This window comes from Mesorhizobium sp. M0968 (genome assembly GCF_040319065.1).
Lineage (GTDB): Bacteria > Pseudomonadota > Alphaproteobacteria > Rhizobiales > Rhizobiaceae > Mesorhizobium.
In genome coordinates this window covers 56,879-114,549 of sequence record NZ_JAMYNL010000006.1, presented here as the reverse complement: position 1 = coordinate 114,549, position 57,671 = coordinate 56,879, and the positions used below count along the sequence as shown (strand labels likewise).

General features: G+C 64.0%; 48 protein-coding genes, 1 tRNA gene and 1 other RNA gene (2 of these 50 running past the window's edge). 31 read left to right on the top strand and 19 right to left on the bottom strand.

Annotation, left to right across the window (positions count from 1 at the left end):
• The 9 genes from NKH67_RS13135 to NKH67_RS13095 all read right to left on the bottom strand — a co-directional run.
• Positions 1-531 carry the 5' portion of an SDR family NAD(P)-dependent oxidoreductase gene (locus NKH67_RS13135; RefSeq protein ID WP_352813737.1) on the bottom strand. It extends 243 nt beyond the left edge of the window, so 531 of the gene's 774 nt are visible here — the first part of the coding sequence; its start codon is at positions 529-531; the stop codon falls past the left edge of the window.
• Positions 528-2,822, bottom strand: a complete 2,295-nt coding sequence (locus NKH67_RS13130; RefSeq protein ID WP_353031060.1) for a bifunctional salicylyl-CoA 5-hydroxylase/oxidoreductase — start codon at positions 2,820-2,822, stop codon at positions 528-530. Before NKH67_RS13130 ends, NKH67_RS13135 begins: the two co-directional genes overlap by 4 nt.
• 143 nt (positions 2,823-2,965) lie before the next feature.
• Positions 2,966-3,565, bottom strand: a complete 600-nt coding sequence (locus NKH67_RS13125) for a VOC family protein (RefSeq protein ID WP_023676837.1) — start codon at positions 3,563-3,565, stop codon at positions 2,966-2,968.
• Positions 3,566-3,645: 80 nt separating this feature from the next.
• A complete protein-coding gene (locus tag NKH67_RS13120; protein WP_353031058.1) occupies positions 3,646-4,476 on the bottom strand; it encodes an ATP-binding cassette domain-containing protein in 831 nt (276 codons plus the stop codon).
• Entirely contained in the window at positions 4,469-5,359 is an 891-nt protein-coding gene (locus NKH67_RS13115) for an ABC transporter ATP-binding protein (protein ID WP_353031056.1), read from the bottom strand. Before NKH67_RS13115 ends, NKH67_RS13120 begins: the two co-directional genes overlap by 8 nt.
• Entirely contained in the window at positions 5,356-6,204 is an 849-nt protein-coding gene (locus NKH67_RS13110; RefSeq protein WP_352540476.1) for an ABC transporter permease, read from the bottom strand. Before NKH67_RS13110 ends, NKH67_RS13115 begins: the two co-directional genes overlap by 4 nt.
• Entirely contained in the window at positions 6,197-7,204 is a 1,008-nt protein-coding gene (locus tag NKH67_RS13105; RefSeq protein WP_352540477.1) for an ABC transporter permease, read from the bottom strand. The genes NKH67_RS13110 and NKH67_RS13105 overlap by 8 nt, the downstream gene beginning before the upstream one ends.
• Positions 7,205-7,268: 64 nt before the next feature.
• Entirely contained in the window at positions 7,269-8,795 is a 1,527-nt protein-coding gene (locus NKH67_RS13100; RefSeq protein WP_353031054.1) for an ABC transporter substrate-binding protein, read from the bottom strand.
• Between the two features lie 107 nt (positions 8,796-8,902).
• Positions 8,903-10,477 carry a phytoene desaturase family protein gene (locus NKH67_RS13095; RefSeq protein WP_353031052.1) on the bottom strand — a complete coding sequence of 525 codons (1,575 nt, stop codon included), beginning with the start codon at positions 10,475-10,477 and terminating at the stop codon, positions 8,903-8,905.
• Between the two features lie 117 nt (positions 10,478-10,594).
• On the opposite strand from NKH67_RS13095, the gene NKH67_RS13090 reads away from it, so the two are divergent.
• The 8 genes from NKH67_RS13090 (at position 10,595) to NKH67_RS13055 (ending at position 21,964) form a co-directional block, all read left to right on the top strand.
• A complete protein-coding gene (locus tag NKH67_RS13090; protein ID WP_353031050.1) occupies positions 10,595-11,386 on the top strand; it encodes a cyclase family protein in 792 nt (263 codons plus the stop codon).
• Positions 11,387-11,517: 131 nt separating this feature from the next.
• Positions 11,518-13,089, top strand: a complete 1,572-nt coding sequence (locus NKH67_RS13085; protein WP_353031048.1) for a phytoene desaturase family protein — start codon at positions 11,518-11,520, stop codon at positions 13,087-13,089.
• Complete coding sequence (locus tag NKH67_RS13080) at positions 13,089-13,568, top strand: MarR family winged helix-turn-helix transcriptional regulator (RefSeq protein ID WP_023676846.1); 480 nt, start codon at positions 13,089-13,091, stop codon at positions 13,566-13,568. The genes NKH67_RS13085 and NKH67_RS13080 overlap by 1 nt, the downstream gene beginning before the upstream one ends.
• A gap of 42 nt (positions 13,569-13,610) precedes the next feature.
• Positions 13,611-15,764, top strand: a complete 2,154-nt coding sequence (locus NKH67_RS13075; RefSeq protein ID WP_352681303.1) for a thiamine pyrophosphate-dependent enzyme — start codon at positions 13,611-13,613, stop codon at positions 15,762-15,764.
• Positions 15,757-17,346 (top strand): indolepyruvate oxidoreductase subunit beta family protein, encoded by a 1,590-nt coding sequence (locus NKH67_RS13070; protein WP_353031046.1) that lies wholly within the window; start codon positions 15,757-15,759, stop codon positions 17,344-17,346. Before NKH67_RS13075 ends, NKH67_RS13070 begins: the two co-directional genes overlap by 8 nt.
• Positions 17,347-17,603: 257 nt before the next feature.
• Entirely contained in the window at positions 17,604-20,288 is a 2,685-nt protein-coding gene (locus NKH67_RS13065) for an ATP-binding protein (RefSeq protein WP_352819186.1), read from the top strand.
• Positions 20,289-20,667: 379 nt separating this feature from the next.
• Positions 20,668-21,234: a hypothetical protein gene (locus tag NKH67_RS13060; protein WP_353011963.1), complete on the top strand. Its 567-nt coding sequence runs from the start codon at positions 20,668-20,670 to the stop codon at positions 21,232-21,234.
• 109 nt (positions 21,235-21,343) lie between these two features.
• Positions 21,344-21,964, top strand: a complete 621-nt coding sequence (locus tag NKH67_RS13055) for a LysE family translocator (RefSeq protein WP_353031044.1) — start codon at positions 21,344-21,346, stop codon at positions 21,962-21,964.
• A 35-nt stretch (positions 21,965-21,999) separates the two neighbouring features.
• On the opposite strand, the gene NKH67_RS13050 is transcribed toward NKH67_RS13055, so the two are convergent.
• Positions 22,000-22,075 (bottom strand) — tRNA-Thr (locus NKH67_RS13050).
• A gap of 341 nt (positions 22,076-22,416) precedes the next feature.
• Here NKH67_RS13050 and NKH67_RS13045 point away from each other — a divergent pair.
• Complete coding sequence (locus NKH67_RS13045) at positions 22,417-23,568, top strand: hypothetical protein (protein WP_352767107.1); 1,152 nt, start codon at positions 22,417-22,419, stop codon at positions 23,566-23,568.
• A 99-nt stretch (positions 23,569-23,667) separates the two neighbouring features.
• Here NKH67_RS13045 and NKH67_RS13040 read toward each other — a convergent pair whose 3' ends face one another.
• Positions 23,668-25,269, bottom strand: a complete 1,602-nt coding sequence (locus tag NKH67_RS13040) for a cisplatin damage response ATP-dependent DNA ligase (RefSeq protein WP_353031042.1) — start codon at positions 25,267-25,269, stop codon at positions 23,668-23,670.
• 73 nt (positions 25,270-25,342) lie between these two features.
• A complete protein-coding gene (locus NKH67_RS13035; protein WP_353031040.1) occupies positions 25,343-26,353 on the bottom strand; it encodes a ligase-associated DNA damage response exonuclease in 1,011 nt (336 codons plus the stop codon).
• Between the two features lie 106 nt (positions 26,354-26,459).
• On the opposite strand from NKH67_RS13035, the gene NKH67_RS13030 reads away from it, so the two are divergent.
• Both NKH67_RS13030 and NKH67_RS13025 read left to right on the top strand, forming a co-directional pair.
• Entirely contained in the window at positions 26,460-27,404 is a 945-nt protein-coding gene (locus tag NKH67_RS13030; protein ID WP_353031038.1) for a methyltransferase domain-containing protein, read from the top strand.
• Between the two features lie 55 nt (positions 27,405-27,459).
• Positions 27,460-27,816, top strand: coding sequence for a hypothetical protein (locus NKH67_RS13025; protein WP_352681286.1), 357 nt, complete (start codon positions 27,460-27,462; stop codon positions 27,814-27,816).
• Between the two features lie 7 nt (positions 27,817-27,823).
• Here the strand turns inward: NKH67_RS13025 and NKH67_RS13020 are convergent, their stop codons facing one another.
• The gene (locus NKH67_RS13020) at positions 27,824-28,687 is read right to left on the bottom strand and encodes a prephenate dehydratase (protein ID WP_023717847.1); all 864 of its coding nucleotides are present in this window, start codon (positions 28,685-28,687) and stop codon (positions 27,824-27,826) included.
• Positions 28,688-28,720: 33 nt separating this feature from the next.
• Complete coding sequence (locus NKH67_RS13015) at positions 28,721-29,449, bottom strand: 3-deoxy-manno-octulosonate cytidylyltransferase (protein ID WP_353031036.1); 729 nt, start codon at positions 29,447-29,449, stop codon at positions 28,721-28,723.
• Positions 29,450-29,641: 192 nt separating this feature from the next.
• On the opposite strand from NKH67_RS13015, the gene NKH67_RS13010 reads away from it, so the two are divergent.
• The 7 genes from NKH67_RS13010 (at position 29,642) to NKH67_RS12980 (ending at position 39,398) form a co-directional block, all read left to right on the top strand.
• The gene (locus NKH67_RS13010) at positions 29,642-30,295 is read left to right on the top strand and encodes a c-type cytochrome (RefSeq protein ID WP_353031034.1); all 654 of its coding nucleotides are present in this window, start codon (positions 29,642-29,644) and stop codon (positions 30,293-30,295) included.
• Positions 30,296-30,468: 173 nt separating this feature from the next.
• A complete protein-coding gene (locus tag NKH67_RS13005) occupies positions 30,469-32,352 on the top strand; it encodes an extracellular solute-binding protein (protein WP_353031032.1) in 1,884 nt (627 codons plus the stop codon).
• The gene (locus NKH67_RS13000; protein ID WP_353031030.1) at positions 32,352-34,220 is read left to right on the top strand and encodes an extracellular solute-binding protein; all 1,869 of its coding nucleotides are present in this window, start codon (positions 32,352-32,354) and stop codon (positions 34,218-34,220) included. Before NKH67_RS13005 ends, NKH67_RS13000 begins: the two co-directional genes overlap by 1 nt.
• Positions 34,221-34,499: 279 nt before the next feature.
• A complete protein-coding gene (locus NKH67_RS12995; protein WP_023676860.1) occupies positions 34,500-35,594 on the top strand; it encodes a microcin C ABC transporter permease YejB in 1,095 nt (364 codons plus the stop codon).
• A complete protein-coding gene (locus NKH67_RS12990) occupies positions 35,594-36,733 on the top strand; it encodes an ABC transporter permease (RefSeq protein ID WP_353031028.1) in 1,140 nt (379 codons plus the stop codon). The genes NKH67_RS12995 and NKH67_RS12990 overlap by 1 nt, the downstream gene beginning before the upstream one ends.
• The gene (locus NKH67_RS12985) at positions 36,730-38,361 is read left to right on the top strand and encodes an ABC transporter ATP-binding protein (protein ID WP_353031026.1); all 1,632 of its coding nucleotides are present in this window, start codon (positions 36,730-36,732) and stop codon (positions 38,359-38,361) included. Before NKH67_RS12990 ends, NKH67_RS12985 begins: the two co-directional genes overlap by 4 nt.
• Before the next feature lie 95 nt (positions 38,362-38,456).
• A complete protein-coding gene (locus NKH67_RS12980; protein ID WP_352470041.1) occupies positions 38,457-39,398 on the top strand; it encodes a 2-hydroxyacid dehydrogenase in 942 nt (313 codons plus the stop codon).
• Between the two features lie 17 nt (positions 39,399-39,415).
• Here NKH67_RS12980 and NKH67_RS12975 read toward each other — a convergent pair whose 3' ends face one another.
• The 3 genes from NKH67_RS12975 to NKH67_RS12965 are packed head-to-tail and all read right to left on the bottom strand — an operon-like array spanning position 39,416 to position 41,143.
• Positions 39,416-39,718 (bottom strand): Dabb family protein, encoded by a 303-nt coding sequence (locus tag NKH67_RS12975; RefSeq protein ID WP_292662251.1) that lies wholly within the window; start codon positions 39,716-39,718, stop codon positions 39,416-39,418.
• A gap of 25 nt (positions 39,719-39,743) precedes the next feature.
• Positions 39,744-40,685 carry an NAD(+) diphosphatase gene (nudC, locus tag NKH67_RS12970; RefSeq protein ID WP_353031024.1) on the bottom strand — a complete coding sequence of 314 codons (942 nt, stop codon included), beginning with the start codon at positions 40,683-40,685 and terminating at the stop codon, positions 39,744-39,746.
• Between the two features lie 38 nt (positions 40,686-40,723).
• Entirely contained in the window at positions 40,724-41,143 is a 420-nt protein-coding gene (locus NKH67_RS12965) for an HIT family protein (RefSeq protein WP_023676868.1), read from the bottom strand.
• A gap of 359 nt (positions 41,144-41,502) precedes the next feature.
• Here NKH67_RS12965 and ffs point away from each other — a divergent pair.
• From ffs to NKH67_RS12905, 12 genes are all read left to right on the top strand, one after another.
• Positions 41,503-41,599, top strand: an RNA gene (gene ffs / locus NKH67_RS12960) — signal recognition particle sRNA small type.
• A gap of 104 nt (positions 41,600-41,703) precedes the next feature.
• Positions 41,704-43,542 (top strand): DNA polymerase III subunit gamma/tau, encoded by a 1,839-nt coding sequence (locus NKH67_RS12955; protein ID WP_353031022.1) that lies wholly within the window; start codon positions 41,704-41,706, stop codon positions 43,540-43,542.
• Between the two features lie 31 nt (positions 43,543-43,573).
• On the top strand, positions 43,574-43,897 hold the full coding sequence (locus NKH67_RS12950; protein WP_352470044.1) for a YbaB/EbfC family nucleoid-associated protein: 324 nt from the start codon (positions 43,574-43,576) through the stop codon (positions 43,895-43,897).
• A gap of 289 nt (positions 43,898-44,186) precedes the next feature.
• On the top strand, positions 44,187-45,125 hold the full coding sequence (locus NKH67_RS12945) for a cell wall hydrolase (RefSeq protein ID WP_352470045.1): 939 nt from the start codon (positions 44,187-44,189) through the stop codon (positions 45,123-45,125).
• Positions 45,126-45,366: 241 nt separating this feature from the next.
• Positions 45,367-45,972 (top strand): recombination mediator RecR, encoded by a 606-nt coding sequence (recR, locus tag NKH67_RS12940; protein ID WP_023676872.1) that lies wholly within the window; start codon positions 45,367-45,369, stop codon positions 45,970-45,972.
• Positions 45,973-46,150: 178 nt separating this feature from the next.
• A complete protein-coding gene (locus tag NKH67_RS12935; RefSeq protein WP_353031020.1) occupies positions 46,151-47,428 on the top strand; it encodes a lytic murein transglycosylase in 1,278 nt (425 codons plus the stop codon).
• Between the two features lie 201 nt (positions 47,429-47,629).
• Positions 47,630-49,273: an ABC transporter substrate-binding protein gene (locus NKH67_RS12930; protein WP_352770749.1), complete on the top strand. Its 1,644-nt coding sequence runs from the start codon at positions 47,630-47,632 to the stop codon at positions 49,271-49,273.
• 31 nt (positions 49,274-49,304) lie between these two features.
• Positions 49,305-50,372, top strand: a complete 1,068-nt coding sequence (locus tag NKH67_RS12925; protein ID WP_352448583.1) for an ABC transporter permease — start codon at positions 49,305-49,307, stop codon at positions 50,370-50,372.
• A gap of 13 nt (positions 50,373-50,385) precedes the next feature.
• Positions 50,386-51,306: a nickel transporter permease gene (nikC, locus tag NKH67_RS12920; RefSeq protein WP_352448584.1), complete on the top strand. Its 921-nt coding sequence runs from the start codon at positions 50,386-50,388 to the stop codon at positions 51,304-51,306.
• 10 nt (positions 51,307-51,316) lie between these two features.
• Positions 51,317-52,150, top strand: coding sequence for an ABC transporter ATP-binding protein (locus tag NKH67_RS12915; protein ID WP_352470048.1), 834 nt, complete (start codon positions 51,317-51,319; stop codon positions 52,148-52,150).
• A complete protein-coding gene (locus NKH67_RS12910; RefSeq protein ID WP_352835360.1) occupies positions 52,147-52,896 on the top strand; it encodes an ABC transporter ATP-binding protein in 750 nt (249 codons plus the stop codon). The genes NKH67_RS12915 and NKH67_RS12910 overlap by 4 nt, the downstream gene beginning before the upstream one ends.
• A gap of 354 nt (positions 52,897-53,250) precedes the next feature.
• Positions 53,251-54,528, top strand: coding sequence for a 4-aminobutyrate--2-oxoglutarate transaminase (locus NKH67_RS12905; RefSeq protein ID WP_352455102.1), 1,278 nt, complete (start codon positions 53,251-53,253; stop codon positions 54,526-54,528).
• Between the two features lie 61 nt (positions 54,529-54,589).
• On the opposite strand, the gene NKH67_RS12900 is transcribed toward NKH67_RS12905, so the two are convergent.
• Both NKH67_RS12900 and NKH67_RS12895 read right to left on the bottom strand, forming a co-directional pair.
• Complete coding sequence (locus NKH67_RS12900; RefSeq protein WP_353031017.1) at positions 54,590-55,192, bottom strand: sulfotransferase family protein; 603 nt, start codon at positions 55,190-55,192, stop codon at positions 54,590-54,592.
• A gap of 118 nt (positions 55,193-55,310) precedes the next feature.
• Positions 55,311-56,564: an NAD(P)/FAD-dependent oxidoreductase gene (locus tag NKH67_RS12895; protein ID WP_353031015.1), complete on the bottom strand. Its 1,254-nt coding sequence runs from the start codon at positions 56,562-56,564 to the stop codon at positions 55,311-55,313.
• A 423-nt stretch (positions 56,565-56,987) separates the two neighbouring features.
• Between NKH67_RS12895 and NKH67_RS12890 the strand changes: the two genes are divergently transcribed.
• Positions 56,988-57,671: the 5' portion of an imelysin family protein gene (locus NKH67_RS12890; RefSeq protein ID WP_502893747.1), read on the top strand. Its footprint extends 609 nt past the window's final position; the window shows 684 of its 1,293 coding nt (coding positions 1-684); it begins with the start codon at positions 56,988-56,990; its stop codon lies beyond the right edge, outside the window.

Sequence of the window (57,671 nt, the reverse complement as noted above, 5' to 3'; positions counted from 1 at the left end):
TATGCCGGACTTGGCGGTCTCGACGGCGAGTGCCCGCATCAGGCCGACGACGCCATGCTTGGCGGCAACGTACGCTGCGACATAGGGATAGCCTTTCAGTCCGGCGGTGGAAGCGACGAAGATGATACGGCCAGTCTTGCGCACTGCCATGCCGGCCAACGCCGGCTTCACCGTCAGGAACGCACCGGTCAAGTTGACGTCGAGCGTGCGCTGCCAGTCTGCCAGCGAGGTCCGCTGCGCCGGGGCACTGCCGGACATGCCGGCATTGGCAACGACGATGTCGAACGCTCCGCGTGCCGCTTCCGCGGCCTCGTAGAGCGACGCCATCGACGTCTCGTCGGTGACGTCGGCGGCAATGGCGAAGATGGACTTGTTCTCCGCGGCAACCTCGGCAAGCGGCTCCACGCGCCGGCCGCAGATGGTCACGTCAATGCCCGCGCCGGCCAGCGCCAGCGCGATCGCGCGGCCGACGCCGGAGCCGCCGCCGGTGACCAGCGCATGACGCCGCGAAATCGTCGCCGCGGCACTCATATTTTCAAGCCCGCTGCCGCTTCGCGTTCGGCCAGCCGGTAGAGCTGGTCGCGGCCGGGCAGATAGGGATCCGGCCATTTGACGCCGCGATCGCCAAGCGTGACGGCCGCGTGCAGCGTCCAATACGGATCGGCAAGATGCGGCCTAGCCAGTGCGACGAGATCGGCGCGGCCCGCCATCAGGATCGAGTTGACGTGGTCCGGCTCATAGATATTGCCGACCGCCATCGTCGCCATGCCGACCTCGTTGCGGATGCGATCGGAAAACGGCGTCTGGAACATGCGGCCATAGACCGGTCTTGCCACGGCCGACGTCTGGCCGGCCGATACGTCGCAGATGTCTACGCCGGCCTCATGCAGCAGCCGCGCGATCTCTACGGCATCGGCCGGCGTCACGCCTTCGATGCCCAGCCAGTCATTGGCGGAGATGCGCATCGAGATCGGCTTCTCGGCCGGCCACGCGGCGCGCACCGCATGAAAGATTTCCAAGGGGTAGCGCATGCGGTTTTCCAGCGAGCCGCCATAGGAGTCGGTGCGCCGGTTGGTCAAGGGCGTGATGAAGGAGGACAGGAGATAGCCGTGCGCGGCGTGGATTTCGAGCATGTCGAAGCCGCAGCGCGCCGCCATCTCGGCCGAAGCGACAAACTGGTCGCGCACCATATCCATGTCGGCGCGGTCCATCGCCTTCGGCACCTGGTTTTCCCGCGACCACGGCACGGAAGACGCTGCCATGACGGGCCAATTGCCTGAGGGCAGCGGCACGTCGGTTCCCTGCCAGCCGAGCCTGGTCGACCCCTTGGCACCGGAATGGCCGATCTGGGCGCAGATCTTGGCCTCGGTTTCGGCATGGACGAACTCGACCAGCCGCTTCCAGGCGACCTCATGCTCGGGCGCATAGAAACCAGGGCAGCCAGGTGTGATGCGGCCCTCCGCGCTGACGCACGTCATCTCGATGTAGAGGAGACCGGCGCCGCCCTTGGCCCGTTCGGCGTAATGGGCGAAATGCCAATCGGTCGGACAGCCGTCGACCGCCTTGTACTGCGCCATCGGCGAGACGACGACGCGGTTCTGCAGCGCCATGTCGCGCAGCCGGAACGGCGCGAACATCGGCGCGCGACGCAGATTGTTGCCCCCGGCGCCGGCCTGGCGCTGGAACCACTCCTCGGCGCCGGCCAGCCATTCGGCATCGCGCAGCCGCAAATTTTCGTGACTGATGCGTTGCGAACGCGTCAGCAGCGAATAGTTGAACTGCACCGGATCGAGGCCGAGATAGCGCTCGACCTCCTCGAACCATTCGAGCGAATTGCGCGCCGCCGACTGCAGCTTCAGCACTTCGGTGCGGCGGGCGTCCTCATATTTGCTAAAGGCGGCCTCGAGGTCTGGCTCGGACTCGACATAGTCGGCCAGCGCCACCGCGCTTTCCAGCGCCAGCTTGGTGCCGGAACCGATCGAGAAATGCGCGCTCGCCGCCGCGTCGCCCATCAGCGCCAGGTTCTTGTAGGACCAGCGTTCGCACAAGACGCGCGGGAAATTGATCCACGCCGAGCCGCGGATATGATTGGCGTTGGTCATCAGCGCGTGGCCGCCGAGATGACGGGCAAAGATGCGCTCGCAGACGGCAATCGATTCCTGCTGCGACATCGCGCCGAAGCCGAAGCGCTGCCAGGTCTGCTCGCTGCATTCGACGATGAAGGTCGCGGTATCGCTGTCGAACTGGTAGGCATGCGCCCACACCCAGCCATGCTCGGTCTTTTCGAAGATGAAGGTGAAGGCGTCGTCGAATTTCTGGTGGGTGCCGAGCCAGACGAACTTGCATCTACGAATGTCGATATCGGGCTTGAACACGTCGACGAAGGCGCCCCGCGCTTTCGAGTTCAACCCGTCGGCGGCGACAACCAGCTCGTGCGTCTCCATATATGGCTTGGGATCGGCGATGTCGGTTTCGAAGACCAGCTTGACGCCGAGTTCGCGCGCCCGCCGCTGCAGCAACGTGAGCAGCCGCTTGCGGCCAATGCCGCAAAAGCCGTGACCGGTCGAGACCGTGCGCACGCCGTCATGGATGACGGCGATATCGTCCCAATAGGCGAAATGCTTGCGGATCCAGACGGCGCTGACCGGGTCGTTTTTGGTCAGGTTCTCCAGCGTTTCGGCCGACAGCACGACGCCCCAGCCAAACGTATCGTCGGCACGGTTGCGCTCGAACACCGTCACGTCATGCGCGGCATCCCTGAGCTTCAGCGAGATTGCAAAGTAGAGCCCGGCTGGTCCGCCGCCGAGAACCGCAACTTTCATCGTGCGATCTCCTCTTCGCTTCTGTCCGTCGAGTTTACGCCTGAGGCGAATTAATTCAAGCTTGAAGTTTCAGGATTGAAACAATCCGCCTCAGAAACCCAGCTTGCCGGCAGTCGGCTTGCGCAGGCCAGGGACGCCCCGGGCTATTTTTCCGGGTTCTTCGGGCTCCACAGCACCGTCTCCGCATCTTTTTCATAGGCCATGCCATTGGGATAGCTGATCGCTTCCAACTGCAAGCCCCAGGGCGCCTGGAAGTAGAGGATGGTCTGGCCGGCGGCCGGGCCTTCGGTAACCGGCAGCGGCCCCATCCGCGTCTTGACGCCCTTGCCGTCAAGATAGGCTTTTGCGGCGGCGATGTCGTCGACATAGAAGGCGATATGGAAGCCGCCTATGTCGCTGTTGCGAGGCGTCAAGTCCTTCTGGTCCGGCGCGGTGTATTTGAACAGCTCGATGTTCGACCCGTGTCCGCAGCGGACCAGGGTGATCTCCTCAATCACCGCCTTGGGATCGACGCCCAGCAGATCCTGCATGAATGTGCCCTTGTCGTCGGCAAACGGGCCGAACGACATCGCCTTCTTGCAGCCAACCACCTCGGTGAAGAAATCGACCGCCTGCTCCATGTCGGGGACGGTGACGCCGGTGTGGTCGTGGCCACGCATGCCGGGAATGGAACTGGCGTAAGCCGTGCCGATGCCTCCCAGCACGGTGGCGGTGAGCACTGCGTAGCGGATTGCATTCTTCATGTCAGTCATCCTCCATCGCGGGGCATTTTGCCGGGTGCACGCCTGAGGCCCGCTCTTTAGCGTGCGAATAGGATTGTGTTTCATGCCGGCGCCTTTGCGGCGGGAAGTAGCCAGGCATCATCGATCTCGGGCAGCGGAATGGCGGCGAGCAGATCGCGCGTGTAAGCCTGCTGCGGCTTCTCGAACAAAGTATCCGTCGCACTGGCTTCGACGATCGCGCCTTCGCGCATGACGATCACTTGCCGGCAGAGCCGCCTGATCACCGACAGGTCATGGCTGATGAAGGCAACGGTCAGGCCCATCTCCGCTGCAAGCTTTTCCAGCAGCGTCAGGATCTGCGCCTGGGTCGACACGTCGAGGCCGGAGACGATCTCGTCGGCCAGCACGAATTTCGGCGACAGCGCCAGCGCTCGGGCAATGCCGACGCGCTGGCGCTGGCCGCCCGACAATTCATGACGATAGCGGCTGGCGAAGCCTTGCGGCAGGCCGACGCGCTGAAGCGCTTCAGCAACTCGGGCTTTCAGATTGTCGCCGAGGCCATTCTGTTTGAGCGGTGCGGCGATGATGCTGGCGATGGTGCGGCGTGGGTTGAGCGACGACATCGGGTCCTGGAAGATCATCTGCAGATTGCGGCGCAGCGGCCGGAGTTCGGCCTCAGGCAGATGTGTGATGTCGCGGCCATCGAAGATGACCTTGCCGGCGCTCGGCTCAAGAAGCCGCACTAAGGCGCGGCCAAGCGTCGATTTGCCGGAGCCGGATTCGCCGACGATGCCGGTCACCGATCCCTTTGGCAGGTCGAAATCCAGCCCTTTCAGGATCTCGGCCAAGGGCGCGCGGCCGATCAGCGGCTTGCGCGTCATGTCGGGCAGCGCGACCTTCAGCCCACGCACGGAAAACAGCGGCTCAGCCATGCGGGCGCCTCCAGGCCTGATCGGCGGCGGCGATCTCCGCGGCTAGCCCGGCCAGTACCGCCTCGTCCACGGGTTTCAGCGAAGCGAAGGGATCGGTGTAGCGCGGAGTCGCGGCCATCAGCGCTCGCGTGTAGGGGTGCTGCGGGGCAGCGAAGAGAGCGGCCGTTTCGGCCTCCTCCACCACCTTGCCGGCATAGAGCACCGAGACCTTCTGGCTGATCTTGGCGACGACGCCGAGATCATGGGTAACGAACAGGATCGCCGTGCCGTGCTCGCGCTGCAGCTGCGCGATCAGCCGCAGGATCTGCTTCTGCACCGTCACGTCGAGCGCCGTGGTCGGCTCGTCGGCGACGATCAGCCTTGGTTCGGCCGCAAACGCCGCGGCGATCAGCACGCGCTGGCGCATGCCGCCGGACAGCTCGTGCGGATAGCATTTGAGGACACGCTCGGGGTCGCGGATCTGCACCTCGTCCAGCAATCGGCGGATGCGTGCATCGGCCTTCTCGCCGCTCCAGCCGAGGATGCGCACCAGCCGGTCGGTCATCTGCGGGCCGATGCGGCGTGACGGGTTGAGCGCGGTAAGCGGATCCTGCGGGATCAGCGCCGTGCGCGCGCCGATCAGCGTGCGCCTTGCCTTTGGCTGAAGCTTGCCGAGGTCCTCGCCCTCGAACAGCATATCGCCTTCGACGATGCGCACGCTCGAAGGCAGGACGCCAAGCACCGCCTTGCCGATCATCGTCTTGCCGGCGCCGCTCTCGCCGACCAGCGCGTGCACCTCGCCGGGCTCGACGGCGAGCGACACCGAGCGCAGCACGCGCAAGCCATTAGGCAGCACCGCGCTAAGGCTGCGTATGTCGAGGCAGGGTTTCGCCTGCGCGTTCATCGCAGCACCGGATCGAAACGTGCCCTGAGGCCCTCGCCAAACTGGCTGAACGACAGCACCGTCAGGATCAGGGTGACCAGCGGGAACACCAGCACCCACCAGGCCTGATGGATCGACAGGCGACCCTCGGCGATGATGCCGCCCCAGGTCGGGTCGTCGGTCGAGATCGACAGATTGACGAAGGACAGGATCGCCTCGACGATGACGGCAATGCCCATCTCCAGCGACAGCAGCGCGACGATCGACGGCACCACATTGGGCAGCACTTCGCGCAGCATGATGCCGATGCGGCCGTAGCCTGCGATGCGGGCGTTCTCGACATAGTCCATGCGCGACTGGCCCATCGTCTCGGCGCGGATCACCCGGCAGAAGCGCGTCCAGTCGATGACGGCAATGGCAATGATAACCGAGCTCAAGCCGGTGCCGAGCACGGCGACCAGAAGGATGGCAAACAGCACCGGCGGAAACGCCATCCAGACATCGACGATACGTGAGATGATGCGGTCGGCCCAGCCGCCGAAATAGCCGGCGATCAGGCCGAGCGTCGAGCCGACCAGGCAGGCGGCAAAGGCTGCCGCGAAGGCGACGATGAAGGCGATACGGGCACCGAAGATCAGCCGTGACAGAAGATCGCGGCCGAGGCTGTCGGTGCCGAGCCAGTAGCCGGGCTCGGCGCCATCAATCCAGAAAGGCGGCAGCCGCTCCAGCATCAAATCCTGCGCCAGCGGGTCCTGCGGTGCGACCAACGGCGCAAAAATCGCGGCCAGCAGCGCAATCAGCAGCCAGCCGCCGGCCAGCCACAGGCGTGCCCGCGAGCCATGTCTCGAAATGCGGGCCTCATCCATGGCGCAGCCTCGGATTGAGCAGGGCGTACATCATGTCGACGGCAAGGTTGATCAGCACGAACAGCAGCGCGAAGACCAGCACGATGCCCTGGATCAGCGGCAGGTCGCGGTTGATGACGGCATCGATCGCCATGTTGCCGAGACCTTCATAGGAAAACAGTCGTTCGACGATGACCGTGCCGCCGATGAGGAAGGTGAACTGCACGCCGACCAGCGTCAGCGTCGGCAGGGCCGCGTTCTTCAGCGCCTCGCGCAGGATGACCTGCGTTTCCGAAAAGCCCTTTACCCGCGCCAGCACGACGTAGTCGAGGTCGAGCACTTCCTTCAGCGACTGTTTCAGCAGCTGCGAGATGATCGCGGCCAGCGGCAGCGCCAGCGCAATCGCCGGCATCAGCATGTGTGCCAGCAGGTCCCTGGTCAGGTCGAAGCGCAGCCGGACGATGCTTTCGAACAGATAGAATTGCGTGGCGAAGGGCAGGTCGAGCTGCGGCGACACCCGGCCAGAAATGTCGAAGATGGGCACCAGCACGCCAAACAGAAGGATCAGCACCAGGCCCCACAGGAAATCGGGAATCGAGAGTGCCGCACCGCTGGCAATGTCGATGCCGGCTTCGACCGCGGTGCCACGTTCGCGCGCGCCGAGGATCGCCGTCGTGCCGCCGATCGCCAGCGCCATCACAAGCGCGACGATCGCGAGTTCCAGCGTCGCCGGCAGGCGGTTGAAGACCAGGCCCAGAACATCCTGCCGGAGCGAAATCGAAGTGCCGAAATCGCCCCTGACGACACCTGCCAGCCAGATGAAAAATTGCTGGACGATGGTCTTGTCCAGCCCGTAAAGCGCGCGCAGACGCGCGATGTCGGCATCGGTTGCACCGGGCGGCAGCATCATCGCGATCGGATCGCCTGGCGCGACACGGATGACGACGAAGACGACGACGGCCACGCCGAACAGCGTGATCGCCATCGTCAGAAGACGGATCAGGAATCTTTGCAGCAGCATGGTCGCCCGTGGCGGAAAATGCGCGCCGTCATTCCGGACGGCGCGCGACAAGCCGAAGACTGTCTCAGGCCGGGCTCATCAGCGCCGGCAGAAGTGCGCCCGACACATGCTGCACGACATTGACGCCCTTGGCATGCACGATCGGCTGCGCATACTGGATCAGCGGCAGCACATAGGCCTGTTCGGCGATATATTTGTCGACGGCCTTCCAGCCGGCAATGCGCTTGGCCTCGTCCTTCTCGCCCCATAGCGGGTTGATCATGTCGATCAGGTCCTGGCTGTCCCACACCGAATGCGGGCTCGGGCCATACATGGCAAAGCCGGTCGACGTGGTGGGATCGCCGATGGCATTGCCCCAATTGTAGAAGGCCGCCGGCGCCAGCTTGTCGGCGGCGCGCAGCTCGTAGTGCTTGGCGATCTCATAGACCTCGATCGTTGCCTCGATGCCGACCTTGCGCCACATGCCGACGATCGCCTGGATCATCTCGTAGTCCTTGGGCTTGAAGCCCTTGGTCGTCTGTATCGTGAACTTGACCGGCTTTTCCGGCGAATAGCCGGAGGCGGCCAGCAGTTCCTTGGCCTTGTCCGGATTGTGCTCCACCTTGATCGACGCATCGTAGGCCGCGTATTCCGGCGTCTCCAGCGTATCGATGGGCTGGCCGTAACCGCGCAGCAGCCGGTCGACCAAAAGCTTTTTGTCGACCGCCATCACCGCCGCCTGGCGCACTTTCTTGTCCAGCATCACGTCGATGTCGTTGAAGAAGATCATGCCGATGTCGGAAACGTTCTTGCATGAGCCGGCAAGTCCATCCTTGGCGATCAGGCGGTCATATTCCTCATAGGGGATTTCCAGCGTCACCTGCGAGGAACCGGACTCGATCTCGGCGACGCGGCTCGCCGCATCGGTGACGAACTTGATGGTTACGTTCTCGAAGGCCGGCTTGCCGCCCCAGTAGTTCGGGTTGGCCTTGAGCCGCAGGAAGGCGTTGCGCTCGAATTTGTCGACCATGTAGGGCCCGGTGCCGATCGGGGCTTTCTCAAAACCCTCGGCGCCGACCTTTTCGTAATAGGCCTTCGGCATGATGTAGCCGGTCAGGAACGACATCCACTTGAAATACACCGGGTCGAATTGCACGACGTCGCCGGTGATCTTGTTGCCGTCGATCTTGAAGTTGTTGACGTTCTTCCAGACGAACTGGATCGGGTTGCCGGTTTTTTCATCGCCCGCCCGCTGCAGCGACCAGACCACGTCTTCGGCCGTGAATGGCGAGCCGTCATGCCAGGTGACGCCCTCGCGCACCGTCATCATGATCTTGCTGCGACCCTCGTTCCAGCCCCATTCGGTGAGCAGGCCGGGCGCGAAAGAAAGATCCGGCTTCTGCGGGATGAACTGGTCGAACACCGACTGGTACAGACCCTGGATGGTCGGGTTGACCGCTGAAGGCCCGGTGGTCGGGTCCCAGGACGGCAAATTGACATTGTAGGCGATGGTCAGTTCGCCGGCAGCCCTGGCGATTTGCGGCAGGCCGAGCGCCGTGGCGCCAAGTGCGGCCGCGCCATATCCGAGCAATTCTCGTCTGTTGATTGTCATGGTCGTTCCCCTGTTGCTTTTATGCGCGGTGTCGTTGTCAATCGGTGGGTTTAGGCTCCTTGGGCAACCGCGCCTTGTCCTCCTTCACCCTAGATGAAAAATGGAGCCTACCTCCCGCCAAGTTGTTGCGCGAGCATGAAGCCCGACGCCGCCCCGGTGCCGGCGCCGGGCCATGTTGCCGCCCCGGTCAGGTGCAGATTGCCGACCGGCGTGTTCCAGCCAGCGTAACCGCGCGCCGGCCGGAACAGGAAATTCTGCGCCAGATGATGGCTGCCGCAGATCTGGTCGCCGCCGACAAGGTTCGGGTTCTCGCGTTCGAGGTCGATGGGCGAGAACACGGCGCGGCCGAGGATCTTCCGACGAAGGCCGGGCGCATAGCGCTCGATAATGTCGAGGACGCGCTCGGCGTAGTGCTCCCTAGCCTCGTCCCAGTGAGCCACCGCGATCGTGCCCGCCGCATCGCCTGCAATCTCGGCTGGCAGCATGCGCACCTGCACCCAAAGTACGTGCTTGCCGTCCGGCGCGCGCGAGGGATCGACGGCCGTCGGCTGGCCGACGACCAGCACCGGTTCGTCCGGCAGCACCCCTGACATCGCCTGCTGATAGGTCCAGGACATGGCATCGAGCGACGGCGACAGATGCACATAGGCGAACTGCCGAAGCTCGGCACCGGCGCGCCAGTCCGGCAGGTCGTCGAGCGCCAGATGGATCATCAACGTCCCCGGCGCGTGGCGGAATTTTTTCACGGCCGTGTCGAAGCCGGTGTCGCCGGATCCGTTAGGCAACAGTTTCCCGGTCAGCGCCTTGGGCGCGACACCGGCGATGACGGCCTTGGTGGCGGTGTGGGTCTCGCCGGAAGTGAGCCGCACGCCGGTCGCTTTGCCGGCCGAAACCGTGATCTCGGCGACATCAGCCCCAGTGACGATCTTGCCGCCGGCGGCCGTGAGCATGCCCGACAAAGCGCGGATAATCGTGTCGGCGCCGCCTCTGCCGAGCACCATGCCGAAGCACTGGTTGGCCATGGATTCGAGGTAAGGGAACACCGCGCCGCCGGCGATGTCAGGCGCGAAATCGAGATGCATGCCCCAGGTGGCCAGCGTCGCCCTGACATGCGGTGACTCGAAAGTATCCTCGAGCCAGGCGCGGGGTGACGAAAGCAGCAACCGACCTGTATCGAGCGCGCCGGCAAAACCCTTCTTGCGCCAGAGGTTCCAGGCGGTGCCGGCGAGCGCACGGCCGCTCATCGGCGAGCCCAGCAGCCGGAACAGATGCTCGGCCTCCGCCGGGAATGCCGCAACCAGACGGCGCCATGTCTGTGCGTCGGCGTCGGAAAAAGCGGCCATGCGCGAGGCGGTCTTTTCCAGGTCGCTGCTGACGCCGAACCAGCGACCGTCGGGGAAGGCGCTGGCAAAACAGTCGGCCATCGGCACGAATTCCAGCCCGTGGGTTTTCAATTCATTTGCATATTTCTTGTGAAAGGCCGAGCCGGCGAACAGGCTGAGATTCATCGCGCCGAAATCGTGCCGGAAGCCCGGAAGCGTCAATTCGCGCGTCTGGACGGCGCCGCCGATCGTTGCATTACGCTCGAAAACTGCGGTTTTCCAGCCTTTGAGCGCCAGATGCGCGGCGCATGCCAGACTGTTGTGGCCTGCCCCGACAAATATGGCGTCGAACTCGCTCACGCCCCGTCCCATTTCCTTTATGCTTAAAGATAATTGCAGATGCATATGTTTTCGTCTAGTAGGATATTAAGGGCCGCGAGAGCCTTCAGCACCATCGAGAAAGAGGGAACAGAGACCATGGACACACAACAACTTTTAGGCGAAGTCGCCGGCCAGCTGCTTTCAGGCGCCATCCAGGTGGTCGACCTGACGGCGCCGCTCGGGCCCGACACGCCACTGATCAAGCTGCCGCCGGAACTGGCGGTCGACACGCCGAAGATCGAGATCCACGCCATCTCCGCCTATGACAAGAACGGCCCGTGGTGGGCGTGGAACTGGCTCAAGCTCGGGGAGCATTCGGGCACGCATTTCGACGCGCCCAACCACTGGATCACCGGCAAGGATTATCCGGACGGCGCCACCGACACCATTCCGGCGCAGAACTTCGTCGGACCTGTCAACGTCATCGACTGTTCCAAGCAAGCGGCAGCCGATCACGATTTCCTGCTCACCGTCGATCACATCAAGGCATGGGAAGCCGAACATGGCGCTATCAACCCCGGCGAGTGGGTGGTGATGCGCACCGACTGGTATAAGCGCAACGGCTCGGAAGCCGAGTTCCTCAACGCCAATGAGACCGGACCGCACACGCCTGGCCCGACCGCCGAAGCCATCCAGTATCTGATTACCAAGGACATCAAGGGCTGGGGCAGCGAGACGATCGGCACGGATGCTGGAAAAGCAGGGGGAATGGAGCCGCCGTTCCCGGCGCATAGCCTGATGCACAAGGCTAACCGCTACGGTCTCGCCAGCCTTTGCAACCTCGACCGGCTGCCGCCGAAAGGCGCGATCCTGATCGCGGCGCCGCTCAAGATCGAGCACGGCACCGGCAGCCCGATCCGCGCGTTGGCGTTGGTGCCAAGGCAATAGGGTAGCTGCGGTCTTCGGGAGAAGATCATGTGCGGAAGTGGCACTGTGGTGACGGAGTGGGAGCGGCAGCCTTGCAAAGCTGCGGCTCTACGGCGCCGTAGAGCGCCAATCTCTGCTAGGAGCACGCATCGATGAGCGCTCCCGATCACATCGTCGTCGGCAGCGGCATCAACGCGCTGGTCTGCTCGGCGATGCTTGGCGGCAAGGGGGCGAAGGTGCTGGTGCTCGAGCGCAACGACCGCATCGGCGGCTGCATGCGCACCGAAGAAATCACCGCGCCCGGCTTCATCCACGACGTGATGGCGACGACCTTTGTCCTGTTCATCACCTCGCCGGCCTATGCGGCGCTGGGCAAGGATCTGGCGCGGCACGGCCTGGAGTTTTGCAACAGCTCCACGCCGACCGGTGTGCTGCGCCCGGACGGCAGCCATGCCGTCCTGCGCACCGATCGTATCGCCAATGTAGCGGCGATCAATGCGCTTGCCGCGGGCGACGGCGACCGGCACGCAAACGATGTCGGCGAGCTCGAGCGCAACGCCGGTCTGCTGTTCGGACTGCTCGGTGGCAGCCTGTGGTCCTACCCGACGGCCAGGCTGCTGGCGGGTGAAGCCTGGCGGCGCGGCCCGCGTGGCCTTGCCGCCTTTCTCGGCAGCGCGCTGGTGCCGGCGCGCGGTTGGCTGGAAAGCACCTACCAGTCGGAAACCATGCGCGCGCTGTGGGCGCCCTGGGTGCTGCATGCCGGCCTCGGGCCTGAGGACGCGTTCTCCGGCCAGATCGCCAAGGTCATCGCCTTCGCGCTTGAGGCGGCCGGCGCGCCGATCGTCAAGGGCGGTGCCAGGAATCTGCTGGCCGCCTTCGAAGCCCTGATCAGGGAACGTGGCGGCGAAATCCGCACCGGCGCCGACGTCGCGGCTATTGTCCAAAGCGGAGGCCGCGCCGCCGGCGTGCGGCTGGCTTCGGGCGAAACGATCAACGTGAACAAGAGCGTCATCTGCTCGGTCACGCCGACCCAGCTCTACGAGCGGCTGCTCGGCGACGCGGCGCCGAAAGCCGACGTCGAGGCAGCGCAAAAATACCGCTACGGCAAGAGCAATTTCCAGATCCACTATGCCTTGGACAAGCCGCCGGCATGGCGCGGCGAGGGCCTGGACAAGGTCGCGCTGCTGCATCTGACGCCGGGGCTCGACGGCGTCTCGAAGGCCTGCAACGAAGCCGTGCGCGGCATGCTGCCGGAGGTGCCGACCATGTGCGTCGGCCAGCCGCACGCGCTCGACCCGTCGCGCTGCCCGGACGGCAAGGCGGTCCTGTGGCTGCAACTGCCCGAGGCGCCACGGCATATCAAGGGCGATGCCGCCGGCAAACTGCAGACACCGGCAGACGGTCGCTGGACCGAGGCGCTGCGCGAAGCCTATGCCGACCGTGCCGAAGCGATCCTCGCCAGCCATATCGATGGGTTCAAGGACAGCGTCATCGCACGCCGCGCCTGTTCGCCGGCCGACCTGGAAGCGATGAACATCAATCTGGTCGGCGGCGACCCCTATGGCGGTTCCTCGGCTATCGACCAGTCGTTTCTGTGGCGGCCGTTCAAGACGAGCCGCAATCACGCCACCGGGGTCAGGGGTCTGTACCACATCGGTGCCTCGACCCATCCGGGTGCTGGCTTGGGCGGCGGCTCCGGCTTTCTCCTGGCGGGGAGGCTGTGATGGAACAGAAGGTTGAAAAGCGCCAGCGCATCTCGACTTTGGGCCAGATCGGCCTGCAGCAATTCGCGCCCTATCTGATGAACCGCATCATGGGCCGCTACAACGCCACCTTGCGTGACAATTTCCGCAGGCAGGGCCTGACCATTCCGCAGGTGCGCACGCTGGCCGTGTTGTCGGTCACCGATGGCGTCACCGTCAACGATCTCTCGGTCTATACCGTCATCGAGCAGTCGACCTTGAGCCGGACGCTCGACACGCTGGAGGGGCAAGGGTTTGTGCGGCGCGAGCAGGGGGTCACCGACAGCCGTATCCGCCATGTGTTCCTGACCGACGATGGCCGCGCCGAGTTCGCGCGCGCCTGGCCGGCCATGCACGACGCTTTCGAGGCAATGTTCGACGATGTCGACGATGCCGAATACGCGGCGCTGATCGCGACATTGCAGAAGATGCTGAAGAACATTCGCAAGCACGACATCTGATCTTACGCGCCGCCATCGGGGCGGTAACGGAAGGAGCCCAAAATGGCCGAACGGTCTTTTGCCAAGGAAGTCGAAAAGCTCAGGCTCGGCGCCGGCGAGGAGTTTTCCGGCGAAGGCATTCTCGCCATCACCAAGGCGCTGCTGCAATGCGGCGTAGGCTATGTCGGCGGCTATCAGGGCGCGCCGATCAGCCATTTGATGGACGTGCTGGCCGACGCGCAGGATATCCTGGGCGAGCTCGGCGTGCATTTCGAGGCGAGCGCCTCGGAGGCGACCGCCACCGCTATGCTTGCGGCATCCGTGCATTATCCGATCCGCGGCGCGGCGACCTTCAAGTCGACGGTCGGCACCAATGTCGCCTCCGACGCGCTCGCCAATCTCGCTTCCGGCGGCGTCACCGGCGGTGCATTGATTATCGTCGGCGAGGATTACGGCGAAGGCTCCTCGATCATGCAGGAGCGCAGCCACGCCTTTGCCATGAAGAGCCAGGTCTGGCTGCTCGATCCGCGACCGAACCTGCCGTCGATCGTCAAGGCGGTGGAGGACGGCTTCGAGCTGTCCGAGGTTTCCAACACGCCGGTCATGCTGCAGGTCCGTATTCGCTGCTGCCATGTCCACGGCCATTTCATCGCCAAGGACAACAAGCGCCCGGCAATGACTGTGGCCGATGCGCTCGAGGCGCCGCGCCGCGACACCGGCCGCATCGTGCTGCCGCCCGCGTCCTTCCTGCACGAGAAGGAAAAGGTGCAGAAACGCTGGCCGGCGGCGGTGGATTTCATCCGCGCCAACAAGATCAACGAGTTTTTCGGCCCGGAGCATGGCTCGGTCGGCATCGTCATGCAGGGCGGCATGTACAATTCGGTCATCCGGGCGCTGCAGCGGCTCGGCCTCGCCGACACTTATGGCGACACCGACGTGCCGCTCTATGTGCTCAACGCCGTCTATCCCTTAGTCGACGACGAGTTCCTGTCCTTCTGCGAAGGCAAGGACGCCGTTCTCGTCGTCGAGGAAGGCCAGCCCAACTACATCGAACAGGCCTTTGCCGCGATGCTGCACAAGGCCGGCCGCGGCACCAGGCTCGTCGGCAAGGAACATCTGCCTATGGCCGGCGAATATACCGGCCAGGTGATGCTCGACGGCATCGGATCGTTCCTGCGTGCCACCATCCCGCATCTGCTGCCAAGCGAGGTCCGCGCGCCGAACAAGATCGGCGACGGGCTCGACACCGCCGACCTGATCAACGTCGTCCCGGGCCGGCCGCCCGGCTTCTGCGTCGGCTGCCCGGAGCGGCCGATCTTCGCCGCCACCAAGCTGGTCGAGCAGGAGCTGGGCAAGCACCACATCGCCTCCGACATTGGCTGCCATCTGTTCTCGATCATGCCGCCTTTCGAGCTAGGTGCCACTACCATGGGCTACGGGCTGGGGCCGGCCTCGGCTTCGGCGTTCAATTCGCCCGATGCCAAGCGCCGCTCGATCTCCTTCGTCGGCGACGGCGGCTTCTGGCACAACGGCCTGACCTCCTCGGTCGGCAATGCCGTGTTCAACAAGAATGACGGCGTCATCGTCATCGTCGACAATTTCTATTCGGCCGCGACCGGAGGGCAGGACATCCTGTCGTCCCGCGCCGGCAACAAGACCAAGTCGACCAAGCACCCGATCACCGAGGCGGTGAAGGGCATGGGCGTCAAATGGCTGCGCCACATCGACCGCACCTACGACGTAACCAGAATGCAAGACACGCTGCGCGAGGCGCTGACGACGGACGAGAAGGGCCCGAAAGTCATTGTCGCGTCGTCCGAATGCATGCTCAACCGGCAGCGCCGCGAAAAGCCGCTGGTCGACAAGGCGATCAAGGGCGGGACGCGCATAGTCAAGCCGAAATTCGGTGTCGACGAAGATATCTGCACCGGCGACCATGCCTGCATGCGGCTGTCCGGCTGTCCGTCGCTTTCGGTGAAGTCGCTCGACGATCCGTTGCGCGACGATCCGGTGGCGCATATCGACCAAAGCTGCGTCGGTTGCGGCAATTGCGGCGAGGTCGCCGATGCGGCGGTGCTCTGCCCGTCCTTCTACCGCGCCGATGTCGTCCACAATCCGAGCCGCTGGGACCGTTTCCTTGAAGCCGCGCGTCGCGCCATGATCGGTCTCTTGCAGCGGCGCCGTGAAAACCGGCGCCTGACATTCGCCGATGCTTGACGCCGTGCCCTCATCGCGCTCGAAAGCCGGCGCCCCCGAAGACGAGCGCGTCATCAAGCTTGCCGTGCTGGCGGTCGGCGGCCAGGGCGGCGGCGTGCTGGCCGACTGGATCACCGACGTCGCCGAGCGCAATTTCTATGTCGCGCAATCAACCTCCGTTGCCGGCGTTGCCCAGCGCACCGGCGCCACCATCTATTATGTCGAAATGTGCCGCGACACCGGCCGCCTGCCGGTCTTCGCGCTGTCGCCGTCGCAGGGCGACGTCGACATCCTGATTGCCGCCGAACTGATGGAGGCCGGCCGCGCCATCATCCGCGGCTTCGTCACGCCCGAGCGCACCACGCTGATCGCCTCGTCGCACCGCATCGCCGCGGTCTCGGAGAAGATCGAGCCCGGCGACGGCCGCGCCTCGTCCTCCAAGGTGCATGCCACGGCGGAAGCCGCGGCCAAGCGCTTCATTGCCTTCGACATGGAGAAGATCGCCGCCGACAATGGCTCGATGATCTCGGCCAGCCTGCTCGGCGCGCTGGCCGGCTCCGACGCCTTGCCGTTCAGTCGCGAAAGCTATGAGCAGGCGGTCAGTGCCGGCGGCCGTGGTGTCAAGGCCAGCCTAGCCGCCTTCGGCGCCGCCTACGATCGGGCGCGCGGCATCGCGAGTGCGCCTTCGGGCGACAAGACTGCAGGGCCGGCGGCCGCCGAAACCGGCTTAGCCGCGACGACAAAAGTCAGCGGTCCGGAAAGCCTGTTAAAAGGCTGGCAATCGCTGGCCGCCCGGGTCGATGCTTTGCCGGCTCCGGTCCGCGACATGGCGCTTCGCGGCCTGAAAAAAGTGGTTGACTATCAGGACGTTGCTTATGGCGGCGAGTATCTCGATAGGCTCGACAAGGCCGTCGCTCTGGACGATGTCGAACACGCCTACGCGCTGTCGATCGCCGCCGCCAAGCATCTGGCCAACGCCATGTGCTACGACGACATGATCCGCGTCGCCGACCTGAAGACGCGCTCTAGCCGCGACCGACGCGTACGCCGCGAGGTCGGCGTCAGGGACGGCTCGGTCCTGCAGGTGACCGAATATTTCCATCCGCGCATCGAGGAATTCTGCGGCACGCTGCCGGCCGGGCTCGGCAGCTACATCGAGGACCGGCCGAAGCTCGCCGCCTTTCTCGACCGCCGCATCAATCGCGGCCGCCGCATCCGCACCGACAGTTTCGCCGGCTTTGCCGCTTTGTGGTTCATCGCCGGCCTGCGCCGCTGGCGCCGCCGCCTGCTGCGCCACAAGGCCGAGACCGCGCATCTCGAGCGCTGGTATGCGCTGGCGCTGGGCCAAGTCGGCCAGGACTACGCGCTTGGTACGGAGATCCTCAACTGCCGCCGGCTGATCAAGGGTTACAGCGACACCCACGCCCGCGCCCAGTCGAAATTCGACCGGGTGCTGTCGGCGCTCGACCAGCTCAAGGGCCGCCCGGACGCCGCAGACTGGATCCGGCGCCTGCGCGAAGCGGCGCTGAAGGACGAAAAGGGCGACATGCTCGACGGCGCGCTGAAGACTGTGGCGTCGCTGGGCGACAATCCGGTGAAGTGAGCGGCCTTTTTCGAGGCTCGGGGCAGTGGTTGCTTCGCAGAACTACAGTCCGCTTCGCCTGGGCTGTCAACGCCCGCCGTGGCGGTCTGCCTGTTCTGTGGCCTTCGTGCCTACGGCAGCGGCAAACATATCTGCTCCAGGACAAATGACGCCCGGTTCCGAGCGGCTATTTGCCAAACATTCCCGGCCATGTGAAACGACTGTGTTGCACTCATTGCCTGCTGTTGTACCTTCAATATTCTGGAGGCGCGGGCTTGATGCTGCTTGAGCGAGAGGACCCACTTGGAGCTTTGTTGGCCGCGGCCGAGAGAGCTGCTGCCGGACATGGTGGGACCGTGCTGGTGCACGGCGAGGCGGGCCTGGGCAAGACCTCTCTGCTGCGCGAATTCGCGGAAAACGCCGACCGGGACTGCCGGGTGCTGTGGGGCTGGTGCGAGGCGCTCTTCACGCCACGCCCATTGGGCCCTCTCCAGGACATGGCCCACTTGCTCGACCCGCGCGTGGCGGCGCTGCTTGAGGAGACCGCTGCGCCGGAGCGGCTTTTCCCGGCATTGCTGAATGCGCTGCAGCGCGCCAAGGGCACGACCGTGCTCATCTTCGAGGACATGCATTGGGCGGACAATGCGACGCTCGACCTCGTAAGATATCTCGGGCGCCGCGTCTCTCTGCTCCGCACCATGCTGGTGCTGAGCATGCGCAGAGAGGATTTGAACGCCGATCACCCGCTGACCCACGTGCTCGGCGATCTTCCCGCCGCCTCCGTACGCCGCGTGACGCTTAGACCGCTGTCTCCCCAGGCGGTGACAATGCTGGCCGAACAGGCCGGCCGTTCCGCCGACGGGCTTTATCGCATTACCGAGGGCAATCCCTTCTTCGTTACCGAGCTCCTGTCCAGCAGCGAGACCGAATCGGCGCGTGTGCCCGATTCCATACGCGACGCGGTGTGGTCGCGCCTGTCGCGCCTGACGCCTGGAGAGCGCGACGTCCTGGAGGTCATGAGCATCATGCCGGGCAGCGTTGAGCCGTGGCTGATCCGGGCCCTTCTCGGGGCCGAGGCCGAAGTGCTCGTCGATCGATGTGTCGTGCGCGGATTGCTGCGGCGGGACGACCAGGGCGCGCTGACATTTCGTCACGAGCTTGCCAGGGAAGCGACGCTCGACCGGCTCTCCCCCTCTGTGCAACGCTCGCTCCATGCGAAGGTCGAAGCGGCACTCTCGGAAGTTCCGGCCTCGCAGGCAAGCGCTCTGCTTTCGCGCCGCGTGCACCACGCCGGCGGCGCCGACAATGGCGAACGCGTGCTCGAACTTGCGCCGCTCGCCGCCAGCCAAGCCGCGCGCCTGGGGGCGCATCGGGAGGCGGCCTCGCATCTGGCGACCGCACTCAGATATGTCGACCAGGCCCCGCCGGAGCTGGCCGCGCAGCTCCATGAGGACTGGGCATACGAGGCCGGGTTGGCGCTGCTTGTCTATGACGCCATCATCGAGGCCCGGCATCGCGCCATCGCTATCTGGCGGCAGCTGGGCCGGATCGACAAGGTAGGCCTTAATCTACGCTGGCTGTCGCGGCTGCACTGGCGGCGCGGCGAAGGCCCGCAGGCGGAGGAATATGCGGACCAGGCCGTGCGTGAGGTGGAAAGCCTGCCGCCCGGTCCCGAGGTGGCAATGGCCTACAGCACGCGCTCGCAGCTCCACATGCTGCACTATCGTTTCGATGAGGCGATCGAATGGGGCGAGCGCGCGATCAGTCTGGCCGATCGGCTGGGCGAGGTCGAGACGCGTGTTCACGCCCTCAACAATGTCGGAACCGCGCTCATGTTTGCCAACCGCCCCGGCGGCGTTGAGCGGCTGGAGGAAAGCCTTGCCCTGGCGCTCGAGCACGGGCTCCACGACCATGCGGCGCGGGCCTATACGAACTTTGCGGAATGCGCGGTGGTGGCCAAGGACTTCGAGCTGGCGGAGCGGCTGCTGGCCGAAGGCATCGCATTCTGCACCAGGCACGACCTCGATTCGGCGGCGCAATACCTGCTCGGCCGGCAGGCGCAGCTTTGCATGGAACAGGGCCGGTTTCGCGAGGCCGCAACCATCGCTCAGGGCGTCATGAATGTGGAACGCCTGCCGATGGTGATGCACTTGCCGGCGCTCACCGTGCTTGGCACGGTCCGCGTAAGGCTGGGCGAGACCGACGGCGTCGACCTTTTGCAGCGCGCGCTTGTGGAGGGCCAGACGACCGGCGAGCCGCAGCGTATCGTCCCGGTTCGCCTGGCGCTGGCGGAGGCGGCCTGGCTTGCCGAGGATGTCGGCGCCAGCCACGCGCAGCTTACCGAGCTGGCGGCTATGAACCTCGACAATTTCCGCCCCCGGGACCTTGGCGAATTGTCGGTCTGGTGGCGTCGATGCGGAATGCCCGGGTCGCTGCCGGCGCAATCGGCGCCGATTCCCTCGCCCTGGTCCGCCGAGCTTCTCGGCGATCCGCAGGCCGCCGCGGCGGAGTGGACGCGTTTGTCGCTGCCCTACGAGGCAGCGCTTTCCCTCATGCAGGTTCGTGGGGCGGATGCGGGGGCGGCGCTCGCTCGCGCCGTGGCGATGCTCGACCAGATCGACGCGCCCGCGGCCGCGGCGCTCGCGCGCAAGCTTGCGCAGCGTCAGGGCCTGTCAGGCCTGCTGCCGAAGGTGCAGCGCGGACCCTATGCGGCAGCCCGCCGCCATCCGCTCGGCCTGACACGGCACGAGCAGAAGGTGCTCGCCCTGATCGCCCAGGGCATCAGCAACAAGGAGGTCGCGCGACATTTGTCGCGCTCGCCCCGCACGATCGAGCATCACGTCTCCTCGCTGCTCGGCAAGCTCAATGCCGCAAACCGCATGGAAATCCTCCTGCGCCTGCGCGGCGAGCCGTGGCTGCTGACGGGCACCCATCCGCTGGAACCGCACCAGACTGGATCATGATTCCAGCCGATTCTGTCGGGATGGAACAGGCTCTGGGTAGTTCCCGCAGCAAAATTTCCGCGAAAACTGGGAAATCGACCGCCTAAAAATGGGTGGCGGTACCGATTTGCACGCCCGCCGCTCCGCGTAGGCTTCTGCTCGCAGCGTGGATGGACCTCCCAACACCACGACGCCTTCACGATCCGGGGGAGAAGGCGGGCAACGGCGGCGGAACGGGGGCCGCCGCCGGCGTCCGTCGCTGGGGCGGATCGTACCAGGAGCAGGGGCGATGTCGGCAAGCGAAAAAGCGGATGCCCAGCGGCGCTGGCCAGGACAACGATTGGCACAAGCGGTCGCGGTGCGGCTTTCAGGACCCGGAGGCTGTTATATTGCCGGCAATGTGCTGGGCCTCGGCATGGCCATGTTCATGCAGATTCGGCTGGCGTTAACCGAGGCGAGCAGCACTTTCGCCGCGCCTCTAATTTTCGGCCACGACCTCGCCGGCGGCTGGAACTCACTGGCGCTGCTGGTGGCGAGCGCCATCTTCTTGCGCAGCGGCGAGGAGTATCATCGCGCCCTCAGCAACGGACATCTCGACCCGTCGGCAATACAGCGCGCAGATTTTCTGTCCGGCACCGGGTCATTGGTGCTCGGGTCAAGTCTGCTGCTCGTCGGCAATCCAATCCTGGTCGTGACATCGGGGTTGCTCCATGCCGTGGGCAAGTTCGGCAGCGCCTTCAGGCTCGGCGCGCATGGCGTGGTGCTCTTCGGCCTTAAAGTGCCGGAGCTCTTCCGCCTTTCGGTACTGCTCAGCCGCTTTCCGGCAATCATCGTCACCGCGACCGAAGTCGCCCGCGTCATTGCTGACGCTCGCACCGATCAGATCCAGGCTCTCGCAATGCCTGCGACGCTTCTCGTCTGTTACCTGCTTTGGGCGCGCGGGGATATTCTTCTATTTGGAAAGTAAATCCGAAAACATCTAAGCATTTTAGCGTCGCATGGTGAGAAATAAGGAGTGGGAGCGCGACGGTGATTCTTCTCTAATCTGTAACCGGCGCAGCAAACGGGAGACTGGCATGTCAAGTTCGCTTATTCTGTCGACGGCGATGCTGCAATTCCTGGCGGCATATACGGTGATCATGATCACGCCAGGCCCTATTGGCCTCGCGACCGGCAGCCTTGCCTCCTTGCACGGCTTTGGCAGGACGATCCCGCTGGTGGCCGGGATCGGCGCCGGCACCGCCGTGCTGGCGGTCCTGGTGGCGTTTGGCGCCGTTCATCTTTCCGGGTCGCTGTCGGTGCCGGCGGTCAAGATCGCCGGTGCGGCCGTCCTTGGCTGGATGGCCCTGCGCATCGCCAGAACGGCGCCGCCGGCCATCGGCGAAGCGCCTCGGCAGGCCGGATTGTTTGCCGGAGGGTTTCTCATCAGCATTCTCTCGCCTGAAACCGCCACTTTCTTCGCCGTCGCCTTCATGGGGCTGATGCTGCCGATCCGGACCTCGAACGAGATGCTGATGGTCGCGGCCATCGTCGCCATCATCGACATAGGCTGGTACGGATTCCTGGCCGTCGCGCTTTCGCGTCCGCTCGTGCGCGCTGCCGCGGTGCGGCATCATCGCGCCATCTGTCGGGCGGCGGGGATCGTGCTGGCAATGCTCGCCCTCGTCTCGGCGGCGTCAGCTTTTCCACTCGGCTGAGCGCTGGTTGAAGCAGGCGCGCGGGATAGGCCGTTTGGTGCCGCTTAGGTGACTCGAACACCTGACCCCATCATTACGAATGATGTGCTCTACCAACTGAGCTAAAGCGGCCCGGGAAGCCGAGCTTCCAAGATGGGCTGCGTGATAGACGCAACCGGCCGCGAATTCAAGATGGCAGTCGCGATTTCAGGACGAGGCAATTGGTGCCGCCTCCGGCCGGGCGCAAGGGCAGCCGCCGCGCGGATCTGCCGTTGGCCGCGTGATGCCGTCCCGTCCGCCACGTTGGCGGTGGCAGGAAAATCAGCGAAAAATGTTGATTCCTTTACCGAAAACCGCCGAAATGAGCTTTGTGCCCCTCGGCAAGGCAGAATGCGGCCGCTCGCTTGTTGATTGATTGGTCGCCTGCGGCTAACGATCATGGCAATGTGAGTGAAATTGCAGAGGGAATTCGCTTGGACGCGATCGAAAAAGCGATCCGCAACGCCTTCGAGAAAGGCAATGCCGACGACCGGGCATTTCGCGAGCGGGTCTATCGATCGGCTTTCGCGGCACTCGACCGTGCCCTACAGGCCAATCCAAACGTCACCGTGGAAGTCGCCATCAAGCGGCGCAAGGCGGTCCAGGCGAAGATCACCGAAATCGAATCGGAATTCCTGCCGGCGGTTGCCGACGTCGCCGCGCCGACCGACAGTTTGGAGGCAGCACCGGAGGTGGAGCCCCCGGCCGAAGCTGAAGCCGCGCCGTCGCCCGATGTCGTCGTTGACGGTCCGGCGCAGCCGCCCGAATCCGATGCGCCGCGGTCGCGCGTCCTGCCGGTCGTTCCCGACATCATGCCCGATGCGCCTGTTGCCGAGGCGCCGGTGATCGACATGGGGGCCTCGGTTCCGACCGAAGCCGACGCCGAAACCGACGACGCGGAAGTGACGCCCGACCGCGACGACCGGCGGGCGAGGCGGCGGCGCCTGCCCTTGACCGCGATCTTCTTCGGTGTGACGCTGCTCGCAGCCGCCGGCATCGGCCTTTATTTCGCCAACCAGACCGGCGTCTTCAAATCGGCGACCGAGCTCGACACGGCGCCGCCGGAAGCGCCGCCAACGGTCGACGGCGATGATTTCACGCCGGACGACACCGCTTCGCCGCCGAAGCAGGGCGAGGCGGATCAGGCGCACGACTGGATCAACGTCTTTTCGCCGGGTGACCCGACGCAGGTCAATGCACCGTCGGACACCAAGGCCGACGTCATCCAGGACGAAAGCGGTTCCTTCCTGCGCATCCGCTCGGGGGCATCCGGCTCGGCCATCAGCTTCGACGTCGGACAAGGCGTGCTGGAAAAACTGGCCGGCAAGCATGCCACATTCGACATCATCGCGCGCTCCGAGGAGGGCCAGGAGACGCAGATTTCCGTCGATTGCAATTTCGGCGAACTCGGCGACTGCGGCCGCAAGCGCTATGCCGTCGGTCGCGAGCGCAATGAATATCTGTTCGACGTGCGCTTTCCCAACAAGCGTCCGGGCGCTGCCGGCACCATCGCCATTAATTCCGACTTCGACAAGCAGGGCAAGTCGGTCGACATCTACGAGATCCGCGTTTCTGTCGTTCCCTAAAGCACGTCGCGTTCCGGCCTCATGCGACGCGCTTCAGGTTCTTGTTTTGATGCATGTCGTTACCGCAAAACCGCTGCACTCTTTTTTGCGCGACATGCATTAACTATCGAGCAGCGCCTGCAGCGTCTCGATGCGGTCGGCTTCGGCCGCCGGCTTGTCCCAGCGCAGCCGCGAAATGCGCGGAAAGCGCATGGCGACGCCGGATTTGTGCCGCGTCGAGCGGTTGAGCCCTTCGAATGCTACCTCAAGCACCAGCCCGTTCCTGCGGTCGGCACGCACCGAGCGGACCGGGCCAAAGCGCTCGATCGTATTGTCGCGGACATATTTGTCGATCTGCCTCAGTTCCTCGTCGGTGAAGCCGAAATAGGCTTTTCCCACCGGGACTAGCTCCTCCGATCCTTCCGGCCCGGACCAGACGCCGAATGTGTAGTCGGAATAGAAGCTCGAGCGTTTGCCGTGGCCGCGCTGGGCGTACATCAGCACGGCGTCGACCGTGTGCGGATCGCGCTTCCATTTGAACCACGGGCCCTTCGGCCGCCCGGCCACATAGGGCGAATCCCAGCGCTTCAGCATGACGCCTTCGATGACCGGATGCAGCGGCTTGCGGCGCAATTCCTCGAGTGCCTGCCAGTTGGTGAATTCGACCAGCGGCGACAGATCGAAGCGGCTCGGATCGAGCGTCCTGACGAAGGCCTCGAGCCGGCCGCGCCGTTCGCGGAAGGGAAGTCCGCGCAAATCCTCGTCACCAATCTGCAGCGCATCGTAGCACCGCATGAAGGCGGGGTATTGCTGCTGGATCTTGGGCGACACGCTCTTGCGGTTCAGCCGTTGCTGCAGGTCCGAGAACGTGCCCGTCGCCTGCCTGGGGTCTCCGACCAGAAGCTCGCCGTCGAGGGCGCCTGAAAAATCCATCGCCTCGGCAAGATCCGGAAAGGCGCCGGAGACGTCGTCACCGGTGCGCGAATAGAGCCGGCGAATGCCGCCTTCGCAAGCCGCCTGGACGCGGATGCCGTCCCATTTCCATTCGGCCGCGTAGTCGGCCGGGTCGAGCCTTTCGAGGTCGCCGTCGCCGACGGCATTCGACAGCATCACCGGCCTGAACAGCGCCAGCGCCGTTTTCCTGGGCTTTTCCGCTTTACCCTCCAGCCAGGCGAACAGCCCGATATAGGGCGGCGTCAGCCCGTGCCAGAGTTCCTCGATCTCGGCGATATCGACCTTGCCGAAATCGGCCAGTGCCTGCTTGGCCAGCCGCGCCGAGACGCCGATGCGCAGGCCGCCGGTGACCAGCTTTATGATGGCGAAGCGCGCCGACGTGCTGGCGCTGTCGAGCAGCCGGGCCAGCACCTGCGGCCCGTCGGAACGGCTCGCCGCCTGCAGCTTGGCCACCACCTCGGCCAGCGTCGGCTCGTGGTTCGCGATATCGAGAGGCGATTGCGGCCAGACCAGCGACACGGTCTCGGCCAGATCGCCGACATAATCATAGGAATAGCCGAACAGCACCGGATCCATGCGCTCGATCACCAGAGTGCGCAGCATCGCCGGCTTGACCGCGGCGATGGACAGATCGCCGGTAATGGCCGCCAGCGCCAGCCCGCGGTCCGGATCCTCGACGCTGCGAAAATAGTCGGTCAACAGCGTCAGCTTGCCGTTGCGCGACGGCGTCAGCACCAGCCGGTCGAGAAGCTCGGCGAAGCGGTTCATGGAAGGGGCGACGCCAATGAGAAAGGCTTGCCGCAGAGCGCCATACCGGCGATTGCTGGATCCAAAAACACCATCAATCGCCCTCGTCCTCATAACCAACCAGATGCAGCGGCCTGGCGGCGATGCCTTCGAGTTCGCACCAGCGCACCAGCGCCTCCTCGCGGCCATGCGTTACCCAGATTTCTTCGGCGCCGGTCTCCTTGATCGTTGCTGTCAGCTCGTCCCAGTCGGAGTGATCGGAGATGATCAGCGGCAGCTCGACGCCGCCCTGCTTGGCGCGCTGGCGGATGCGCATCCAGCCTGAGGCGAAGCACGACATCGGATCGAGAAAACGCCGCGCCCAGCGATCGGCGAAGGCGGATGGCGGGCCGACGACGATGGCGCCGGCAAAGTCGCTTTTTTGGCCGGTCTCGACGGTCGCCGGTTCCAATGTGCCGAGATCGATGCCCTGGCTCTGGTAATATTCGCTGAGCTTGGCCAGCGCACCATGGATGTAGATCGGCTTTTCGTAGCCGGCATCGCGCAGCAGCCGCATGACACGCTGCGCCTTGCCCAGCGCATAAGCGCCGACCAGATGCGTGCGCTCGGGAAACTGTTCGGTCGATTTCAGCAACCGGGCGATCTCTTCGGTATCGGGCGGATGCCGAAACACCGGCAGGCCGAACGTCGCCTCGGTGATGAAGACATCGCATTTGAGCGGCTCGAACGGCTCGCAGGTCGCGTCCTTCTGGCGTTTATAGTCGCCGGACGCGACGATGCACGTGCCCTGATGCGCGACCTTGATCTGCGCCGAGCCCAGCACATGGCCGGCCGGGTGAAAGCTGACGGTGACGCCGCCGAGCGCAATCGTCTCGCCGAGCACGGCGGCTTGCGTCGTTCCGGCAAAACTGTCGCCGTAGCGCAGCCCCATGATGTCGAGCGTCTGCTGCGTCGCCATCACCGAGCGGTGGCCGGAGCGGGCATGGTCGGAATGGCCATGTGTGATCAGCGCCCGGTTGACCGGCCGCACCGGGTCGATGAAGAAATCGCCGGGCGGGCAATACAGCCCTTCCGGCCGGGGATGAAGCAGGTCGCTGGCGCGCATGGCCCCAAGATAGGCGCTAATTCCGGCGCGGGAAGCCTGTTGTAAGTCACTGCTGACTCCAGCATAGAGCGCAAGCCGACTGCAACACCCGGCGGAACCCGATCGCATGAAACCGCTCCAGACCTCGTCCGGCGATTTGACCGCCGACCGCCGTGCCGACTATGCCGAAATGCTCTATGCATCCGGCGATCATGCGGCAGCGGCGGAATTGCTGCTCGGCGCGCTCGAACTGGCGCCGCAATGGCCAGCCGGCTGGTTCCGCCTCGGCGAGATGCAGGAAGCGGCGGGCGCGCGCGATCGTGCCGCGCAGGCCTGGACGGCGGCACTGCGGCTCGACCCGGCGGACAGGCTCGGCGCGGTGCTCAAGCTGCAATTGATCGGCAGGGCAGCGGCGGCCCAGGCGCCGCCCAGCGCCTTTGTCGAGACGCTTTACGACTACTATGCCGGGAGCTTCGAGGCTGAGCTTGTCGACACGCTCGGCTACCGTCTGCCCGAATGCCTCGACCGCGCCATCCGGGCAGCACGGCCGGGCCGGTTTTCGCTGGCGCTCGATCTCGGCTGCGGTACCGGCCTCATGGGCCAGAGGCTGCGGCCGATCGCCGATCGGCTGGAGGGTTACGACATCTCGGCCGGCATGCTGAGGCAGGCGCGCGCCAAAGGCGTCTACGATCTGCTCGTCAAGACGGACCTGCAGGATTTTTGCTATTCTGGCCCGAAAGCCGATCTGGTGACGGCGGCCGATGTGTTCATCTATGCCGGCGCGCTCGACAGGGTGGTGAACAAGATTGCCGGAATGCTTGCCGGCGGCGGTCTGTTTGCGTTCTCCGTCGAGACGCTCCCGGGCGGAGAATCGTCTGACAGCGCCGGCTTCGCCCTGCAGCCGTCGCGCCGCTACGCGCATTCGCAAGGCTATGTAGAGCGGGTTCTGGATGCCGACGGCTTTTCGATCCTGTCGCTGCAGGCAACGATCATCCGGCAGGATCGCCGCGAACCGGTCGAAGGGCTGGCCGTAGTGGCAAGCTTGCTTTCCGGCAGCGTAAAATCTGGCTAAGACTTCTGCCGCTGCGCATGAGAAGCCGCAGCTGCGAAAGACAAGGAGCACGTTCATGCGCTGGAACATGACGGTCTTGGCATCTTGCCTGGCGATGGCCGGCTGCGTCGGCAATTCGATGTCCGAACGGCAGGACGAAAACGTCCAGTCCTCGCTGCTATATGACAAGGTGCCTTGCGATCAATTGCTGGCGCAACGAAACGGCCTGGCGCAGCAATATCATCTGCCGGTGGACGCCAAGCCGTCGTTCTCCAACCCGGCGACGGGCTTTGGCCCGTTCACGCCGGATATGCGCTCAAAAGCCAAACGCGACGCCGACCAGGCAAGCGGCAAGATCGACGCCATGAACCGGTCGATCAGCCGGCGCGAATGCGGCAAGCCGGCCAAACAGAACAAGCTCGGCCTGACCTGACCGGATCCTAATCCGCCACCTTCCACTGCTCGCGTGAGGCGCTGGCGGGATAGACGCCGAGAATGCGCATTTCGCGCGAGAAAAAGCGCAACTCGTCGAGTGCCAGCTTCACCAGCGGATCGTCGGGATGACCCTCGATATCGGCGTAGAACAGCGTCGCTGTAAACGCGCCGAGCTGGTAGCTTTCCAGCTTGGTCATGTTGATGCCGTTGGTGGCGAAGCCGCCCATCGCCTTGTAGAGCGCCGCCGGCACATTGCGGACGCGGAAGATGAAGGTCGTCATCATCCTGGCGTCGGCCGAGGGACGTTCGGCCCATTGCTTGTTCTTGGTCAGCACGACGAAGCGGGTGACGTTGCTGTCGGTGTCCTCGACATTCTCCTCGATGATGTCGAGCCCGTAGAGGGTCGAGGCCAGCGCCGGCGCCAGCGCGGCCATGGTGCGGTCCTTCATCGCGGCGACCATCTTGGCGGCGCCCGCTGTGTCGCCGGCAACCGTCGCCTTCCAGCCGTTCTTGCGGATGTATTTGCGGCATTGGCCGAGCGCGTGGATGTGGCTGTGCACGGTCCTGATCTCGTCGCGCCTGACGCCGGGCAGCACCATCAGCTGGAAGTGGATCGGCAGAAAGTATTCGCCGATGATGTGCAGCTTCGATTCCGGCAAGAGGTGATGGATGTCGGCGACTCGGCCGGCAATGGTGTTCTCGATCGGGATCATCGCCAGATCGGCCTTGCCGGTCTCGACGGCGTTGAAGGCGTCCTCGAAGGTCGGGCACGGCAACGGCTCCATTGACGGGAACATGTTGCGGCAGGCGGTGTCGGAATTGGCGCCCGGCTCCCCCTGGAAGGATATTTTGTTGGTCTTTTCAGGCATGCGCAGAGTCTCGGGAATTGGGGGAAGAATTTCTTAGCTGGAAAGGTGCGCCCTGGCGCGTTCGAGATCGTCCGGCGTATCGACGCCAAGCGGCACCGACTGCACGATCTCCGCATCGATGCGCATGCCGGCCTCCAGCGCCCGCAACTGCTCCAGCCGCTCGCGGCGCTCCAGCGGCGACGGCCTCAGCGCAACGAAGCGTTCGAGCGCGGCGCGGCGATAGGCATAGAGGCCGATATGATGGTAGAGCGGGCCTTCGCCCCAAGGGGCGGTGGCGCGGGTGAAATAGAGCGCCCTGAGCCGCGTCGTCGAGAGTGGCGAGCCGACCAGCTTGACGACGTTCGGATTGGTCTTTTCCTCGTCGCGTACGATCTCGACGCAGAGCGTGGCGATATCCACCGCTGCGTTCTCGAAAGGCTTCAGCACGGCGCCGATAACAAGGGGGTCGATGGTCGGCAGATCGCCCTGCACATTGACGATCGTCTCGACGCTGTTGCCAGGGTCGAGGATGGTCAGCGCTTCGAAGATGCGGTCGGAACCGGTTTCGTGGTCCGCCCGCGTCATCACCGCCTCGAAACCATGCGCGCGCACCGCCTCCGCAACGCCTTGCGTGTCGGTGGCGACGACGACCCGGCCGAGCCCGGCCTCGGCAGCACGGCGGGCGACGTGGACGATCATCGGAGTGCCGGCAATGTCGGCCAGCGGCTTGCCCGGCAGGCGCGTCGAGGCCATGCGGGCCGGGATCAGGATGAGCGTGGACATGAGGCGGGCAGGGGCTCGAAAAAGAGGGGGACAAAAGTGGCAAAAGGTCTCACTGGCAGCGCCCTTATAGGTGTTGCAACGCCGGAGCAAAAGACCTAGTTTCCGCGCGATTTGACCGCCTCGCAGGGTGGTTCACGATACCGACGGACGGAGTGGACGGATCGGTCCGCCGGAAAAGGGAGCCTGGGGTGTATGGATTCCAACGAAGTCAACAAGCTGCTCGCCGGCTTTCTCGGCACGGTGTTCATCGTCTTTTCCGTTGGCATCGTATCCGACGCGCTGTTTGCCTCGCCGGCGCCGGAAAAGCCCGGCTTCGCCATCGAGGCGACCGAGCCCGCCGAAGGCGGCCCGGCCGCTCCCGCCGCGGCCGTGAAGCCGATCGCCGAGCTGCTGACCACTGCCAACGCCGAAGCGGGCGCCGCCATCTTCAAGAAATGCCAGGCTTGCCACTCCGGCGAAAAGGGTGGCCCCAACAAGGTTGGGCCCGATCTCTGGGACATCGTCGACCGTCCGGTCGCCGAGCATGAGGGCTTTGCCTATTCGGCCGGCATGAAGGAGTTCTCCAAGGGCGGCAGCGAGAAGTGGACCTACGACAATCTCAACCACTTCATCACCTCGCCGAAGAAGTTCGTGAAGGGCACGGCGATGGGCTTCGCCGGCCTGCCGAAGGATGAGGACCGCGCCAACGTCATCGCCTATCTGCGCACGCTGTCGGACAATCCGAAGCCGCTGCCGGCGCCCGGCGCCTCGGCCGAAAACGCCCCCGCCAAGCCGGCCGAAGGTGCAGTCCCTGCCAAGCCGGCAGAAGGCGCGGCGCCAGCCGCCCCGGCGGCACCCGCAAAATAACAAAACTGTAATGACATTATCCTTGAAAAAGCCGGGTTCAGCCCGGCTTTTTCGTTAGGAAAAATGCATATGCGACGACAAAGCCGCTCGGTTGCGGTTTTCAGCGCCGCCAAATGATCTAGATTGGGCCCAGACGCTATGGTGACGGCGCTATATCGCGAAGAGGAGAACGCATGACGGTTGGCCGAGCGCGGGCGCTTCTGAAATCAGTGCTGTTTGTGGCTGCTTTTGCCGGCGGCCTGCAGGCGGCCTTCGCGGACGAATGGCGCACGACCTCGTCGCTGATCGGCGAATCCAAATACGGCGACAATTTCCAGCACTACGACTACGTCAATCCGGATGCGCCGAAGGGCGGCACAGTGAACTCAGTCGTGCTCGGCACGTTCGACAGCTTCAACCCCTATATCGTGCAGGGTTCGCCGGCCGCCGGCTTCGCGCAGTTCGGCGGCGGCCTGCTCTACGACACGCTGATGGAGCAGGCGACGGATGAGGGCAGCGTCAACCATCCGCTGATCGCCGATGCCTACAAATACCCGGCCGACTATTCCTCGGCGACCTACAGGCTCGATCCGCGCGCGAAATGGCATGACGGCCAGCCGATAACGACCGACGATGTGATCTGGTCGTTCCAGGTGCTGAAGGCCAACAGCCCGATGTACAGCCGCTATTTCGAGAACGTCACCGACGCGGTTGCGATCTCCGATCGCGAGGTGGAGTTCCATTTCAACCAGAAGGGCAATCGGGAGTTACCTCAAATCCTCGGCGGTCTCGTCGTGCTGCCCAAGCACTGGTGGGAGGGCACCGACGCCAACGGCAAGAAGCGCGACGTCACAAAGCCGACGCAGGAGCCGCCGCTCGGCTCCGCCGCCTACAAGATCGCCAGCTTCAAGCCGGGGTCCGAAATCATCTGGCAGCGCGTGCCGGACTACTGGGCGGCCAAGCTGCCGGTGAAAGTTGGCCGTGAGAATTTCGACAGGCAGCGTTTCACCTATTTTCTCGACGACAATGCCGCCTGGCAGGCCTTCACCAAGGGCGGGCTGGACGACATCAAGCCGGAGAACAGTTCGAGGCGCTGGAACACGGCCTATGACTTCCCGGCAGTTCAGGCCGGCGACGTCATCAAGAAGGAATTCAAGACCGCGTCGCCCGAACCGATGCAGGCCTTCATGCTCAACACCAGGCGCCCGCTGTTTAGGGATCGCCTGGTGCGCGCCGCATTGATGTATCCTTTCGACTTCGAGACGATGAACCGGACCCTGTTCTTCGGCTCCAACACCCGCACCAGCAGCTATTTCCAGGGCACTGAGCTGGCGTCGAGCGGCCTGCCGCAAGGCAAGGAACTGGAAATCCTCGAGCAGTACCGCGACAAGCTGCCGCCTGAAGTCTTCACCCAGGAATTCAAGCTGCCGGTCTACGACACCGCCCAGGCGGAGCGCAAATACCTGAAAACCGCGGTCGATCTGTTCGCCAAGGCAGGCTGGGTGATCAAAGGCGGCAAGATGGTCAACGCCAAGACCGGAGAGCCATTCAAGTTCGAAATCCTCGGCTGGAACGACACCGACCAGGTCATCGCCAGCCCCTACATCGCCAATCTGCGCAAGATCGGGGTCGACGCGACGCTGCGCCTGATCGACCAAACCCAGTATATCAACCGAGTCACCCACTTCGACTTTGACGTGGTCACTTCGATACTCGGGCAGTCGGACTCTCCCGGCAATGAACAGCGCGATTTCTGGAGTTCCAAGGCCGCCGATTCGCCGGGATCGCGCAATTACGCCGGCATCAAGAATCCGGTCGTCGATGCGCTGGTCGACCGCATCATCTTTGCCACCGACCGCGACGATCTGGTTGCCGCCACCCATGCGCTCGACCGGGTGCTGCTGTGGAACTACTATGTCGTACCGCAATATTACCGCGCCGTGGTTTGGCTGGCCTACTGGAACAAGTTCGGCATGCCGGAGAAACAGCCCGCCTATAGCGGCGTCGACCAGAATTCCTGGTGGATCGACCCGGACAAGGAAAAGGCGCTGGCGGCCAAATACAAGAGTGGCAATTGATGGCGGCGCTGCCCCGTCGCGACTTCCTCGCCCTGGGCGGTGCCGCCGCCGCTGCGGCACTGCTGCCAGGCCGAGCTTTCGCCGCCATCCCGACCGGCGTGAAACTGCACGGGTTGTCGGCTTTTGGCGATCTCAAATACGGGCCGGATTTCGCGCATTTCGACTATGTCAATCCAGACGCTCCCAAGGGCGGCCGGATGAATTTCGGCCCGCCGAACTCCACCCTCAATCAGAGCATTCTGACTTTCAACACGTTGAACTCGCTGGTGTTGAAGGGGGATTCGCCGCCGCGCACCGAGCTCTGCTTCGATTCCCTGATGGCAAGGGCAGTCGATGAGCCGGATGCGGTCTACGGCCTACTTGCCGAATCCGTTACCTTGTCGCAGGACCGCAACGGCTTCCGCTTCAGCCTGCGGCCACAAGCGCGCTTCCATGACGGCTCGCCGGTGTCGGCTGAGGACGTTGCCTTCGCCTTGAACCTCTACAAAGACCGGGGACATCCGAACCTATCCCAAGCACTGCGGCATATGACGGATGCGGTCGCAATCGATCCGCTTACAGTCAACCTTACCTTCAACGGCAAACAGTCGGCGCAGAATATCCTCGCGATCGTCATAATGCCGATCGTGTCCAAAGCCTTCTATACGGCCAATGATTTCGACGCCTCGACGATGACCCCGCCGCTCAGCTCCGGGCCGTACAAGATGGGACGGGTCGTGGCCGGGCAGACTATCGAATATGAACGTGTCGCCGATTACTGGGGGCGCGATCTCGCCGTCAACCGCGGGCTTAATAATTTCGACCGTATCCGTATCGATTTCTATCTTGATCGCCAGGCAGCGTTTGAAGCGTTCAAGAAAGGCGATACGCATTTTCGCGAGGAATTCACCGCGCGGGTATGGGCGACCGGTTACGACTTTCCGGCCCTGAAGGACGGCAGGGTCGTCAAACGGGAATTTCCCGGCGAGAAATCGCCCGACATGCAGGCTGTCGCGCTGAACCAGCGCCGGCCGCAATTCCGCGATGTGCGCGTGAGACAGGCGATCGCCTATTGCTTCGATTTCGAATGGACCAGGCGGGTACTGTTTTTCGGCTCCTACGAGCGCTCGCAATCGAACTTCGAACGATCGGACTACAAGGCCGAGGGCCTGCCCTCGCCCCAGGAATTGAAACTGCTGGAGCCGTTTCGAGCCGAGTTGCCGCCGGAAACCTTCGGCGAACCGGTGGTGCAACCCGTCTCGGACGGCTCCGGTCACGACCGTAAGGTGCTGCGCGAAGCTTCGAGACTGCTTGCCGAAGCCGGCTGGAAGCGAGCGGGCAATTTCGTCGTCAATGAGAAGGGCGAGCGACTGCGGGTGGAAATGCTGGCCGAGGACGAGGGTCTCGTTCGCATTTTCGCGCCGTGGTCCGAGAATATGAAGGCGATTGGCATCGACGCTTCGATCCGGCAGGTCGATTCGACGCAATTTGAAGCGCGGCAAAGCAACTACGATTTCGATTTCAACATGCTACATTGGTTGATCGGGGCGACGCCTACTGCCGACGGCCTGGAAATCCTCTACAATTCCCGGATGGCGAACACGCCGGGGATGCGCAACTATCCGGGCACGGAAAGCAAAGCCATCGACGCGCTGATCGAGGCAGCCGGCAATGCGCAGAGCCGGATCGAACTCGTCACAGCGCTCAACGCGCTCGATCGGGTCTTGCGCGCGCGGCTAGACTGGATTCCAACATACCATCTGGCGAATCACCGGGCAGCCTTCTGGGACATGTTCGGCTTTCCCGCTCAAAAGCCGGATTACGACTTTCCGGTCGAGACGTCGTGGTGGTTCGACAAAGACAAGGCGGCAAAAATTGGCAAAGCCTGAATTTCTTGCGAGCGCTGGCGCCGCCCCTCACCTGCCTGCCGGCATCCTCTCCCCGTATAGCGACGGGGAGAGGGGCGCTTTCATCGATGGTTTCGCCGATCATAAGCGTCGCAATAGAAGCGCCGAGACTACAGCCAGCCCCTTTCTCCCCGTCACTATACGGGGAGAAATGTCCGGTAGGACAATGAGGGGCGGCACCGACTTCGGCAATTGGCCTGGGGCGATTGCCTTGGGGGCACCTTCAGACACAATGGTCGTCCTCAAGGAGGGTAAAGCCTGATGGGCGCCTACATACTGCGCCGCATCCTTTTGATGATCCCGACCCTGTTCGGCATCATGGCGGTGTCATTTGCCGTCATCCAGTTTGCTCCAGGCGGGCCGGTCGAGCAGGTCATCGCCAGGCTGACCAACCAGGGCGGCAGCGATCGCCTCGGCGGCGGCGGGGGTGATGCCGGCGGCGCCAATTTCGATGTCGCCGGCGACGTCGGCTCGAAATACCGCGGCGCGCAAGGGCTCGACCCGGAATTCATCAAGAAACTGGAGAAGCAGTTCGGCTTCGACAAGCCGCCGCTCGAGCGCTTCGGCATGATGCTGTGGAACTATCTCCGCTTCGATTTCGGCGACAGCTACTTCCGCGACATCTCGGTGCTCGACCTGATCCTGGAAAAGATGCCGGTGTCGATCTCGATCGGGCTGTGGATCACGCTTTTGTCCTACCTGATCTCGATCCCGCTCGGCATCCGCAAGGCGGTCAAGGACGGCTCCACCTTCGACGTCTGGACCAGCGGCGTCGTCATCGTCGGCTACGCCATTCCTGGGTTCCTGTTCGGCATCTTGCTGATGGTGCTGTTTGCCGGCGGCTCGTTCTGGGACTGGTTTCCGCTGCGCGGCATCACCTCCGACAATTGGGACCAGCTGTCTTGGCCGCAGCGGATCGTCGACTATTTCTGGCATATGACCTTGCCGCTGACCGCGCTGGTATTGTCGGCCTTCGCCACGACGACGCTTTTGACCAAGAATTCCTTCCTCGAGGAAATCCGCAAGCAATATGTCGTCACCGCCCGCGCCAAGGGCCTGTCGGAGCGGCAGGTGCTTTATGGCCACGTCTTCCGCAACGCCATGCTGATCGTCATCGCCGGTTTTCCCGGTGCTTTCATCTCGGCGTTCTTCACCGGCTCGCTGCTGATCGAGAACATATTTTCGCTCGACGGCCTCGGCCTGCTCGGCTTCAACTCGGTGGTGCAGCGCGACTATCCGGTGGTGTTCGCCAATCTCTACATCTTCTCGCTGCTTGGCCTGTTCGTCGGGCTGCTATCCGACCTGATCTACACCTGGGTCGATCCGCGCATCGATTTCGAGCGGAGAGACGTCTGATGGCGCGGACCATGGCCGAAACGGCGCCGGCTCGGATCGCGCGGCCCTTTCTGTCGCCGCTCAACCAGCGGCGCCTGCAGAACTTCAAGTCCAACCGGCGCGGCTACTGGTCGTTGTGGATATTCCTGTTCCTGTTCGTGCTGTCGCTGGTTTCGGAATTGGTCGCCAACGACAGGCCGATCATCGCCTCCTACAAGGGCGAGATCCTGTTTCCGGTCCTGGTCGCTTATCCCGAGGAGAAGTTCGGCGGCTTCTATGCCGTCACCGACTACCGCGACCCGGTCATCCAGGACGAGATCAATGCCAATGGCTGGATGATCTGGCCGCCGGTGCGCTACTCCTACCAGACCGTCAACAACGCTATTCCCGAAGCAGCACCGACCAAGCCGTCCTGGCTCTACGACAAGAAGACGCGCTGCAACCAGTATCCGAAAGGCGAGGCAGACCCCAATTGCAACGTCGGCAACTGGAACTGGCTGGGCACCGACGACCAGGCCCGCGACGTGCTGGCGCGCGTCATCTACGGCTTCAGGATCTCGGTGCTGTTTGGCCTGATCCTGACTGCCGGCTCGGCGCTGATCGGCGTGGCGGCCGGCGCTCTGCAGGGCTATTTCGGCGGCTGGACCGATCTTCTGTTCCAGCGCTTCATCGAGATCTGGTCGGCAATACCGGTGCTGTATCTGCTCCTGATCGTTGCTGCCATCCTGCCGCCCGGCTTCTTCATCCTGCTCGGATTGATGCTGCTGTTCTCCTGGGTGGCACTGGTCGGCGTGGTGCGGGCCGAGTTCCTGCGCGCCCGTAACTTCGAATATGTCAATGCGGCGCGTGCGCTCGGCGTGTCCAACGTCACCATCATGTTCCGGCATCTGCTGCCCAACGCCATGGTGGCGACGCTGACCTTCCTGCCCTTCCTGCTCAGCGGCTCGATCTCGACGCTGACCTCGCTCGACTATCTCGGCTTCGGCCTGCCGCCCGGCGCCGCGTCGCTGGGTGAGCTGTTGAAGCAGGCGCAGCGCAACCTCAACGCCCCCTGGCTCGGCATTTCCGGCTTCGTCGTCATCTCGCTGATGCTGTCGCTGCTGGTCTTCGTCGGCGAGGCCACCCGCGACGCCTTCGATCCGCGCAAGACGTTCAGATGAGCGACACCCCGCTGCTTTCGGTCCAGGATCTCAGCGTCGCCTTCACGCAAGCCGGCGACCAGTCGATGGCCGTCGACCATATTTCCTTCGACCTTGCCAAGGGCGAGACGGTGGCGCTGGTCGGCGAATCCGGCTCCGGCAAGTCGGTCACCGCGCTGTCGGTGCTGAAGCTGCTGCCCTATCCGACCGCCAGCCACCCGTCGGGAAGGATACTGTTCCTCGGCGCCGACCTGCTTGCCGCCGACGAGAGAGACCTGCGCCGCGTGCGCGGCAACAAGATCACCATGATCTTCCAGGAGCCGATGACCTCGCTCAACCCGCTGCATACGATCGAGCAGCAGATCGTCGAGGTATTGAAGCTGCATCAGGGCCTGGGCGATCGCAAAGCCAAGGCGCGCACGCTGGAACTTCTGCACGAGGTCGGCATCCGCGAGCCGGAGAAGCGGCTTGACGCCTATCCGCACCAGCTTTCCGGCGGCCAGCGCCAGCGCGTCATGATCGCCATGTCGCTGGCCAACGAGCCTGAACTTTTGATCGCCGACGAGCCGACGACGGCGCTCGACGTCACCGTCCAGGCGCAGATCCTCGAGCTGCTCGCCGGCCTGAAAAGCCGCAAGAACATGTCGATGCTGTTCATCACCCACGACCTCGGCATCGTCAGGAAGATCGCCGACCGGGTCTGCGTGATGACCAAGGGCAAGATCGTCGAGACCGGCCCGACCAAGGAGATATTCGCCAATCCGCAGCACGCCTACACGCGGCATCTGCTTGCCGCCGAGCCGAAAGGCAAGCCGCCGGCGGCCAACCAGGCCGCCAAGCCGGTGATGGTCGGCAAGGACGTCAAGGTCTGGTTTCCGATCAAGAAGGGCTTCTTCCGGCGCACCGTCGACAATGTGAAGGCGGTCGACGGCATCGACGTCACCGTGCGGGCCGGCCAGACACTTGGCGTCGTCGGCGAATCCGGCTCAGGCAAGACGACGCTCGGCCTGGCACTGGCCAGGATGATCTCGTCGACCGGGACCATCCAGTTCAACGGACGCGGCATCGATCAGCTGTCCTTCAACGAAATGCGGCCGTTGCGGCGCGAGTTGCAGATCGTCTTCCAGGATCCGTTCGGTTCGCTCAGTCCACGCATGTCGGTCGCCGAGATCATCGAGGAAGGGTTGAAGATCCATGAGCCGAAGCTGTCGCCTGATGCGCGCGACGAGCGTGTCGTCGACGTGCTGAAGGAAGTCGGCCTCGATCCGGCGACGCGCAACCGCTATCCGCACGAATTCTCCGGCGGCCAGCGCCAGCGCGTCGCCATCGCGCGCGCCATGGTGCTCAACCCGCGTTTCGTCATGCTGGACGAGCCGACCTCGGCGCTCGACATGAGCGTGCAGGCGCAGGTCGTCGACCTCTTGCGCAGCCTGCAGGCCAAGCACGACCTCGCCTACCTCTTCATCAGCCACGATCTGAGGGTCATCCGCGCGCTCGCCAACGAAGTCATCGTCATGCGCAATGGCAGGATCGTCGAGGCCGGTCCTTCCGAACAGATTTTCGGCAAACCGCGGACCGACTATACAAAGGCGTTGATCTCGGCCGCCTTCAAGATCGAAACGGCGCCGGTCGGCATCGTCAGCGAGTAGATTTTCGCCAGAGATCATGCACAAAATCAAAACGCAGCCGCGCCTTGCGCGTCGGGACGCGAACGCTGTTGGTAAAAAGGGAAAAACAATCCGCAATGGAAAAAGGCCGCATCCTGCTTGCCCTCACCGGTATTCATCCGCTGCGCTGGCGCGAACTGCTGTCGGCGGAGCGCGAGGTGGTGCTCGAGCCGAACGGCGCCGGCGATCCCTCGATCACCTATGCGGTGGTGTGGAAACAGCGGCCGAACCTGTTGTCGTCGCTGCCCAATCTGCGCGCCATCTTCTCGATCGGCGCCGGCGTCGACCACATCTTCGCCGATCCCACCTTGCCCGACGTACCGGTCGTCAAGGTGGTGGCCGACAACCTGACCCAGTACATGACCGAATACGTCGTCTGGCGGGTGCTCGACCACCATCGCCAGGGCATGCTCTACCGCGCCCAGCAGCAGAAGAAGATCTGGCATGAACCGCAGCAGCGGCCGGCCAGCGACATCTCGGTCGGCATTATGGGGCTCGGCACGCTTGGACGCGCGGCGGCATCGGTGCTGTTGTCGCTCGGCTTTCCCGTCAATGGCTGGTCGCGCAGCGATCGGCCGATGCAAGGTGTCTCGACTTACGCGGGCGAGGCCGGCCTGATCCCGTTCCTAAACGCCACCGACATCCTGGTGGTGCTGCTGCCGCTGACGCCACAGACGCACGGTATCATCAACCACGGCGTGCTGAAGGAGCTGCGCAAGCGCAACGGCCTCGGCGGCTCGGTGCTGATCAATGCCGGGCGCGGCAGGCTGCAGAAGGACGCCGACATTTTGCGCGCGCTGGACGACGGCACGCTGAAGGAGGCCAGCCTCGACGTGTTCGAGGTCGAGCCGCTGCCGAAGACCAGCCCGCTATGGAGCCATCCGAAAGTGTTCGTGACGCCGCATGCGGCGGCAACTTCCGATCCGGTCCACCTGGCGCCGATCATGCTGCGCCAGATGGACGCCTTCGAGCGCGGCGAACCGCTGGAAAATGTGGTAGACCGCAACGCCGGGTATTAGAGCGCCGCTTTCCAGTCTCAGCCCCAGCCGAGCGGCACGTAGTCGATCTCCATAAACGCCGCGACCTCGGGGATCCAGCGGTCGCGGACGAAGGCGACGTGGTCGGGATGGTCGTTGTAGCCGGAATAGGCCCGCTGATCGGCGAACTCCATCGAGAAGCCGAAGCGGTAGTCGTTCTTGGGACTGACCTGCCGCAACTGCTCGAAATGTGTGACGCCCTTTATCGCCGTAAGAATCCTCTTGGCGTCGGCGAGGAACCGTTTTTCCTCGAGCGAATGCGGCGGGTGTTTCAGCGTGAACACGACGGTGTGACGGATCATTCTTTGCTCCTGCGATGTCTTCGTGTCACGCGCTGTCGGCCCAGGCGAGGATGAGGTTGTAGGCGATCGCCCCCTTCGGCGGTGTCACCAGGCCGCCCGGATGCTCGCGGGCCAGCATCGAGAGCACCTCGTCGCGAAAGAACCAGCGGCAATCTTCCAGCTCGTTGAGGTCGGGCTGGATATCGTCGTTGAGCGGTTCGCCGAAGCAGCCGATCATCAGCGAATAGGGGAACGGCCAGGGCTGGCTGGCGTGGTAGACGACGCGGCCGAGCCTGATGCCGGCTTCCTCCAGCGTTTCGCGCCGCACCGCCGCCTCGATCGTCTCGCCCGGCTCGATGAAACCGGCGAGCGCCGAATACATGCCGGGCCCGAAATGCCGGCCGCGGCCGAGCAGGCATTTTTCGCGTGTTGCCGTCAGCATGATCGCCACCGGGTCGGTGCGCGGAAAGTGCTCCGTACCGCAGGCCGGGCAATGCCGCTTGTAACCGCCCGCCCGCATCTCGGCTTCGGTGCCGCATTTGCTGCAGAAGCGATGGCTGGCATGCCAGGCGAGCAACGCCGCCCCTTGCGCCAGCGCGCCGGCCGCCGCTTCGTCGATCAGCCCCTGCATATAGACCGAGCGATAGTCGATCGCCTTGATCGTCTCGGGAAGCTGCTCGGGCTCGACCCCGGCCGGCACGGCCAGCACCGGGCCGCTTTCGGAAAAACCGAGCAGGACGCCGTTCTCGAGCGATGCTTCGAGCGGCCGGCATTCGGCCACGCCGAACCAGGGGTCGAATGCGCCTTGCGCAAGCTTCAGATAGAGCCGGCCGCCACGCATCAGCAAAAGCCGCGCCGAGGGATCGGCGAGTGCGTTTTCGACGGAATCGTCGGCGCGGTTTTCGGACTGCCGGTCGATAATGTTGCCGGCGAAGCCGACGAACTGGCTCGGCTCGCGCAAGGGCGCGTCAAACAGGCGAAAGCTCATGCAGACTCGGGAAGGTTCAAGGTGGACACGGGAGAGGCTTATAGCGCTGCCTTGATCTTTTCCGCAAACTTGCGAAGGTCGGAGCGCTGATAGGGCTCGCGCAGGCCGTGCCCCCACACCGGGCCGGGCCAGCCGGGATCGCCTTCCGAGCGGGCAATGACGTGTACATGCAACTGGCGCACGATGTTGCCGAGTGCGCCGGTGTTGATCTTGGTGCAGCCGGTCACCCGCTTCAGCGCCAGCGCCACCATGTTGGTCTCGAAGGTCAGCATCGCCTGGTCCAGCGGCGTCATGTCGTGGATTTCCTCGATGCCCGGCCGCTGCGGCACCAGCAGCAGCCATGGCCAGCGGCGGTCGTTCATGACGCGCAATTCGCACAGGCCGAGCCACATCAGCTGTTCGCTGTCGGCTTCCAGCTGGGCGTCAAGCGTGAATCCGGCCTTGAGGCCCGGCAGCATCGGCGTTTCCCACACTTTTTGACGTTTTTTGACCTCCATCGACGCTAGAGCGGCTTCCGAAGGGCCGCAAGGGGCAGCAAGCAACATTGGCCGTCGCGGCGCTGATTGTGCGCGAAGAAGTGAGGGCCCGGGCAAATTGCATCAGGTTGGCGCTGCCCCGCCGAGGCCGACGATTTTGATCGCGGCCACATTTTGTTCTTGCTTTGTGCCGGCAGCTATGCTACTAATCTCGCTATGGTGATTATTCGCACCAACGACCCGCCCGCCGAGGCGGGTTTTTGGTTTCAGCTTTCGCCGTCGCTCAAGGCCCCTATCATCCGCACTTGCATTTCATCGCCGGATTGCCGATATGGAGGCTGGGAGGTTGGTGGTGGACGGTCCACTCGCCAACCGGGTCAGGTCCGGAAGGAAGCAGCCCTAACGAGCCCGGAACGGGTCATTGTTCCAGCCTCCCGCCTCTTCGCCTTTTGCCCCGACATTGACGGCGCCAAGCCGTACGGGCGAAACTATGCGCAGGAATCGGCCGCCTCCAGTGGCAGCCCTTGGAGCTTAACGGGCGAATGAGCGAAGCCGGAAACGACGCCGGGAAATCGAACAAGCCTGCCGCCTATCGCGTGCTGGCGCGCAAATACCGACCGTCGAATTTCTCCGAACTGATCGGCCAGGAGCCGATGGTCCGCACGTTGACCAATGCCTTTGCCACCGGCCGCATCGCCCAGGCCTGGATGCTGACCGGCGTGCGTGGCGTCGGCAAGACGACGACCGCGCGCATACTCGCGCGGGCCCTGAACTACAAAACATCGACCGTCGACCAGCCTTCCGTCGACCTTGCCGTGCTCGGCGAGCATTGCCAGGCGATCATGGAAGGCCGGCATGTCGACGTCATCGAGATGGACGCCGCCTCGCATACCGGCATCGACGACATCAGGGACATCATCGAGCGTGTGCGCTACGCCCCGGTGTCGGCGCGCTACAAGGTCTACATCATCGACGAAGTGCACATGCTTTCCAACCAGGCCTTCAACGGCCTGCTGAAGACGCTGGAAGAGCCGCCGCCGCACGTCAAGTTCATCTTCGCCACCACCGAAATCCGCAAGGTGCCGATCACCGTCCTGTCGCGCTGCCAGCGTTTCGACCTCAGGCGCATCGATGCGGCAATGATCAAGGCCGACCTTGCCAGGATAGCCGGTCTGGAGGGCATCGAAGTCGAAGACGATGCGCTGGCGATGATCGCGCGCGCGGCCGAAGGCTCGATGCGCGATGCGCAGTCGATCCTCGACCAGGCGATCGCCCATGGCGGCGGCGCGGTCAGCGCCGAAGCGGTGCGTGCCATGCTCGGCCTTGCCGACCGTGCCCGCATCGTCGACCTGTTCGAACATGTCATGAAGGGAGACGTCGCCGCCGCACTTGCCGAATTCCGTGCCCAGTACGATACCGGCGCCGATCCTGCCGCGGTGCTGACCGACCTTGCCGAGTTCAACCATCTGGTCACCCGTCTGCGTTTCGTGCCGGCTGCCATCGACGACGCCTCGCTGTCCGAGGACGAGCGCCGGCGCGGCGCCGATTTCGCCAGCACGCTGTCGGTCAAGGTGCTGTCGCGGACGTGGCAGATCCTCTTGAAAGGTATTCCCGAGGTGCAGACCTCCAACCGCCCGGTCAGCGCCGCCGAGATGGTGCTGATCCGGCTGGCCCATGCCGCCGACCTGCCGACGCTGGACGAGGCGCTGAAATCGCTGGAGAACGGCGGCACACTGCCGGGCGCTGCGCCGCGCGCGAATGGCACGCCGGCAAGCCCCGGCCCCGCAAACCATGCGCCTGCAGGCGGTGGTGCCGGCGCCGTGGCGCAGGCGCGGATGCCGACGTCCAATGGCGGCGCCCAGACAATGCGCCTGGTCGAGACGATGCGCCTGGTCGAGGCCGAGCCCGTGCCGACCAACTTCGTTGCTCCGCCGGAGCCGGCGGTCGAGGCGCCGCCGGTGCCGGTGAAATCGCTGGCCGACATTGTCGCCCTTGCCGACGCCCAGCGCGACATGGCCTTCAAGGTGCTGGTGAAGCGTTGCGTGCGCCTGGTGCGCATCGAGCCCGGTCGTATCGACGTCAGCCTGACCGACGATGCGCCGAAGATGTTGCTCAATGATTTGACCGCCAAGCTGCGCGCCTGGACCGGCCGCAACTGGCTGGTGTCGCTGTCGAAGGACGAGGGCGGCCAGACCTTGGCCGAGATGGAATCGACAAAGCGCGAAAACGCCTTCCTCGATGCCAAGAGCGACCCGACGGTCGCCGCCATCCTGGCGCGCTTTCCCGGTGCCAAGATCATCGACGTGCGCATTCCCGATGCGCCGGAAGCCGACGAGGCCGAAGTGCCGGTCGAGCCGCCGGCCGACGACGACGAAACCTGAACAACCTGGACCAGCTGCAAAGGACAGTGCGATGAAAGACCTTCTCGGCATGATGGGCAAGGCAAAGGAAATGCAGGCCAAGTTCCAGGCCATGCAGGATGAGATCGCCACGCTGGAAGCCACCGGGCAGGCCGGCGGCGGCCTGGTCAGCGTGACGCTGACCGGCAAATTCGAGATGAAGTCGCTGAAGATCGACCCGGCGCTGTTCAAGGAAGACGAGGTCGAGATTCTCGAGGACCTGCTTCTCGCTGCCCACAACGACGCCAGGACCAAGGTCGAGCAGATCATGCAGGAGAAGACCAGGGCGCTGACCGCGGGCCTACCGATCCCGCCGGGAATGAAACTGCCGTTCTAAGGCTAGTGCATGTCGCGCAAAAGTGTGCAGCGGTTTTGCGATAACGACATGCATCAAAACAAGAACCTAAAGCGCGTCGCATGAGGCCGGTCGAACGCGACGCGCTAGTCAATCGGTATGCCGTTACAGTGGCCGAAGAGTGCAGCGGCCCAGTGCTCGCTCTACCGCCAACTGTGTCTATTGGGCAACTCCCCACACTTAATAACGCTTTAGCCATCTTTTTGCCTGAAAGTGTCTCATTCTTGCCGCAACCAGGGGCGGGCTGGCAGCAGAATTGAGGGGACACCTGTTGATCTCTACCCGATGGAAGACGCCGTTGCGGCTCGGCGTCGTTATCTCGCCGCTGTTTTTGGCCGCTTGCAGTCAGACCGCCTCGCACGGCATGTCCAGCCTGACCGATGCCATTACGCCGAGTTTCCTGAGCTCGCGCTCCTACAATTCCACGCCGAAGGAGAAGGAATGCCTGGAGCGGGCGATGTTCTTCGAGTCCAACCGCTCCAGCCGTGACGGCATGATTGCGGTCGGCACCGTGGTGATGAACCGGCTGCGGTCCGGCAATCACGGCAACACCATCTGCCAGGTCGTCGGCGAGCGCGGGCAGTTCGCGCCGGGCGTCATGACACGGCCGATGAATTCGAAGGCGATGCCCGACGTCGAGGAAGCCGCCGAGGCGGTGCTCAAGGGCGAGCGCAAAGCCAAGCTGAAGAACACCATGTATTTCCACACCGCCGGCCTGCGCTTCCCCTACAAGAACATGCACTACACCATGGTCGCCGGCGGCAATGCCTTCTATGAAAAGCGCGGCCGCAACTGGCAGCCGCTGCCGGACGAACCGGTGGTCGCCATGGCCCAGGCCAAGCCGCAAGCGCCTGCCGCTCAGGCCATACTTGTCGCCTCGGCGGAGCCGGCTCGCGAGGTCAAGCCGACATTTGCCAAGGCAACCTATGTTACCGCCGCCGCATCGCTGCCGGCAAAGCAGACAAGGGTGACCGCCGGAATGGCGACCCCGGAGAAGGCGACGGCGGAGAAGCCGATGCTTGTGGCGCTGCAGGAACCAATGCAGGAGCCGGATGCGGCCCGTTTTGGCGGAACCGCGAGCGAGCGGCCTGTCACCTCCTTCCAGGCCGCGCCGGCAGAGCCGACAATGTCGTTCGAGGCGACGCCCGAGAACACCGACGCCATCGGCGCGATGATCGCCGGCCAGACCCGGCCACTGGAAGAAAACTGAGGCGGCAGCACTGGCCGCGACGTCGGCCTTCCCTTCTCCCCTTGTGGGAGAAGGTGGCCTCGCGGAGCGAGGTCGGATGAGGGGTGCTCCAGCTTGGCATCAACGGCGCTCCGGCCAACACCCCTCAACCGTCTTGGCGCTGCGCGCCAATCCACCTTCTCCCACAAGGGGAGAAGGGAAGAGCGGAGCCCCTGGCCGCTCAACTGTTCCAAAGCGCGCGGAAAAATCCTAAACCGGTGCGATGTCGAAGCGAATCGCCGGTCCCGAGATCGAACGCCTGATCCAGCTGCTGGCCAAGGTGCCGGGGCTCGGTCCGCGTTCGGCACGCCGTGCCGCGCTCCACCTCATCAAGAAGAAGGAACAGCTGCTGGCGCCGCTCGCCGCCGCCATGGGCGAGGCGGTCGACAAGGTGCGCATCTGCTCGACCTGCGGCAATGTCGATACCTCGGATCCATGCATGATCTGCACCGACCCCCGCCGCGACCCCACTACGCTCATCGTCGTCGAGGACGTGGCCGACCTTTGGGCGCTGGAGCGGGCGACAGCCATGAACGTGCGTTACCATGTGCTCGGCGGTACGCTGTCGCCGCTCGACGGCATTGGTCCTGATGAGCTAAACATCCGTTCGCTGGTCGATCGCGTCGCCGGTGGCGAAGTCAAGGAAGTGATCCTCGCCGTCAACGCCACTGTCGAGGGCCAGACCACCGCGCACTACCTCACCGACCAGCTTTCCGGCTTCGACATCAAGGTGACGCGCCTGGCGCACGGTGTTCCGGTCGGCGGCGAACTCGATTATCTCGACGAAGGTACGCTGGCCGCAGCACTGAAGTCGCGGACAGTGTTTTGAGGCGAGCGGCGGGAAGGGTGCTTCTGTGATGATTGCATTCTGTCGCGCCCCCCTCTGTCCTGCCGGACATCTCCCCCTCAAGGGGGGAGATTGGCTGTCGCGCTGGCTTTCGCCAATCTTCAACGGTGCAAGGCTGGAGCAGAAATCGAAGCTGCCAATCTCCCCCCAAGTGGGGGAGATGTCCGGCAGGACAAAGGGGGGCGCGACAGAACGCCGAGCTCGCACACTAGCCTGCCTCTCGTTTCTAGCAGCCCTACTTGGGTTGATCCTCGCCACCCCCGCCTCCGCCGCAAAGATCGACGACCAGTTCCGCGCCTGGCTCAGCAACGACCTCTGGCCCGAAGCCAATGCCAAAGGCATCTCCAGGAAAACCTTCGATGCCGCCTTCGAAGGCGTCAAGCCGAACCTGAAGCTGCCCGACCTGGTGAAGCCGGGCGAGAAGGCGACGACGCCGCAGAAGCAGCATCAGGCCGAATTCGGTTCGCCGGGCGCCTATTTCGCTGAAAAGATAGTCCGAGCGGTGACCGCCGGCGGCCGCACCCGCGAGGCGACCAACGCCAGGACTCTTGCCGCGATCGAGAAACGCTACGGCGTGCCTGGCGAAGTGCTGCTGGCGATCTGGGGCCGCGAGAGCGGCTTCGGTGCGGCGAAGATGCCTTATGACGCCTTCGAGGTGCTGGGCACCAAGGCGTTCATGTCGACCAAGAAGGAATTCTTCCGCACCGAGCTCTTGGCTGCGCTCGAGATCGTCGAGCGCGGGCTTGCCCCGGTCGGCGCGATGAAATCGTCTTGGGCAGGCGCGCTTGGCCAGCCGCAGTTCATGCCGACATCGTTCCTCAAGCATGCCGTCGATTTCGACGGCGACGGCCGCACCGACATCTGGAATTCGACGCCCGATATACTGGCATCGATCGCCAATTATCTCGTCCATTATGGCTGGGTCAGGGGCCGCGGCTGGGGCTTCGAGGTGACTGTGCCGGACAGCGTCTCGTGCTCGCTCGAAGGTCCGGACCAGGGCAAGAAGATTTCCCAATGGGCTGATATGGGCATCAGGCGTGTGTCGGGTAAACCGTTCCCGGCGAGCGAACTGAAAGCCGAGGGCTTTCTTTTGATGCCGGCCGGGCGTAGCGGCCCGGCCTTCATCGTCACCCCCAATTTCTATGTGCTGAAGCAGTATAACACCAGCGATCTCTATGCCCTGTTCATCGGCCATGGCGCCGATCGCATCGCCCATGGCGACAGCAATTTCTCGGGCAATTGGGGCGCGGTCGGCGGGCTCTTCCGCTCCGACATCGCCGCCCTGCAGCGGGCGCTGGAAGCCAGGGGCTGCGATGTCGGCAGCGCCGACGGCCTGCCTGGCTTCAAGACGCGCCGCTCGATCGGCAAATGGCAGGCCAGCAACGGCCGTTCCGCTACCTGCTTTCCCGACGCCGACCTGGTTACCGCGCTGAAATAGCCGGATTTTCGCACCGCCGGTCTGGCCCAATCGACCGTTCTGCAAATGCTCGTTGCCGCGCTCGAAACCGCCGGATATGGTGAACCGGAACCGCACAAAAAATTGCCAAGACAACGGTCCGGGGATCACCGTTCGACGCGGCAAGAAATGCCACAACTCTGAGCCGGGAACTCAGGTCAACAAAAACAGGGAACAGTTAAAATGATGATGGAAAAGTTTGCTCTACGCTCCCGCTTCTTGCTCGCGGGCGCGGCCATGTCCGCGCTGCTTCTGGCCGGTGCGCCTGCCTTCGCGGTCACGCCCGCCGACACGCTGGTCGAGGGTTTCGCCATCGACGACATCATCACCATGGATCCGGGCGAAGCATTCGAATTGTCGACCGCAGAGGTCACCGGCAACACCTATGATCTTCTGGTACGCCTCGACCTCAGCGACACATCCAAGGTCAAGGGCGATCTCGCCGAAAGCTGGAGCGTCTCCGACGACGGCCTGACCTACACGTTCAAGCTCAAGCCCGGCCTCAAGTTCGCCTCCGGCAATCCGATCACGGCGGCCGACGTCGCCTATTCGTTCGAGCGCGCCATCAAGCTCGACAAGAGCCCGGCCTTTATTATCGGCCAGTTCGGTATCGATGGCGGCAACGTCACCGAGAAGGCCAAGGCCGTTGATGACACCACGTTCCAGTTCACGGTCGACAAGGCCTATGCGCCGAGCTTCGTCTTGAACTGCCTGTCGGCGACGGTCGCCTCGGTCGTCGACGCCAAGCTGGTCAAGGAGCATGTCGCGGCGGTCACGCCGAGCGCCGACTACAAATGGGACAATGATTTCGGCAATGCCTGGCTAAAGACCGGCTATGCCGGCTCCGGTGCCTTCAAACTGCGCGAATGGCGCGCCAACGAGGCCGTCGTGCTGGAGCGCAACGACAATTACTACGGCGAGAAGGCCAAGCTTGCCCGCGTCATCTATCGCAACATGAAGGAAAGTTCGGGCCAGCGCCTTGCGCTGGAAGCCGGCGACATCGACGTTGCCCGCAATCTCGAGCCGAACGACCTCGATGCCATTGCCAAGAATGCCGACCTCACCACCACCAGCGCGCCGAAGGGCACGGTCTATTACATCAGCCTCAACCAGAAGAACGCCAACCTGGCCAAGCCCGAGGTTCGCCAGGCCTTCAAATACCTGGTCGACTACGACGCCTTGAGCTCGACCATCCTCAAGGGCATCGGCGAGATCCATCAGACCTTCCTGCCCAAGGGCGTGCTTGGCGAGCTGGACGAGAATCCGTTCAAGCTCGACGTCGCCAAGGCCAAGGAACTGCTCGCCAAGGCCGGCCTCGCCGACGGCTTCAGCGTCACCATGGACGTGCGCACCGGCCAGCCGACGACGGGCATGGCGGAATCGATCCAGCAGACGCTGGGACAGGCCGGCATCAAGCTGGAGATCATCCCCGGCGACGGCAAGCAGACGCTGACCAAATACCGCGCCCGCAACCACGACATCTATATCGGCCAGTGGGGCCAGGACTATTTCGACCCGAACTCCAATGCCCAGACCTTTGCCAGCAACCCGGACAATTCGGATGAAGGCAAGACCAAGACGCTGGCCTGGCGCAACGCCTGGGACATCCCGGACTTGACCAAGCAAACCGAAGCCGCCCTGCTCGAGAAGGACGCGGCCAAGCGCGCCGCAATGTACCAGGATCTCGAGAAGAAGATCCTCGATACCAGCCCCTTCGTCATCATCCACCAGCAGCTGGAAGTGGCCGGCCTGCGAAAGAACCTCAAGGGTTTTGCGCTCGGCCCGAGCTTTGACACCAACTTCGTCGGCCCCGTCTCGAAAGAGTGACGCCGGGGAGTGATGCCGGCGGACGCGCCGTATGAGCGTAGTTGAAAGCGAAGTGACGGCAGGGCGCGGCGGCGCCCGCGCCGTTGCCGTGGCCTCATCTATCGCCCGGTTCCTGGTCATCGCGATAACGACCTATCTCGGTCTGCTCGCGGTGACCTTCTTCATCGGCCGCGTGATCCCGATCGACCCGGTGCTGGCGGTGCTCGGCGACCGGGCGCCGGCCAACGTCGTCGAACGAACGCGCCGCGAGATGGGACTCGACCTGCCGCTGGTCGAGCAGTTCTACATCTATGTCAAACATGCCCTGAACGGTGATTTCGGCACCTCGGTGCTGACCACCAATCCGGTGATGACCGATATCCGCCGCGCCTTTCCGGCGACGCTCGAACTGGCGACGTTGGGAACATTGATCGGTTCGGTGATCGGCGTGCCGCTTGGCGTGCTGGCCGCCGTGCGGCGCGGCAGCGTCATCGACCAGATCGTGCGCATCATCGGCCTCGTCGGCTATTCCGTGCCGATCTTCTGGCTGGGGCTGCTGGCGCTGGTGCTGTTCTACGCCAAGCTGCAATGGGTCGCCTTTCCCGGCCGGCTCGACGTCGTCTACGAATACACCTTCACGCCGATTACCGGCTTTTACCTGCTGGATGCACTCTGGCAGCGGCAGTGGGACGTATTTGCCGATGCCTTCCGCCACATCATCCTGCCGGCCTCGCTGCTCGGCTATTTCTCGCTCGCCTACATCAGCCGCATGACGCGCTCGTTCATGCTGAACGAACTCACCCAGGAATACATCGTCGCAGCGCGCGCCAAGGGCCTGTCGGAAACGCGCATCATCTGGGGTCACGCGCTGCGCAACGCCGCGGTGCCGATGGTCACGGTGATCGCTCTGTCCTATGCCGGGCTGCTCGAAGGCTCGGTGCTGACCGAGACAGTGTTTTCGTGGCCGGGCATCGGCCTCTACATCACCAACTCGCTGCAGAACGCCGACATGAATGCCGTGCTTGGCGGCACGATCATCATCGGCTCGGTCTTCATCGCCATCAATCTATTCTCCGACCTGCTCTACCGGCTGCTCGATCCAAGGACCAAGGCAGGATGAGGACCAAGGCAGGATGAGCACGGAAGCGATTCAAACCCGCCGCGACTGGCTGCTCAGCGAGCGGCCGGCGTCGCGCGTGCAGGCGAGGCTCGGCCGCGCCTATGTGGCGTGGCGGCGCTTTTCCGCCAACCGGCTGGCGTTTGCCGGCCTGCTCATCATCGTCGCCCTGCTGGTGGTCGCGGCATTCGCCGATGTGCTGGCGCCCTATTCGCCGACATTCGGCGACCTCAAGGGCTCGCGGCTCCTGGCGCCGAGTGCGGCGCACTGGTTCGGCACCGACGATCTCGGCCGCGATATCTATTCGCGCATCATCTTCGGCTCGCGCTGGACACTCTACGTCGTCATTCTGGTTGCCATCATCGCCGCGCCCATCGGCTTGCTGGTCGGCACCGTCGCCGGTTACGCCGGCGGCTGGACCGATGCGATCCTGATGCGCATCACCGACATCTTTCTCGCCTTTCCGAAGCTGATCCTGGCGCTGGCCTTTGTCGCCGCGCTCGGCCCCGGCATCGAAAATGCCGTGCTTGCCATCGCCATCACCTCGTGGCCGCCCTATGCCCGCATTGCCCGCGCCGAAACGCTGACGGTGCGCAATTCCGATTACATCAAGGCGGTGCAATTGATGGGCGCCTCGCCGTTTCGCATCGTGCTTCGCCACATCATGCCGCTCTGCATCTCCTCGCTGATCATCAGGGTGACGCTCGACATGGCCGGCATCATTCTGACCGCGGCCGGCCTCGGCTTCCTCGGCCTCGGCGCGCAGCCGCCGCTGCCCGAATGGGGCGCGATGATCGCGTCGGGCCGCCGCTTCGTGCTCGATCAGTGGTGGGTTGCGGGCGCGCCGGGCTTTGCCATCCTCATCGTCAGCCTCGGCTTCAACCTGCTCGGCGACGGCCTGCGCGACGCGCTCGATCCCCGAAGCGGTGACCAATGAGTGGCGACCAATGAGCACGCTTCTCGAAGTCGACGACCTGCGCGTTACCTTCCCGACGCGCACCGGCCTGATCGAGGCAGTGCGCGGCGTCTCCTTCTCGCTCGGCCGCGAGCGGCTCGGCATCGTCGGCGAGAGCGGTTCGGGCAAGTCGCAGACCGGCCGCGCCATCATGGGCGTCACCCCGCCGCAGGCCGAGGTGACCGCGAAGACGCTCGCTTTTGACGGCATCGACCTGCTGACCGCCTCGCCGCGCGAGCGCCGCGCGCTGCGCGGCAAGCGTATCGCCATGATCCTGCAGGATCCGAAATATTCGCTCGACCCGGTGATGAGCATCGGCCGCCAGATCGTCGAGACGCTGCGCACGCATGAGAAGGTCTCCAAGGCCGAAGCCCGCGACCGCGCGCTGGCCATGCTGGAGGCTGTGCAGATCCGCGATCCGGCCCGTGTCTTCGACCTGCATCCGCATGAGGTTTCCGGCGGCATGGGCCAGCGCGCCATGATCGCCATGATGCTGATCGCCGGGCCGGAGATGATGATCGCCGACGAGCCGACCTCGGCACTCGACGTCACTGTCCAGCTCGACGTGCTCGGCATCCTCGACCGGCTGGTCAGCGAGCGCGGCATGGGGCTGATCTTCATCTCGCACGATCTGCGCCTGGTCTCGTCCTTCTGTGATCGTGTCATCGTCATGTATGCCGGCAAGGTGGTCGAACAGCTCAAAGCCTCGGAGCTCGGCCGCGCCCAGCATCCCTATACGCGCGGCCTGCTCAACTGCATGCCCAAGATCGGCGCCGACCGTCACCCGCTGCCGGTGCTCGACCGCAAGCCGGAGTGGGCAGCATGACGGCAGCCCTTTCCGTCGACAGGCTTGAGGTGCTCTTCGACCGCTTCCGCGCGTTGAAAGGCGTCAGCCTCGAGGTCGAATCCGGTGAATCCTTCGGCCTGGTCGGCGAGTCCGGCTCCGGCAAGTCGACGTTGCTCAGGGCAATCGCCGGCCTGGCGCCGGCCGCATCTGGCACCATCGCCGTCAACGGCAAAACGCTCGGCGCGCGTCGCGACAAGGCGTTTTACCGCGAGGTGCAGATGGTCTTCCAGGACCCGTACGGTTCGCTGCACCCGCGCCAGACCGTCGACCGCCTGCTGCAGGAGCCGCTCGCCATTCACGGCTTCGCCGACGGCGAAAAGCGCATCCAGCGGGCACTCGACGAGGTCGGCCTCGGCACCGGGTTCCGTTTTCGCTATTCGCATCAATTGTCCGGCGGTCAGCGCCAGCGCGTGGCGATCGCCCGCGCCCTGATTCTGGAACCGTCGATCCTGCTGCTCGACGAGCCGACCTCGGCGCTCGACGCTTCGGTGCAGGCGGAGGTGCTGAACCTGCTGGAAGAGATCAGGCGCCGCCGCAAGCTGACCTTCCTGATGGTCAGCCACGACCTAGCCATCATCACCCACATGTGCGAACGGCTGATGGTGATGCAGAACGGCGAGGCGATGGAGAATCTGACCGCGGACGATCTTGTCGAACGCCGTGTCACCAAGGATTATACGCGCAATTTGCTGAGGGCCAGCGAGGGGTTCGTGCGGACGGCGTGAGTAGGCTTGCTTTCAATTCCCCGCGTCGTGTTCTTTCGCGCCCCCCTCTGGCCTGCCGGCCATCTCCCCCACGGGTGGGGAGATTGGCTGTCACCACTGATTTCGCCAATCGCCAACGTTATAGAAGGAACGCTGCCGACGAAGCTGCCAATCTCCCTCCTTGTGGGGGAGATGTCCGGCAGGACAGAGGGGGGCGCGAAGGAACGGGACTTGGCAACTTTGTGTCAGGTCGCCCGCCGGACGGGCAGGCCCAATCGCCCGCCGCCAGTGCCAACTTGAGGAAAACCTGAAATAAGCCCAGAAGAGTCTCAACAGCCATCAACGAGAGCGGGCGCCGGCCCGGTGAGGGATACGATGACAAATTCAGCCATTTCCGAACGCAAGAGCCAGTCGATTTCGCGCGGCGTCGGCATGACCACTCAGATCTATGCCGATCGCGCCGAAAACTCGGAGATCTGGGATGTGGAAGGCCGCCGCTATATCGATTTTTCGTCCGGCATCGCCGTCGTCAACACCGGCCACCGTCACCCCAGGGTGATCGAAGCGGTCAAGGCGCAGCTCGACCGCTTCACCCATACCTGCTACCAGGTCGTGCCCTATGAGAGCTATATCCGGCTGGCCGAACGGCTGAACGGCATGCTGCCCGGCAAGTTCGACAAGAAGACGATTTTTGTCACGACCGGCGCCGAGGCGGTCGAGAACGCGATCAAGATTGCGCGCAACGCCACCGGCCGGCCGGCGGTCATCGCTTTTTCCGGCGGCTTTCACGGCCGCACCTTCATGGGCATGGCACTCACCGGCAAGGTCGTGCCCTACAAGGTCGGCTTCGGCGCCATGCCGGCGGATGTCTTCCATGCGCCGTTCCCGGTTGCACTGCACGGCGTGTCGGTCGCCGATTCGCTGGCTGCGCTCGACCGGCTGTTCAAGGCCGATGTAGATCCGGCCCGCGTTGCCGCGATCATCGTCGAGCCGGTGCAGGGCGAGGGCGGCTTTTACGAGGCGCCGCGCGACTTCATGACCGCATTGCGCAAGATCTGCGATCAGCACGGCATGCTGCTGATCGCCGACGAGGTGCAGACCGGCTTTGCCCGCACCGGCAAGATGTTTGCCATGGACCACCACGAGGTGGCGGCCGACATCACCACCATGGCCAAGAGCCTGGCCGGCGGCTTCCCGTTGGCGGCGGTCACCGGGCGCGCCGAGGTCATGGATGCGCCGAACCCCGGCGGACTCGGCGGCACCTATGGCGGCAGCCCGATCGGCGTCGCCGCGGCGCATGCCGTGCTCGACGTCATCGACGAGGAGAAGCTCTGCGACCGGGCCAACACGCTGGGCAACCGGCTGAAGCAGCGCCTGCAAGCGATCCGCGACGAAGCCCCGGAGATCGTCGATATCAGAGGCCCCGGCTTCATGAACGCGGTCGAGTTCAACGATGTAACGAAGGGCCTGCCGTCGCCGGAACTCGCCAATGCGGTCCGGCTGAAGGCGCTCGACAAGGGCCTGATCCTGCTGACCTGCGGCGTCTACGGCAACGTCATCCGCTTCCTCGCGCCGATCACCATCCAGGATGGCGTCATGAACGAGGCGCTCGACATTCTGGAAAGTTCGATCCGCGAGGCCCGCGCCGCCTGAGCGGCGAGGATATCGCCTAGATTCAACTGCGCGAAGGCCGAGATAGGTGGCAAGCCGCCGTTCAACGCCCTATGCGAGCACGAAATTCGGCAGTCGAATTGGTGCGTGGAAACGGTTCGGAAGGCAACTGTACACCGAGAAAGGCACAAAGCGGCTCCCACCCTTCGGAGGCCTGATAAGTAAGAAGGCGTTCAGGTGGCAGCGTTGATTTCACGGAAGCGTTATGTGCTTCATAGACAGCGATTGCGTGATCACGGTTATCAAATCGACCGCCAAAGACAGTGTTTCCAACCACCGCCACACCAAAGGACTGTGGATCATTGGTAGCAGCATCCATCGTGAGCCCTATTGTTTGCGCCATGCTGTCATACCAGGCTTCCGGGTCACGAACTGTCAGGATAACCTTTGCATGAGGGTAGTGGTCACTCACTTCGCGCCAAAAATGCGCCGTTGGCCAATCGACCGCGGAAAGATAGCTGGCATATGCCGCATCCCAGGTCGGGAGTTGTCCCTGGCCGGCGGCGCGCCACAGCGCCTTCTGCTCGGGATTGGCGTGGACATCTGCCATGTGATGACACGGCCCGAACCCAAGATGCTCCAACGCGAGCTTCAGCGAATATGTGCCAGTGCGACCCATGCCTGCGCCAATGACATATAAAGCCATGAGCACCCCCCCGACGAATTTCAATTGGTCAAAATACCGCTGTTTCCTTTACTTCGCTATATGTTTTGAAGGTCAGCTCCCGGTCGAACTCGGTCATTCAGGGTGATTGGGTTTGATCTTATCCTGCCGCGCGGGCCGGCTCTGCCTGCTGGAAGGCGGCGAGCGCGGCCTTCAGCCCGTCGGGCCCGGTCGCGACAATCTGCGGCGACGGCGAAAAGCCGGCGCCGAGCATCTTGCGGCCAAGCATATGGTCGCCCGGCCGGTTGACCGACTCGATGCCGAGCAGCCGGCTTCCGGCATAGTGGTAGATGGAGAATTTGTTCTCGGCCACGTCGCCCAGCACGACATGGCTGTCGCCGCCCGCAATCAGGCCGACCATCTGCAGCTTCATGTCACCGATATCGGACCAGAACCACGGCACTGCCGAGTAATTGTCGGTGTGGCCGGCGATGGTGCGTGCGGCGAGCCGCGCCTGGTCAGTGGCGTTCTGCACCGATTCCAGCCGCACGTCGCCGCCGGTGAACCAGTGCCGGTAAGACGCCGCGTCGCCGATGGCGAGGATTTCCGGCACCGACGTACGCATCTGCTGGTCGACGCGGATGCCGTTGGCGATGACAATGCCGGCGGCTTCGGCCAGTTCGACATTCGGCACGACGCCGATACCGATGACGACCATCTGCGCCGGCAATCTTTCGCCGGATGAGGTGATTGCAGCCGAAACACGGCCGTTCTCGTCCTCCAGCCGTTCGATGGTGGTGCCGGTAAGGATGCGCACACCGGTGGCCTCCAGCCGCTGGCGCACATGGCCGGCGATGACCGGTGCCACGGCGCGGCCGAGCAACCGGTCGACCGCCTCGACCACCGTGACCTTGCGGCCTGCCGCGGTGAGCGTCGCGGCAATCTCCAGGCCGATGAAGCCGCCGCCGAGGATGACGACCTCCTCGCTTTGCGCGCTCAATTCGCGGATCAGGAGGGCATCGCCGAGCGAGCGCAGCGACACAACGCCGGAAAGCTCCGAACCCGGCAGCGGCAGCAGGCGCGGCCGCGCGCCGGTGGCGAGGATCAGCCGGTCAAACGGCAACACACCGCCGCCCGATATCTCCAGCCTGCGGCCGCCTACGTCGATCCGCTCGACCCGGATGCCTGGCCGGAAGTCGATGGCGCTGCCGGTATAAAAAGCCTCGCCGCGCAACGGCTGCGGCTTTGCTTGCTGATCCTTGATGAAGGTCTTCGACAGCGGCGGCTTGTGGTAGGGCAATTCGTTTTCGTCGCCGACCAGGATCACCGGGCCGTCATAGCCTTCTTCGCGCAGGCTGGCGGCCGCTTGCACGCCCGCATGACCCGCACCGACAATGACGACCCCGTTCTTCATAACAGCCCGATTCCTCATCCAAATCTAGGACGTCTCGCCAGGTGGCGATTGTCCGGCGCCGCCGCAAGAGCGCCGATCCGGGTCGCACCCGGAACGGCCGCCTGTCAACTGCGTCATGCGCCGGCATTCCTCATACGTCGGTGTTAAAGTTGACAGTTCTAGTTTAGAATAATTCTAAACTATTGTTTCAATTGAATTTTTTCTACGCCACCAGTTGACATCCGGCGTCTTCGCCGTTTTATGGAAGCTCGCGCGTCAGCGCATCCCTTTGATGTCTGGGCCTTGAACCCTTTCGATTGGAGGCATTTCGGTGTCTTTCTTCCGCGAACCGCGCGATGGCGCGACCCTTCTTTGCCCGCTGGCAGCTGCCCGCCGAGGCGCCGGCATTTCATTGATTCCCGAGGAGAGACAATCATGAGAACGATGATCACGGCACGGTATGGCGGCAGGCTTGCGGCGATCGGCGCCACCGCAATGCTGACGGCGGCCGTGTTCGTGCTGCCGGCCAAGGCGCAAACCGATGCCAAGGCGGTCATCAAGACCTATTCCGACATTGCGCTCGCCAAATACGAGGATTCGCTGATCGCGGCCGAGGCGCTCGACAAGGCTGTCGATGCGCTGCTCGCCAAGCCATCTGCCGAAACGCTGAACGCCGCCCGCGAGGCCTGGAAGGCATCGCGCGTTCCCTATCAGCAGACCGAGGTCTATCGCTTCGGCAATGCCATCGTCGACGACTGGGAAGGCAAGGTGAACTCCTGGCCGCTCGACGAAGGCTTGATCGACTATGTCGCCAAGAGCTACGGCACTGAGTCGGACGCCAACGCGCTCTACACCGCCAATGTGATCGCCAACAAGTCGATCGAGATCAACGGCAAGAAGGTCGACGCCACCGACCTGACGCCGGAGTTCCTCTCCGGCACCCTGCAGGAGGCCGGCGGTATCGAGGCCAATGTGGCGACCGGCTATCACGCGATCGAATTCCTGCTTTGGGGTCAGGACTTACACGGCACCGGTCCGGGCGCCGGCGAACGGCCCTACACCGATTACGACCTCGCCAATTGCACCGGCGGCAATTGCGACCGTCGCGGACAGTATCTGAAATCGGCG

Excerpts from the sequence above, each read along its gene's own strand:
- NKH67_RS13130 (WP_353031060.1), bottom strand. The coding sequence starts at position 2,822 with ATGAAAGTTGCGGTTCTCGGCGGCGGACCAGCCGGGCTCTACTTTGCA.
- NKH67_RS13125 (WP_023676837.1), bottom strand. The coding sequence starts at position 3,565 with ATGAAGAATGCAATCCGCTACGCAGTGCTCACCGCCACCGTGCTGGGA.
- NKH67_RS13120 (WP_353031058.1), bottom strand. The coding sequence starts at position 4,476 with ATGGCTGAGCCGCTGTTTTCCGTGCGTGGGCTGAAGGTCGCGCTGCCC.
- NKH67_RS13115 (WP_353031056.1), bottom strand. The coding sequence starts at position 5,359 with ATGAACGCGCAGGCGAAACCCTGCCTCGACATACGCAGCCTTAGCGCG.
- NKH67_RS13110 (WP_352540476.1), bottom strand. The coding sequence starts at position 6,204 with ATGGATGAGGCCCGCATTTCGAGACATGGCTCGCGGGCACGCCTGTGG.
- NKH67_RS13105 (WP_352540477.1), bottom strand. The coding sequence starts at position 7,204 with ATGCTGCTGCAAAGATTCCTGATCCGTCTTCTGACGATGGCGATCACG.
- NKH67_RS13100 (WP_353031054.1), bottom strand. The coding sequence starts at position 8,795 with ATGACAATCAACAGACGAGAATTGCTCGGATATGGCGCGGCCGCACTT.
- NKH67_RS13090 (WP_353031050.1), top strand. The coding sequence starts at position 10,595 with ATGGACACACAACAACTTTTAGGCGAAGTCGCCGGCCAGCTGCTTTCA.
- NKH67_RS13085 (WP_353031048.1), top strand. The coding sequence starts at position 11,518 with ATGAGCGCTCCCGATCACATCGTCGTCGGCAGCGGCATCAACGCGCTG.
- NKH67_RS13080 (WP_023676846.1), top strand. The coding sequence starts at position 13,089 with ATGGAACAGAAGGTTGAAAAGCGCCAGCGCATCTCGACTTTGGGCCAG.
- NKH67_RS13075 (WP_352681303.1), top strand. The coding sequence starts at position 13,611 with ATGGCCGAACGGTCTTTTGCCAAGGAAGTCGAAAAGCTCAGGCTCGGC.
- NKH67_RS13070 (WP_353031046.1), top strand. The coding sequence starts at position 15,757 with ATGCTTGACGCCGTGCCCTCATCGCGCTCGAAAGCCGGCGCCCCCGAA.
- NKH67_RS13065 (WP_352819186.1), top strand. The coding sequence starts at position 17,604 with ATGCTGCTTGAGCGAGAGGACCCACTTGGAGCTTTGTTGGCCGCGGCC.
- NKH67_RS13055 (WP_353031044.1), top strand. The coding sequence starts at position 21,344 with ATGTCAAGTTCGCTTATTCTGTCGACGGCGATGCTGCAATTCCTGGCG.
- NKH67_RS13040 (WP_353031042.1), bottom strand. The coding sequence starts at position 25,269 with ATGAACCGCTTCGCCGAGCTTCTCGACCGGCTGGTGCTGACGCCGTCG.
- NKH67_RS13035 (WP_353031040.1), bottom strand. The coding sequence starts at position 26,353 with ATGCGCGCCAGCGACCTGCTTCATCCCCGGCCGGAAGGGCTGTATTGC.
- NKH67_RS13030 (WP_353031038.1), top strand. The coding sequence starts at position 26,460 with ATGAAACCGCTCCAGACCTCGTCCGGCGATTTGACCGCCGACCGCCGT.
- NKH67_RS13025 (WP_352681286.1), top strand. The coding sequence starts at position 27,460 with ATGCGCTGGAACATGACGGTCTTGGCATCTTGCCTGGCGATGGCCGGC.
- NKH67_RS13020 (WP_023717847.1), bottom strand. The coding sequence starts at position 28,687 with ATGCCTGAAAAGACCAACAAAATATCCTTCCAGGGGGAGCCGGGCGCC.
- NKH67_RS13015 (WP_353031036.1), bottom strand. The coding sequence starts at position 29,449 with ATGTCCACGCTCATCCTGATCCCGGCCCGCATGGCCTCGACGCGCCTG.
- NKH67_RS13010 (WP_353031034.1), top strand. The coding sequence starts at position 29,642 with ATGGATTCCAACGAAGTCAACAAGCTGCTCGCCGGCTTTCTCGGCACG.
- NKH67_RS13005 (WP_353031032.1), top strand. The coding sequence starts at position 30,469 with ATGACGGTTGGCCGAGCGCGGGCGCTTCTGAAATCAGTGCTGTTTGTG.
- NKH67_RS13000 (WP_353031030.1), top strand. The coding sequence starts at position 32,352 with ATGGCGGCGCTGCCCCGTCGCGACTTCCTCGCCCTGGGCGGTGCCGCC.
- NKH67_RS12995 (WP_023676860.1), top strand. The coding sequence starts at position 34,500 with ATGGGCGCCTACATACTGCGCCGCATCCTTTTGATGATCCCGACCCTG.
- NKH67_RS12990 (WP_353031028.1), top strand. The coding sequence starts at position 35,594 with ATGGCGCGGACCATGGCCGAAACGGCGCCGGCTCGGATCGCGCGGCCC.
- NKH67_RS12985 (WP_353031026.1), top strand. The coding sequence starts at position 36,730 with ATGAGCGACACCCCGCTGCTTTCGGTCCAGGATCTCAGCGTCGCCTTC.
- NKH67_RS12980 (WP_352470041.1), top strand. The coding sequence starts at position 38,457 with ATGGAAAAAGGCCGCATCCTGCTTGCCCTCACCGGTATTCATCCGCTG.
- NKH67_RS12975 (WP_292662251.1), bottom strand. The coding sequence starts at position 39,718 with ATGATCCGTCACACCGTCGTGTTCACGCTGAAACACCCGCCGCATTCG.
- nudC (WP_353031024.1), bottom strand. The coding sequence starts at position 40,685 with ATGAGCTTTCGCCTGTTTGACGCGCCCTTGCGCGAGCCGAGCCAGTTC.
- NKH67_RS12965 (WP_023676868.1), bottom strand. The coding sequence starts at position 41,143 with ATGCTGCCGGGCCTCAAGGCCGGATTCACGCTTGACGCCCAGCTGGAA.
- NKH67_RS12955 (WP_353031022.1), top strand. The coding sequence starts at position 41,704 with ATGAGCGAAGCCGGAAACGACGCCGGGAAATCGAACAAGCCTGCCGCC.
- NKH67_RS12950 (WP_352470044.1), top strand. The coding sequence starts at position 43,574 with ATGAAAGACCTTCTCGGCATGATGGGCAAGGCAAAGGAAATGCAGGCC.
- recR (WP_023676872.1), top strand. The coding sequence starts at position 45,367 with ATGTCGAAGCGAATCGCCGGTCCCGAGATCGAACGCCTGATCCAGCTG.
- NKH67_RS12935 (WP_353031020.1), top strand. The coding sequence starts at position 46,151 with ATGTCCGGCAGGACAAAGGGGGGCGCGACAGAACGCCGAGCTCGCACA.
- NKH67_RS12930 (WP_352770749.1), top strand. The coding sequence starts at position 47,630 with ATGATGATGGAAAAGTTTGCTCTACGCTCCCGCTTCTTGCTCGCGGGC.
- NKH67_RS12925 (WP_352448583.1), top strand. The coding sequence starts at position 49,305 with ATGAGCGTAGTTGAAAGCGAAGTGACGGCAGGGCGCGGCGGCGCCCGC.
- nikC (WP_352448584.1), top strand. The coding sequence starts at position 50,386 with ATGAGCACGGAAGCGATTCAAACCCGCCGCGACTGGCTGCTCAGCGAG.
- NKH67_RS12915 (WP_352470048.1), top strand. The coding sequence starts at position 51,317 with ATGAGCACGCTTCTCGAAGTCGACGACCTGCGCGTTACCTTCCCGACG.
- NKH67_RS12910 (WP_352835360.1), top strand. The coding sequence starts at position 52,147 with ATGACGGCAGCCCTTTCCGTCGACAGGCTTGAGGTGCTCTTCGACCGC.
- NKH67_RS12905 (WP_352455102.1), top strand. The coding sequence starts at position 53,251 with ATGACAAATTCAGCCATTTCCGAACGCAAGAGCCAGTCGATTTCGCGC.
- NKH67_RS12900 (WP_353031017.1), bottom strand. The coding sequence starts at position 55,192 with ATGGCTTTATATGTCATTGGCGCAGGCATGGGTCGCACTGGCACATAT.
- NKH67_RS12895 (WP_353031015.1), bottom strand. The coding sequence starts at position 56,564 with ATGAAGAACGGGGTCGTCATTGTCGGTGCGGGTCATGCGGGCGTGCAA.